Source organism: Streptomyces sp. NPDC031365, from assembly GCF_055569765.1.
Map to the genome: position 1 here is coordinate 32,249 of NZ_JBVIIM010000024.1, position 57,671 is coordinate 89,919.

The 57,671-nt window shown below is 71.0% G+C and carries 43 protein-coding genes and 2 pseudogenes (1 of these 45 cut by a window edge); 32 read left to right on the plus strand and 13 right to left on the minus strand.

Going from position 1 to position 57,671, the window contains the following annotated elements:
• Window positions 1-147: 147 nt before the first annotated feature.
• Window positions 148-1,605 carry an N-acetylglucosamine/diacetylchitobiose ABC transporter substrate-binding protein gene (gene ngcE, locus ACZ5C2_RS28740; protein WP_468797595.1) on the minus strand — a complete coding sequence of 486 codons (1,458 nt, stop codon included), beginning with the start codon at window positions 1,603-1,605 and terminating at the stop codon, window positions 148-150.
• Window positions 1,606-1,980: 375 nt separating this feature from the next.
• On the opposite strand from ngcE, the gene ACZ5C2_RS28745 reads away from it, so the two are divergent.
• Window positions 1,981-5,793: a GH92 family glycosyl hydrolase gene (locus ACZ5C2_RS28745; RefSeq protein ID WP_468797598.1), complete on the plus strand. Its 3,813-nt coding sequence runs from the start codon at window positions 1,981-1,983 to the stop codon at window positions 5,791-5,793.
• A 160-nt stretch (window positions 5,794-5,953) separates the two neighbouring features.
• A complete protein-coding gene (locus ACZ5C2_RS28750) occupies window positions 5,954-7,915 on the plus strand; it encodes an alpha-glucuronidase (protein ID WP_468797601.1) in 1,962 nt (653 codons plus the stop codon).
• Between the two features lie 126 nt (window positions 7,916-8,041).
• Here the strand turns inward: ACZ5C2_RS28750 and ACZ5C2_RS28755 are convergent, their stop codons facing one another.
• Complete coding sequence (locus tag ACZ5C2_RS28755; RefSeq protein ID WP_468797786.1) at window positions 8,042-8,689, minus strand: hypothetical protein; 648 nt, start codon at window positions 8,687-8,689, stop codon at window positions 8,042-8,044.
• Between the two features lie 146 nt (window positions 8,690-8,835).
• Between ACZ5C2_RS28755 and ACZ5C2_RS28760 the strand changes: the two are divergent.
• Window positions 8,836-9,448, plus strand: a pseudogene (locus ACZ5C2_RS28760) (acetylxylan esterase); the annotation flags it as partial.
• A gap of 85 nt (window positions 9,449-9,533) precedes the next feature.
• Here ACZ5C2_RS28760 and ACZ5C2_RS28765 read toward each other — a convergent pair.
• From ACZ5C2_RS28765 to acnA, 4 genes are all read right to left on the minus strand, one after another.
• On the minus strand, window positions 9,534-9,947 hold the full coding sequence (locus ACZ5C2_RS28765; RefSeq protein WP_468797604.1) for a hypothetical protein: 414 nt from the start codon (window positions 9,945-9,947) through the stop codon (window positions 9,534-9,536).
• A 191-nt stretch (window positions 9,948-10,138) separates the two neighbouring features.
• Entirely contained in the window at window positions 10,139-11,794 is a 1,656-nt protein-coding gene (locus ACZ5C2_RS28770) for a caspase, EACC1-associated type (protein WP_468797607.1), read from the minus strand.
• 13 nt (window positions 11,795-11,807) lie between these two features.
• The gene (locus ACZ5C2_RS28775) at window positions 11,808-12,227 is read right to left on the minus strand and encodes a hypothetical protein (protein ID WP_468797610.1); all 420 of its coding nucleotides are present in this window, start codon (window positions 12,225-12,227) and stop codon (window positions 11,808-11,810) included.
• Between the two features lie 90 nt (window positions 12,228-12,317).
• Window positions 12,318-15,041, minus strand: coding sequence for an aconitate hydratase AcnA (gene acnA / locus ACZ5C2_RS28780; RefSeq protein WP_468797613.1), 2,724 nt, complete (start codon window positions 15,039-15,041; stop codon window positions 12,318-12,320).
• Between the two features lie 625 nt (window positions 15,042-15,666).
• Here acnA and ACZ5C2_RS28785 point away from each other — a divergent pair.
• The 11 genes from ACZ5C2_RS28785 (at window position 15,667) to ACZ5C2_RS28835 (ending at window position 30,536) form a co-directional block, all read left to right on the plus strand.
• Window positions 15,667-15,873: a DUF4236 domain-containing protein gene (locus tag ACZ5C2_RS28785; protein WP_468797616.1), complete on the plus strand. Its 207-nt coding sequence runs from the start codon at window positions 15,667-15,669 to the stop codon at window positions 15,871-15,873.
• Between the two features lie 64 nt (window positions 15,874-15,937).
• A complete protein-coding gene (locus ACZ5C2_RS28790; RefSeq protein ID WP_468797619.1) occupies window positions 15,938-17,467 on the plus strand; it encodes a helix-turn-helix domain-containing protein in 1,530 nt (509 codons plus the stop codon).
• Between the two features lie 804 nt (window positions 17,468-18,271).
• Window positions 18,272-18,406 carry a hypothetical protein gene (locus tag ACZ5C2_RS28795; protein WP_468797622.1) on the plus strand — a complete coding sequence of 45 codons (135 nt, stop codon included), beginning with the start codon at window positions 18,272-18,274 and terminating at the stop codon, window positions 18,404-18,406.
• A 256-nt stretch (window positions 18,407-18,662) separates the two neighbouring features.
• The gene (locus ACZ5C2_RS28800; RefSeq protein ID WP_468797625.1) at window positions 18,663-19,814 is read left to right on the plus strand and encodes a hypothetical protein; all 1,152 of its coding nucleotides are present in this window, start codon (window positions 18,663-18,665) and stop codon (window positions 19,812-19,814) included.
• A complete protein-coding gene (locus ACZ5C2_RS28805) occupies window positions 19,757-22,378 on the plus strand; it encodes a lantibiotic dehydratase (protein WP_468797628.1) in 2,622 nt (873 codons plus the stop codon). Before ACZ5C2_RS28800 ends, ACZ5C2_RS28805 begins: the two co-directional genes overlap by 58 nt.
• On the plus strand, window positions 22,375-24,168 hold the full coding sequence (locus ACZ5C2_RS28810) for a hypothetical protein (RefSeq protein WP_468797631.1): 1,794 nt from the start codon (window positions 22,375-22,377) through the stop codon (window positions 24,166-24,168). The genes ACZ5C2_RS28805 and ACZ5C2_RS28810 overlap by 4 nt, the downstream gene beginning before the upstream one ends.
• On the plus strand, window positions 24,158-26,110 hold the full coding sequence (locus ACZ5C2_RS28815) for a TOMM precursor leader peptide-binding protein (protein WP_468797634.1): 1,953 nt from the start codon (window positions 24,158-24,160) through the stop codon (window positions 26,108-26,110). The genes ACZ5C2_RS28810 and ACZ5C2_RS28815 overlap by 11 nt, the downstream gene beginning before the upstream one ends.
• Before the next feature lie 14 nt (window positions 26,111-26,124).
• A complete protein-coding gene (locus tag ACZ5C2_RS28820; protein ID WP_468797637.1) occupies window positions 26,125-27,642 on the plus strand; it encodes a hypothetical protein in 1,518 nt (505 codons plus the stop codon).
• Between the two features lie 28 nt (window positions 27,643-27,670).
• Window positions 27,671-28,705, plus strand: coding sequence for a thiopeptide-type bacteriocin biosynthesis protein (locus tag ACZ5C2_RS28825; RefSeq protein WP_468797640.1), 1,035 nt, complete (start codon window positions 27,671-27,673; stop codon window positions 28,703-28,705).
• Window positions 28,705-29,697 carry an ABC transporter ATP-binding protein gene (locus ACZ5C2_RS28830; RefSeq protein ID WP_468797643.1) on the plus strand — a complete coding sequence of 331 codons (993 nt, stop codon included), beginning with the start codon at window positions 28,705-28,707 and terminating at the stop codon, window positions 29,695-29,697. The genes ACZ5C2_RS28825 and ACZ5C2_RS28830 overlap by 1 nt, the downstream gene beginning before the upstream one ends.
• Entirely contained in the window at window positions 29,688-30,536 is an 849-nt protein-coding gene (locus ACZ5C2_RS28835; protein WP_468797646.1) for an ABC transporter permease, read from the plus strand. Before ACZ5C2_RS28830 ends, ACZ5C2_RS28835 begins: the two co-directional genes overlap by 10 nt.
• A gap of 70 nt (window positions 30,537-30,606) precedes the next feature.
• On the opposite strand, the gene mhpA is transcribed toward ACZ5C2_RS28835, so the two are convergent.
• Window positions 30,607-32,172: a bifunctional 3-(3-hydroxy-phenyl)propionate/3-hydroxycinnamic acid hydroxylase MhpA gene (mhpA, locus tag ACZ5C2_RS28840; protein ID WP_468797649.1), complete on the minus strand. Its 1,566-nt coding sequence runs from the start codon at window positions 32,170-32,172 to the stop codon at window positions 30,607-30,609.
• Window positions 32,173-32,374: 202 nt separating this feature from the next.
• Between mhpA and ACZ5C2_RS28845 the strand changes: the two genes are divergently transcribed.
• From ACZ5C2_RS28845 to ACZ5C2_RS28865, 5 genes are all read left to right on the plus strand, one after another.
• A complete protein-coding gene (locus ACZ5C2_RS28845) occupies window positions 32,375-32,578 on the plus strand; it encodes a thiazolylpeptide-type bacteriocin (RefSeq protein WP_468797652.1) in 204 nt (67 codons plus the stop codon).
• A gap of 79 nt (window positions 32,579-32,657) precedes the next feature.
• Window positions 32,658-34,304, plus strand: coding sequence for a class I adenylate-forming enzyme family protein (locus tag ACZ5C2_RS28850; protein ID WP_468797655.1), 1,647 nt, complete (start codon window positions 32,658-32,660; stop codon window positions 34,302-34,304).
• Window positions 34,301-35,143 (plus strand): 2-amino-3,7-dideoxy-D-threo-hept-6-ulosonate synthase, encoded by an 843-nt coding sequence (locus tag ACZ5C2_RS28855; RefSeq protein WP_468797658.1) that lies wholly within the window; start codon window positions 34,301-34,303, stop codon window positions 35,141-35,143. Before ACZ5C2_RS28850 ends, ACZ5C2_RS28855 begins: the two co-directional genes overlap by 4 nt.
• Window positions 35,115-36,233 (plus strand): 3-dehydroquinate synthase II family protein, encoded by a 1,119-nt coding sequence (locus ACZ5C2_RS28860; protein WP_468797661.1) that lies wholly within the window; start codon window positions 35,115-35,117, stop codon window positions 36,231-36,233. Before ACZ5C2_RS28855 ends, ACZ5C2_RS28860 begins: the two co-directional genes overlap by 29 nt.
• Entirely contained in the window at window positions 36,230-37,525 is a 1,296-nt protein-coding gene (locus ACZ5C2_RS28865) for an FAD-dependent oxidoreductase (RefSeq protein WP_468797664.1), read from the plus strand. The genes ACZ5C2_RS28860 and ACZ5C2_RS28865 overlap by 4 nt, the downstream gene beginning before the upstream one ends.
• On the opposite strand, the gene ACZ5C2_RS28870 is transcribed toward ACZ5C2_RS28865, so the two are convergent.
• Entirely contained in the window at window positions 37,520-38,128 is a 609-nt protein-coding gene (locus tag ACZ5C2_RS28870; protein ID WP_468797667.1) for a helix-turn-helix transcriptional regulator, read from the minus strand. The two genes, ACZ5C2_RS28865 and ACZ5C2_RS28870, sit on opposite strands and share 6 nt — an antisense overlap.
• A gap of 1,525 nt (window positions 38,129-39,653) precedes the next feature.
• Here ACZ5C2_RS28870 and ACZ5C2_RS28875 point away from each other — a divergent pair.
• The 6 genes and pseudogenes from ACZ5C2_RS28875 (at window position 39,654) to ACZ5C2_RS28900 (ending at window position 47,018) form a co-directional block, all read left to right on the plus strand.
• Window positions 39,654-41,867, plus strand: coding sequence for a hypothetical protein (locus ACZ5C2_RS28875; protein ID WP_468797669.1), 2,214 nt, complete (start codon window positions 39,654-39,656; stop codon window positions 41,865-41,867).
• Between the two features lie 295 nt (window positions 41,868-42,162).
• Window positions 42,163-42,504: pseudogene (locus ACZ5C2_RS28880) on the plus strand (IS481 family transposase); the annotation flags it as partial.
• A 548-nt stretch (window positions 42,505-43,052) separates the two neighbouring features.
• On the plus strand, window positions 43,053-44,294 hold the full coding sequence (locus ACZ5C2_RS28885; protein ID WP_468797672.1) for a PP2C family protein-serine/threonine phosphatase: 1,242 nt from the start codon (window positions 43,053-43,055) through the stop codon (window positions 44,292-44,294).
• A gap of 487 nt (window positions 44,295-44,781) precedes the next feature.
• Window positions 44,782-45,207 carry an STAS domain-containing protein gene (locus tag ACZ5C2_RS28890; protein ID WP_468797674.1) on the plus strand — a complete coding sequence of 142 codons (426 nt, stop codon included), beginning with the start codon at window positions 44,782-44,784 and terminating at the stop codon, window positions 45,205-45,207.
• A gap of 306 nt (window positions 45,208-45,513) precedes the next feature.
• On the plus strand, window positions 45,514-46,188 hold the full coding sequence (locus tag ACZ5C2_RS28895) for a GAF and ANTAR domain-containing protein (RefSeq protein ID WP_468797677.1): 675 nt from the start codon (window positions 45,514-45,516) through the stop codon (window positions 46,186-46,188).
• A gap of 80 nt (window positions 46,189-46,268) precedes the next feature.
• Window positions 46,269-47,018 (plus strand): ANTAR domain-containing protein, encoded by a 750-nt coding sequence (locus ACZ5C2_RS28900; protein WP_468797681.1) that lies wholly within the window; start codon window positions 46,269-46,271, stop codon window positions 47,016-47,018.
• A 272-nt stretch (window positions 47,019-47,290) separates the two neighbouring features.
• Here ACZ5C2_RS28900 and ACZ5C2_RS28905 read toward each other — a convergent pair whose 3' ends face one another.
• The 3 genes from ACZ5C2_RS28905 to ACZ5C2_RS28915 form a co-directional block, all read right to left on the minus strand.
• Window positions 47,291-47,623, minus strand: coding sequence for a hypothetical protein (locus ACZ5C2_RS28905; RefSeq protein WP_468797684.1), 333 nt, complete (start codon window positions 47,621-47,623; stop codon window positions 47,291-47,293).
• A 223-nt stretch (window positions 47,624-47,846) separates the two neighbouring features.
• The gene (locus ACZ5C2_RS28910; RefSeq protein WP_468797687.1) at window positions 47,847-48,023 is read right to left on the minus strand and encodes a hypothetical protein; all 177 of its coding nucleotides are present in this window, start codon (window positions 48,021-48,023) and stop codon (window positions 47,847-47,849) included.
• A gap of 5 nt (window positions 48,024-48,028) precedes the next feature.
• Entirely contained in the window at window positions 48,029-48,619 is a 591-nt protein-coding gene (locus ACZ5C2_RS28915) for a DUF5994 family protein (protein ID WP_468797691.1), read from the minus strand.
• Window positions 48,620-49,057: 438 nt separating this feature from the next.
• Between ACZ5C2_RS28915 and ACZ5C2_RS28920 the strand changes: the two genes are divergently transcribed.
• The 7 genes from ACZ5C2_RS28920 to ACZ5C2_RS28950 all read left to right on the plus strand — a co-directional run bounded on the left by ACZ5C2_RS28920 (window position 49,058) and on the right by ACZ5C2_RS28950 (window position 55,024).
• Window positions 49,058-49,396 (plus strand): DUF485 domain-containing protein, encoded by a 339-nt coding sequence (locus ACZ5C2_RS28920; RefSeq protein WP_468797694.1) that lies wholly within the window; start codon window positions 49,058-49,060, stop codon window positions 49,394-49,396.
• Entirely contained in the window at window positions 49,393-50,976 is a 1,584-nt protein-coding gene (locus ACZ5C2_RS28925; protein ID WP_468797697.1) for a sodium:solute symporter family transporter, read from the plus strand. The genes ACZ5C2_RS28920 and ACZ5C2_RS28925 overlap by 4 nt, the downstream gene beginning before the upstream one ends.
• Window positions 50,977-51,057: 81 nt before the next feature.
• A complete protein-coding gene (locus ACZ5C2_RS28930) occupies window positions 51,058-51,666 on the plus strand; it encodes a dihydrofolate reductase family protein (protein WP_468797700.1) in 609 nt (202 codons plus the stop codon).
• A 123-nt stretch (window positions 51,667-51,789) separates the two neighbouring features.
• The gene (locus ACZ5C2_RS28935) at window positions 51,790-52,518 is read left to right on the plus strand and encodes a TetR-like C-terminal domain-containing protein (RefSeq protein ID WP_468797703.1); all 729 of its coding nucleotides are present in this window, start codon (window positions 51,790-51,792) and stop codon (window positions 52,516-52,518) included.
• Between the two features lie 58 nt (window positions 52,519-52,576).
• Window positions 52,577-53,731 (plus strand): MAB_1171c family putative transporter, encoded by a 1,155-nt coding sequence (locus ACZ5C2_RS28940; RefSeq protein WP_468797707.1) that lies wholly within the window; start codon window positions 52,577-52,579, stop codon window positions 53,729-53,731.
• A 260-nt stretch (window positions 53,732-53,991) separates the two neighbouring features.
• A complete protein-coding gene (locus ACZ5C2_RS28945; protein ID WP_468797710.1) occupies window positions 53,992-54,432 on the plus strand; it encodes a helix-turn-helix domain-containing protein in 441 nt (146 codons plus the stop codon).
• 13 nt (window positions 54,433-54,445) lie between these two features.
• Window positions 54,446-55,024 (plus strand): toxin, encoded by a 579-nt coding sequence (locus tag ACZ5C2_RS28950; protein WP_468797713.1) that lies wholly within the window; start codon window positions 54,446-54,448, stop codon window positions 55,022-55,024.
• Between the two features lie 188 nt (window positions 55,025-55,212).
• Here the strand turns inward: ACZ5C2_RS28950 and ACZ5C2_RS28955 are convergent, their stop codons facing one another.
• Together ACZ5C2_RS28955 and ACZ5C2_RS28960 are read right to left on the minus strand one after the other, a co-directional pair.
• Entirely contained in the window at window positions 55,213-56,364 is a 1,152-nt protein-coding gene (locus ACZ5C2_RS28955) for a 3-deoxy-7-phosphoheptulonate synthase (RefSeq protein WP_468797716.1), read from the minus strand.
• Between the two features lie 309 nt (window positions 56,365-56,673).
• Window positions 56,674-57,671, minus strand: the 3' portion of a protein-coding gene (locus tag ACZ5C2_RS28960) for a sensor histidine kinase (RefSeq protein WP_468797719.1). The gene runs 202 nt beyond the window's last position; the window shows 998 of its 1,200 coding nt (coding positions 203-1,200); its start codon lies beyond the right edge, outside the window; it ends in the stop codon at window positions 56,674-56,676.

A 57,671-nucleotide genomic window follows, 5' to 3' on the forward strand; every position in this document is an offset into this window, starting at 1 on the left:
AAAAAAAATAACATAAAACCCAAGGAGAAAGAGGAGAACCCCCAAGACGACCTGGTCCCCCCCTGTGCCCCTGCTTCCCCTCCCCCGGGGTGCACCCCCCCCGCCCCCCCCCCCCCCCCCCCCCCCAGTGCGGTCGGTCGAGCGGTATCAGTCGCGGCGGTTCTTCTTCGAGGCCGGGTCCTTGGCCTGCTTGTCGACCGCTGCCTGGGCCCGCTTGAGCCACTCCTTGGGCTGAATGCGCTTGGCCATCAATTCGTTGGAGGCGTTCTCGATGGCGGTGCCCATCTCGCTGTACCACTCGGTGTACAGGAAGCGGAAGGTGTTGTCGCCGGCCGCCTTGGATGCCTCGACGGTGGACTGGGTGCCCGGCCGCAGCTGCACGCCCGGGTCCACACCGTCCTTGAGGATGGTCAGCGAGTTCGCCTCCTTGGCGAACAGCGTCGACCATTCCTTGGAGAGCATCATCCGCATGAACTCCTTGGCCGCGGGCAGGTTCTTGGCCTTGGACGGGATGATGAAGGGCTCACCGGAGCCCGCCCGGATCGCCTCGAAGGGCAGCGCGCTGTCCGCCAGCAGCGGCATCGGCAGGAACTTCATGTCGAAGTCGGCCGGTGTCGTCTTGAGCTGCTCGTTCTCGATCCAGGAGCCACTGGTGATGAACGCGGCCTTGTACTGGTTCCAGCGGGTCTGCGACTCGGTGTGGGTCAGGCCGTTCGTACCGGGCATCAGATAGCCCTTCTCGACGACCTCGTAGACGGCCTCGACGGCCTCGGTGGCGGCGTCGGAGCCGACGAACGCCTTGGGGTCGAGGTTGTCGATCGCCTTCATGGCGTCCAGGCCGCCCTTCTTGGCGATCAGGTCCATGATGGCGACGTTGATGTAGTACGGGTACTTGCCCTGGTGCGCGAGGCCGCCGATGCCCTCCGCCTTGGCGTCCTTGCAGATGGCGAGGAAGTCGTCCCAGGTCTTGGGCGCCTCCCAGCCCTTCTCCTGGAAGAGCTTGCCGGAGTACCACAGCCCCCACACCGTGTAGATGTAGTTGAGGGCGACGAGCTTGCCCTCCTGCATGCCGGCGTCGAGCGTGCCGGGAATGAGGGTGTCGCGGACCTTCGTGTCCGGGTCGTCGACCGAAGGGGCGTCCAGCACTTCGGCGAGGTCGAGGAGCTGGCCGTTCTTGTGCAGGACGTCGATCGGGATCTGCTGGGCGCCGGAGTCGTCGACGATGTCCGGCGGATTGCCGGCGTTGAACCGCGGCTGGAGTTTGCCCGTGATCTCCTGGGTGCCGGTGTGGACGGAGGTGACACCCCGCTTCTTCTTGAAGTCGGCTTCCCACGCCTTGGCGTAGGCGTCGCCGTAGCCGCCCTTGAAGATGACGACGTCGAGCTTGCTGCCTTCCTTGACGCCGAAGGGGTTGGACTCGGACGTCTTTCCCTCGTTCTGGCCGGAGTCGCCGTCCCCGCCCCCGCTGGCACACGCGGACAGGAAGCTCATCGCCGGTACCGAAACCAGACCGAGCGCGGCGGACCGCTTGATCAGTGCGCGGCGTCCCACGCCGGTCGTGCTGTTGTCACCGGTGCCGTTGTTCTCGGCGGAAGTGGATCCCATGCTCAAGTCCTCGCCTTCTCCAGGACTCAGGCGGTGAACCGGATCCTTCCCGGCACCGCGTTCGGGTCAAGCTGGGTCGTGCAGGAAGTGCGGCCGTACATGATCGGGTGCCGTGAAGATGCCCCGGAGTGCCGACAGGTATAGTCCACTTCACGCCGACGGAGCAAGATCAAATGCAAGGTTCCCCTCTGGTCTTTTCCGAGTTGAGACCTCACGGACATATGAGCCCCCCGGTGCGCTCCGCAGCGGAAAAGTCCCTGCCGCGAGAGCCGGATGCCGCATTCAACCCCTTGACACCATGGGCCACTTGACCCACTACTGGTCCTTGCGCACTGCGGTTGACAACGTTGTCCAGCGCCGGGAGGGTGCTCGCGCATGGAACAGAGGGTTCGGCACAGATGGAGCACGGCGGTCGTCGCGACGACCGCCTTCGCTTTGGCCGCTGGCTCACAGGGCATCGCTGTGGCGCTGCCCCAGGCACCGCCGAAAGCGGACCGTGATTTCGCGTCGTCGTTCGAGTCCGGGGACCCCGCCCCGGACTGGCAGAACACCGTCGAGACCACGCCGGGCGGCGAGAAGCGTGCCTCGGGTGTGGACGGTGGGTTCACGTCCGGCATCCCGGGCAATGTCACCGAGCACGTCACGGGGGTGCGCGCCAGCGGGGAGAACACGGGCGGCAAGGAGGTGAAGGGGAACCTCTTCGACGGCGAGTCCGCCACCAAGTGGCTGACCTTCGCGCCGACCGGCTGGATCGAGTTCGACCTCAACGAACCGAAGAAGATCGTCAAGTACGCCCTCACCTCGGCCAACGACCACGACGAGCGCGACCCACTGGACTGGACGCTGAAGGGTTCGGCGGACGGCGAGACCTGGCAGACCCTGGACACCCGCTCCGGACAGTCCTTCGAGGAGCGGTTCCAGACCAAGACGTACGAGCTCGCCGAGACGGCCGAGTTCTCGCACTGGCGGCTGGAGTTCACCAAGAACAACGGGGCGAACGACGCCCTCCAGCTCGCCGAGGTCCAGCTGTCCACCGGCGTCGCCGACCCGATACCCAAGGACATGCTCTCCCTCGTCGACGGCGGCCCGGCCGGCTCGCCGACGGCGAAGGCGGACGCCGGCTTCACCGGCAAGCGCGCCCTCAGGTACGCCGGCCGGCACACCACGGACGGCCGGGCGTACTCGTACAACAAGGTCTTCGACGTCGATGTGAAGGTCGAGCGCCGTACGGAGCTGTCGTACAAGATCTTCCCGTCGATGGCGGACCGGGACCTGGACTACGACGCCACCCATGTCTCCGTCGATCTGGCCTTCACGGACGGCACCTATCTGAGCGGCCTGAAGGCGACGGACCAGCACGGCTTCCCGCTGACGCCGCGCGGCCAGGGCGACTCCAAGGTGCTGTACGTCAACCAGTGGAACAGCGTGCGCTCCGCGATCGGCTCGGTGGCCGCCGGCAAGACCGTCGACCGGATCCTGGTGGCGTACGACTCCCCGAAGGGCCCGGCGAAGTTCCGCGGCTGGCTGGACGACGTGGCGCTGAAGCGGGTGCGGCCCGAACGGCCGAAGGCCCATCTGTCCGACTACGCGGTGACGACCCGGGGCACCAACTCCAGCGGCGCCTTCTCGCGCGGCAACACCTTCCCCGCGACGGCCGTACCGCACGGGTTCAACTTCTGGACCCCGGTCACCAACGCCAGATCGACGAGCTGGCTGTACGACTACGCGAGCGGCAACAACGACGACAACCTCCCGACGATCCAGGCGTTCAGCGCGAGCCACGAGCCCAGCCCTTGGATGGGCGACCGGCAGACCTTCCAGGTGATGCCGTCGGTCGCCTCCGGCACCCCGGACCTCGGCCGTGAGGCACGCGAGCTGGCCTTCCGGCATGAGAACGAGACCGCGCGGCCGTACTACTACGGGGTGCGGTTCGAGAACGGCGTGAAGGCCGAGATGACGCCGACGGACCACGCGGCGATGATGCGCTTCACCTTCCCCGGTGACGACGCGAGCGTGCTGTTCGACAACGCCGGCGACGAGAACATCCCCGACCGGGGCGGTCTGACCCTCGACAAGGACAACGGCACCTTCACCGGGTACTCGGACGTCAAGTCCGGCGGGTCCACGGGGGCGACCCGGCTGTTCGTCCACGGCGAGTTCGACAGCTCGGTCACCGGCGGTGACTCCAGCGGCCTCAAGGGCCACCTGCGCTTCGACGCCGGCCGGGACCGTACGGTGACGCTGCGCCTGGCCACCTCGCTGATCAGCGTCGACCAGGCGAAGGACAACCTGCGCCGGGAGCTGCCGGACCGCACCTCCTTCGACACGGTCAAGCGGAACGCCCAGCGCCAGTGGGACCGGATCCTCGGCAAGGTCGAGGTCGAGGGCGCCACCGAGGACCAGCTGACCACGCTGTACTCCAGCCTCTACCGGCTGTACCTGTACCCGAACTCGGGCCACGAGAAGGTGGACGGAAAGTACCGGTACGCCTCTCCCTTCTCGAAGGCGGAAGGGCCCGACACCCCGACACACACCGGCGCGAAGATCGTCGACGGCAAGGTGTACGTCAACAACGGTTTCTGGGACACCTACCGGACCACCTGGCCGGCGTACTCCTTCCTGACCCCGTCCAAGGCCGCCGAGCTGGCGGACGGCTTCGTGCAGCACTACAAGGACGGCGGCTGGACCTCCCGCTGGTCCTCCCCCGGCTACGCGGACCTGATGACCGGCACCTCCTCGGACGTCGCGTTCGCGGACGCGTACGTCAAGGGCGTCGACCTCGACGCGGAGGCGGCGTACGACGCGGCGGTGAAGAACGCCACCGTCGTGCCCCCGTCCTCCGGTGTGGGCCGCAAGGGCATGGCCACCTCGCCCTTCCTCGGCTACACGAGCACCGAGACGCACGAGGGCCTGTCGTGGGCGCTGGAGGGCTTCCTCAACGACTACGGCATCGCGAAGATGGGCGAGGCCCTGTACAAGAAGACCGGCGAGAAGCGCTACAAGGAGGAGGCCGCGTACTTCCTCGACCGCGCCCAGGACTACGTCAACCTCTTCGACTCCGAGGCCGGGTTCTTCCAGGGCCGGAACCTCAAGGGCGACTGGCGGGTCGAGTCCTCCGAGTACGACCCGCGCATCTGGGGCTACGACTACACCGAGACCAACGGCTGGGGCTACGCCTTCACCGCCGCGCAGGACAGCCGCGGTCTGGCCAACCTGTACGGCGGGCGCGAGGGCCTCGGCGACAAGCTCGACGAGTACCTGTCCACACCCGAGACGGCCGCCCCGGAGCTCAAGGGCTCCTACGGCGGGGTCATCCACGAGATGATCGAGGCGCGCGACGTCCGGATGGGCATGTACGGCCACTCCAACCAGGTGGCCCACCACGCGCTGTACATGTACGACGCGGCCGGGCAGCCCTGGAAGACACAGGCGAGCGTGCGCGAGGTGCTGTCCCGCCTCTACACGGGCAGCGAGATCGGCCAGGGCTACCACGGCGACGAGGACAACGGCGAGCAGTCGGCCTGGTACCTGTTCTCCTCGCTCGGCTTCTACCCGCTGGTCATGGGCAGCGGCGAGTACGCCATCGGCTCCCCGCTGTTCACGAAGACGACCGTGCACCTGGAGAACGGTCGCGAGCTGGTCGTCAAGGCGCCGAAGAACAGCGCGAAGAACGTGTACGTGCAGGGCCTGAAGGTCAACGGCAAGCGCTGGAACTCCACTTCGCTGCCACACTCGGTGATCGCCAGGGGCGGTGTCCTGGAGTTCGACATGGGCCCGCGTCCGTCGTCGTGGGGCACGGGCAAGAACGCGGCGCCCGTGTCGATCACCCAGGACGACGAGATTCCCACGCCCCGCGAGGACGTGCTGAAGGGCGAGGGCGAACTGTTCGACAACACGTCGGCGACCGGCTCCACGGTGTCCACCGTGGAGCTCCCCGTCACCGGGGACACCAAGGCGGTGCAGTACACGCTGACCTCCTCGGACCACACCAAGGCGCCCACGGGCTGGGTGCTCCAGGGTTCGGCCGACGGGGAGACGTGGACGGACCTGGACCGGCGGACGGACGAGTCCTTCCGCTGGGACCGGCAGACCCGCGCCTTCTCGGTGGACCGTCCGAAGACCTACGGCCACTACCGGCTGGTGCTGACCGGTGAGGCGACACTGACGGAGGTGGAACTGCTGAGCTGACCACTGCTCACATGGCGGGTCCGGGCACCGTCCGGGCCCGCCTTCTCCATGGCTTTCCCCAGGCCGACAGGTACCTCTCCCGTCCCCGGTGCATCAGAATGGGAGGCCGGCTCCCGGTGCTCTCCGGGCGGCTTCCTCCGACCGCGAGGGGCGAGCGGGGATGACGGACTCCGGGGACTTCGACGCGGCCTGGCTGCCGACGGCCGCGTTCCGGGCGGTCGGCAGCCGTCGCTCGCTGACACGCGGTGGGGCGGCACCGCTGGTGGAGACGGTGCGCGGTGAACTGGCGGACGCCTGCGAGAGGTTCGGGGGGCAGGTCGTACGGGACGGCGAGGACGCGGAGCTGGTTCTTGAACTGGCCGACGACAAACGGCTCGGCGACGAGGGGTTCGCGATCAAACGCCGGGCCGGCACCACGACCGTGTCCGCGTCCGGCGGACGCGGACTGCTGTACGGCCTGTTCCACGTCGTACGACTCGGGGAGGAGGCCTTCACCGGGGAGCGCGACCGGGAGGTCCACCGTCCGGCGCTCGCGACGCGCATGCTGGACCACTGGGACAACGTGGCCGTGCACCCGGTCATGGGCCAGGTCGAGCGCGGCTACGCGGGCGGATCACTGTTCTGGGCGGACGGACGGGCACGCGGCGACCTGCGCCGGGTGCGGGCGTACGGCAGGCTGCTCGCCGCGTGCGGGATCAACGCCGTCGCCGTCAACAACGTCAATGTGCACGAGACCGAGGCACACCTGCTCACCGACCGGATCGGCGAAGTGGCCGCGATCGCGGACGTGTTGCGCCCGTACGGCATCCGGACACATCTGTCGGTGACCTTCGCCGCGCCGACGGTGCTCGGCGGCCTGCCCACGAGCGACCCGCTGGACGAGGCGGTGCGCGGATGGTGGGCGGAGGCGACCCGCGGGGTGTACGACGAGATCGGTGACTTCGGCGGGTACGTGGTCAAGGCCGACTCGGAGGGCCGGCCCGGCCCGTTCGCGTACGGCCGTTCGCACGCCGACGGTGCGAACATGCTGGCCGCCGCGCTGGAGCCGTACGGCGGCACGGTGCACTGGCGGGCCTTCGTCTACGACCACCGCCAGGACTGGCGGGATCGCAGCACCGACCGGGCGCGGGCCGCGTACGACCACTTCACGCCGCTGGACGGCGAGTTCGCGCCCAACGCGGTGCTCCAGGTCAAGCACGGGCCGATGGACTTCCAGGTGCGTGAGCCCCTCTCCCCGCTGATCGGCGCGATGCCGGACACCCGGCTCGCGGTGGAACTGCAGGTCACGCAGGAGTACACCGGGCAGCAGCAGCACGCGTGCTGGCTGGGTCCGATGTGGAGGGAGGCACTGCGGTTCCGTCCGGACGGCGAGGTGAGCGCCGGGCGGCTGGCGGACGGGCTCGTGGCCGTGTCGAACGCCGGTGACGACCCGTTCTGGACCGGTCATCCCCTCGCCCAGGCCAACCTCTACACCTTCGGGCGGCTGGCCTGGGACCCGGTGGCGGACCCTGGGACCATCCTCGACGAGTGGATCGCGCTGACCCATCCGGGAGCGGAGGAACGGCTGGCCGACGGTCTGCGCGCGGTACTCGCCGGCTCCTGGTCGACGTACGAGAAGTACACCGCCCCGCTCGGGGTGGGTTTCATGGTGCAGCCGGGGCACCACTACGGGCCGAGTGTCGACGGCTACGAGTACAGCCCGTGGGGCACCTATCACTTCGCCGACCGGGACGGCGTCGGCGTGGACCGCAGCACGGCGACCGGCACCGGGTACGCCGGTCAGTACGCGGGGCCGTGGGCCGAGGTGTACGGGTCGCCGGACACCTGCCCGGACGAACTGCTGCTCTTCTTCCACCATGTGCCCTACGGCCATGTGCTGCACAGCGGCAAGACCGTGATCCAGCACATCTACGACACCCATTTCGAGGGCGTCGAGGAGGCCGAGGAGGCGCGCCGGGTGTGGGCGGGCCTCGCGGACCTGATGGACCCGGCGCGTCATGCGCGGGTGGCGGAGCGGTTCGAGGAGCAGCTGCGCAGTGCCCGCGAGTGGCGCGACCAGGTCAACAGCTACTTCCTGCGCAAGTCGGGGGTCCCGGACGATCGGGGACGCACCATTCACTGAGGCCGCGGGACTGCCATGCCGAGCGGGTCGGGGGTCAACAGGCGGTGGTCCTCCTCCCCCGCGTCCTCGGGCCGTTGCTCCGGGTCGTGGTCACCGTCGTGGGGATCCACGGGGTGCGGGGCGCCGTCACGCCGTGAAGTGCTCCTCGGTGTCGGCGATCACCGATCGGCTGCTGTGCAGCAGGGAGAGCAGCAGCGGGGCGGCGAGCAGGGCGGGCAGGGCCTCGGTGAGCAGGGCGGTGCCGGCGGCCGTCAGGATCAGCAGTGAGAGGGCGCCGAGGGTGGCTCGGGGGTGCCGGAACAGGAAGTACCCGGCGAGGCGGGCGATGTCGCGGGCGCGGAAGGTGAACAGGGCGGTGAGCACCAGGGCGTGCGCCCCCCACAGGAGGGAGCCGGTGCCGATCAGCGCGAGCAGGGCCGCCCACCAGCCGGGCAGTCCGGTGGCGGAGAAGTGGGTGAGGGTGAAGGCGATCACCGTGAGCCAGGTGAGCAGCGGCGCCCACAGTCGCAGTACGGGGCGGGCGTTGCTCCGCAAGCCGCGCCGGAAGGCGCGGGCGGGGTGGAGGTCGGTGAGGTCGGTGCTGCGGTGGTGCAGGGCGTAGAGGGCGGCGGAGACGGCCGGGCCCAGGGGCAGCAGGCAGACGGCGGCGAGGGGGAGGTTGGCGGGGTCGGGTGCGAGGAGGACGAGACCGGCGAGGCCCGGAGCAGCGGTGAGCAGCAGCAGGGCCTCGACGGTGACCAGGGTGTGGATCAGGGCGGCGGCGCGGGACAGCAGTTCTTCAGGCCGAGGCTGGTGGAGATCGTCTTCTCCGACTCGATGTTCTGGCGCAACTACGGCAACACCGTCCTGTACACGGTGGTCTCCACCGCCGTCGCCATGGTGCTCATGCCCCCGGATGAACTGGCACACCACCGCCCGGACATCGACGAGCCCCCGGACTTCGACGCTCCCGCGGTCCGCGGTCTGCTCGACCCGCGGGACTACCACTACCGCCGGCTGATCACCGACGCGGTCCGCGCGGTGGCGGCCGTACGGACACTGCCGGGGGTGGACGCCTCCCGGGTCGCGGCGGCGGGCAACAGCCAGGGCGGCGGGCTCGCACTGGCGGTGGCCGGCCTGGTACCGGATCTGGCGGCCGTCCTGGCCACCGCACCACTGCTGTGCGGCATCCGCCGCGCCCTCGACCTCACCGACCTGTCCCCGTACGGCGAGATCACCGCCTATCTCTCGGTGCACCGCGGCGCCGAGGAGGCCGCCCACCGCACCCTCTCCTACGTCGAGGGCGTCTCCTTCGCCCGCCGCGCGCACGCTCCGGCCCACTTCGGGGTCGGTCTGCGGGACACGGTCTGCCCGCCGAGCGGGGCGTACGCGGCCTTCAACCGCTACGCGGAGCGGGCGGACGCGACCCCGGAGAAGGTGCTCCATGCCTATCCGTTCAACGGACACGAGGGGGGCGACGCGGTGCACGTGCGGCGCCAACTGGACTGGCTTGAGGGCGTGTTGGGCGACAGACGGGGTGGGCGGCACCGATGACCGCCGAGCACGCCGTCGGGGCCGCCCGTGGAGGTCCCGCCGTCGGTCCCGCGCGGACGGGAGTCCGACGACAGAAGCCGGCGGTTCAGCCGGTCCGGCAGGGCAGGAACGTGGTACGGACCCCGCCGGAGCCGGAGGACACGTAGCCGAAGGCCGCGCCCTCCCCCGGAGCCGGGGAGCCGTCGTGACCCACGGTGTGAACCATCACGTCCAGGCCGCCGTAGCCGGCGTCGCCGCTCCACAGGCTGTCGGCCGTCCGGCCGTCCGGTGACATCCCGTCGGCCGTCCACCCCGCCAACGCGTCCGGCCGGCACAGGAAGGCACGGCTGCCGGGCGTCAGAAGGGTGCCGTGGGCGCCCGCCGCCCCGCCCGCGGTGATCACCAGGCCGATGGCCGGGAGGGCGGCGAGCAGGGAGACCAGGACGAGGAACAGGACTCTGGTGCGAGTGGGGAGCGCCGGCCGGGGAGCCGCGCCGCGCCCGGATCTTGTCGCGATCAAGACATACCTGCCCGTGACTGTGGGGGTGCCGGACCGTGCAGGGGTGCGGAGGGCGGGCGAGGTGGCAGTGCGCCGACGGCGGGTTCCGGTCCGCCGACGTATGGGAGCGCTCCCACCTCGTCCGTGCTGGGACGGTAGCGCCGGGCGGCGCGGTTGTAAACGGGTGCCACCGTGGAGAGTTGGCCCGCCGGTCAGTCAGGGGTGTCGAGCAGCCACTCGATGTCGTCGCCCGCCGGCCCTCCTTCGAGGATGCGGACGACCTCCGCCAGCACCCGGTCCCCGCCCGGAACGTTCAGCGCCGCCCGCACGATGCTCACCGCGTCCTCCCGCAAACGGGTGCCTCGCAGATCGACCGGGCGTCCCAGCTGCTCCGCCAGCACCGCCGCGAACTGCGCCCTGCCCTGCGGCGTCTCCATGCAGGACAGCTCGCACAGCCCATCGGTGAGCAGCGACAGCCGCAGCAGGCCCTGTGGCCGGCGGTCGCCCGGCGGGGGTCCGCCGGAACCCGCGCGGGGACCGTCCGCCCGGGAGCCGGGGACGAGCCGGCGCGGTGCGCGGGGCGTCAGGCGGCCCTCCGGCCGGGCTCCCGGGACCGGCCGCGCCGCGGGGCGGTCGTACGGCGTGAGCCTGCGGCGTACCTCGGCGGCGGCCGAGTGCCCCTCGAAGACCTCGATCACCGACAGCAGCGCGCTCGTCCCGTCTTCCTGGTTCAGCGCGGTCCGTACGATCGCGACCACGTCCTCCCGTTGCCGGGCGCCCCGCAGATCGACCCGCCGGGCGAGCACGTCACCCAGTACCGCCGCGAACTGCGTCCGGCTTCCCGCGTCCTCCATGCACGACAGTCCGGTCAGCGCCTCGGTGAGCGCCAGCAGCGGTGCCCACGGTTCCAGCGGCCGCTCGGGTACCGGGCGTTCGGCAGGCGACGGGACGAGGGCGGGGGCGGGGGGCGACGGGGCGTTGGGGGAACCGGAGGACGACGGGAGGGAGGCGGAACCGGAGAGTGACGGGGCCGGTGCCGGGCCGGAGGGCGACGGGGCGGGCGCGGGGCCGGAGGGCGACGGGGCGGGCGCGGGGCCTGCCTCCTGCACCCGGCCGTGCGGCAGGGCGGGCAGGACCGACCGGGCCACCACGACCCGGTGCTCCACCTCGGCCCACATCTGCGGGCGCTGCCTGGCACCGGAGTCCCGCAGTTCCTCGTACACGTAGTCGTAGAGCTCGTGCACGTCGATCACGCCGTTCCGGTCGCGGTCCGCCGCGCCGCTGCGCAGGCCCTTGACGAGGGCTCCGGTAAACCGGGAGGGCTCGGGGTCCAGTTCGGTGACCCGCTCGCCCTCCCACGCGTACTCGGTGCGGTTGGTCGCGGTGAGCACCACGCGCCCGTGCCCGGCCAGTTCGTCCTTGACGTGGACCGTGGTGTCACCCTTGCTGCCGGCCAGGAAGGCACCGCTGTAACAGCAGTCCAGGAGCAGGACGATCGACCGCGCCCGGCACAGGTGCATCTGCCGTCGCACGAACTGGGCGGGGACCGAGGTGGAGGCCGGCAGCCGCTGGTCGGTGTCGGCGGCCGCGAAGTGCAGTTCACCGTTGTCGTTCTTGAGACCGTGGCAGGAGATGTGCAGCAGGAGCAGGTCGTCCCGGCGGCGGTCGAGGAAGAACCGCTCGATGGCCTGGGCCACCTCGTGATGGGCACGGTCGACGACCATGCCGACCTCGAAGTCACCGATCCGCGGGTCCTCGAGCACCTCCGCCAGTGCCCGGGCGTCCCTGGCGGGCGAACGCAGTTGCCCCAGGGCGTGGCTGTCGTAGGTGCCCGTCGCGACGAGCAGGGCGTGGCGGCCTTCGGGCATGGTCGTACGTCCGTCAGTCGCCCTGGCCGTCGGCCGGTTCCGGCTCATGACCGTGCGCGGCCAGGAAGGCGTCGATGAGCCGTTTCTGGTCGGCGGAGGAGACGGCCTCCAGGTCCAGGCTGTCCTCGCCCAGGGTGATGCTGACCGTGCGCACCGGACGGGTCTCGATCCACGTCCGCACCAGGTCGAGCACCGACCGCAGCAGGAAGGGTGCCGCGGTCACGGCGAGCGCGCCGACCGCGATCGCGTCCACGGGCTTCGCCCCGTCGGGGACGCTCCCGGAGCGGTTCAGTTCGACACCGTCGACGTCCAGTTCGAGCAGCCGCTCACGCAACTGGAGCGTCAGCGCGTCGAGTTCTTCCTGGTCACTGTCCCGACTGCCCGCCAGGACAAGATGCAAGCGCTCCGTGCCGCCCACCGCCACCCCCGTCATCCGGTGAGGCTTCAGCGTACAACGGGGACGACGACGGGGGCCGCATCCCCGGCGCGGGAATGCGGCCCCTCGACTGCCCTGCCCTGCCGCCTACTTGCGGATCAGGCTGCGCAGCACGTACTGCAGGATGCCGCCGTTGCGGTAGTAGTCCGCCTCACCGGGGGTGTCGATGCGGACGACCGCGTCGAACTCGACACCCGTGTCGGTGGTGACCTTCACCGTGCGCGGGGTGGTGCCCTCGTTGAGCTCGGTGACGCCGGAGACGGAGAAGGACTCCTCGCCGGTCAGGCCGAGGGACTCGGCGGTGTGGCCCTCCGGGAACTGCAGCGGCAGGACGCCCATGCCGATGAGGTTCGAGCGGTGGATGCGCTCGTACGACTCGGCGATGACGGCCTTGACGCCGAGCAGCGCGGTGCCCTTGGCGGCCCAGTCGCGGGACGAGCCGGAGCCGTACTCCTTGCCGGCCAGGACGACCAGCGGGATGCCCTGCTCGATGTAGTTGCGGGAGGCGTCGTAGATGAACGACACCGGGCCGTCCGCCTGCGTGAAGTCGCGGGTGTAGCCACCCTCGGTGCCCGGCGCGATCTGGTTGCGCAGGCGGATGTTGGCGAACGTACCGCGGATCATGACCTCGTGGTTGCCGCGGCGCGAGCCGTAGCTGTTGAAGTCGCGGCGCTCGATGCCGTGCTCCGTGAGGTACTTGCCGGCCGGGGTGTCGGCCTTGATCGCACCGGCCGGGGAGATGTGGTCGGTGGTGACCGAGTCGCCGAGCTTGGCGAGGACGCGGGCGCCGGAGATGTCCTCGACCGGGGCCGGCTCCATGCCCATGCCCTCGAAGTACGGGGGCTTGCGCACGTAGGTGGACTCGGCGTCCCACTCGAAGGTGTCGCCGGTCGGGATGGACAGCGCCTGCCACTGGGCGTCACCGGCGAAGACGTCGGCGTAGGACTTGGAGAACATGTCCTCGCCGATGGCGTTCGCCACGACGTCGTTGACCTCGGCCTCGGAGGGCCAGATGTCCTTCAGGAAAACCGGGTTGTTGTCCTGGTCGTATCCGAGGGCCTCGCGGGTGATGTCCACCTTCATGGAACCGGCGAGGGCGTAGGCGACGACCAGCGGCGGGGACGCCAGGTAGTTCATCTTGACGTCGGGGTTGATCCGGCCCTCGAAGTTACGGTTGCCGGACAGCACCGAAGTGACCGCGAGGTCGTGCTCGTTGACGGCCTGGGAGACCTCCTCCGGCAGCGGGCCGGAGTTGCCGATGCAGGTGGTGCAGCCGTAACCGACCAGGTTGAAGCCGACCTTGTCGAGGTACGGGGTCAGGCCCGCCTTCTCGAAGTAGTCGGTGACGACCTTGGAGCCCGGGGCGAGGGTGGTCTTGACCCACGGCTTGCGGGTCAGGCCCTTCTCCACCGCCTTCTTGGCCACCAGCGCGGCGGCGACCATGACATACGGGTTGGAGGTGTTGGTGCAGGAGGTGATGGCCGCGACCGTCACCGCGCCGTGGTCGAGCGTGTAGGTCGTGCCGTCGGCGGCGGTGACCTCGACCGGGTGGGAGGGGGCACCGTTGGAGATCGCCGGGGAGTCCGAGGCCGGGAAGGACTCCTTGCTGGCCTCGTCGACGTCGCCGCCGTCCTTGACGTAGTTGCGTACGTCCTGGCTGAACTGGGCCTTGGCGTCGGCGAGGACGATACGGTCCTGCGGGCGCTTCGGGCCGGCGATCGACGGGACGACCGTGGACAGGTCCAGCTCGAGCTTCTCGGAGAAGTCCGGCTCGGCCTTCGGGTCCAGCCAGAGGCCCTGCTCCTTGGCGTACGCCTCGACGAGCGCGACCTGCTGCTGCGAACGGCCGGTCAGCCGCATGTAGTTCAGCGTCTCGTCGTCGATCGGGAAGATCGCGGCGGTGGAGCCGAACTCCGGCGACATGTTGCCGATGGTGGCGCGGTTGGCGAGGCTCGTGGCGGAGACGCCCTCGCCGTAGAACTCGACGAACTTGCCGACGACGCCGTGCTTGCGCAGCATCTCGGTGATGGTGAGCACGAGGTCGGTGGCGGTGGTGCCCGGCTTGAGCTCACCGGTGAGCTTGAAGCCGACGACGCGCGGGATCAGCATGGAGACCGGCTGGCCGAGCATGGCGGCCTCGGCCTCGATGCCGCCGACTCCCCAGCCGAGGACGCCGAGGCCGTTGACCATGGTGGTGTGCGAGTCGGTGCCGACCAGGGTGTCGGGGTAGGCCTTGCCGTCACGGGTCATGACGACGCGGGCCAGGTGCTCGATGTTCACCTGGTGGACGATGCCGGTGCCGGGCGGGACGACCTTGAACTCGTCGAACGCGGTCTGGCCCCAGCGCAGGAACTGGTAGCGCTCCTTGTTGCGGCCGTACTCCAGGTCGACGTTCTGCTTGAAGGCGTCGTTGGTGCCGAACTTGTCGGCGATGACGGAGTGGTCGATGACCAGCTCGGCGGGCGCCAGCGGGTTGATCTTCGCCGCGTCACCGCCGAGCTCCTTGACGGCCTCACGCATCGTGGCGAGGTCGACGACACAGGGCACGCCGGTGAAGTCCTGCATGATCACGCGCGCGGGCGTGAACTGGATCTCCTGCGACGGCTGCGCCTGCGAGTCCCAGCCGCCCAGGGCACGGATGTGGTCGGCGGTGATGTTGGCGCCGTCCTCGGTGCGGAGCAGGTTCTCCAGCAGCACCTTCAGGCTGTAGGGAAGGCGCGCGGAGCCCTCGACCTTGTCCAGCCGGAAGATCTCGTACGACTCGTCGCCCACCTGCAGCGTGCTGCGGGCGTCGAAGCTGTTCGCCGACACGACAGTCTCCTTCATTGATGTGCGCGTACGTACCACCGCATCCTGCCGCCACGCCGCCCTGGCCAATCCGCTAAGGTAAGGCTTACTTAGGTGACCCTCACCAGGGTGGCGGCTGCGGTGCGCCTCGGCAGATATCTCGATGTCGAGATAACTCTAGTACACGCGGACGGAATGGTCATGCCCGGGCCCGGTTGACCCCGCCCGTCAAGGCGCCGACCGATAAGAACCAGGTCGCTCGGACCGCTGCCGCCAGTCAACCCGCTCGCGAGCGTGATCGCACCGGGGTGCGGCCACCCGCCCCACGCACGGTTCGGCCGTCGGTGGAGACGGTTGGCCTTCCCGGGTACCCGGACAGCGCGCGGACATGGTCGACCGGCACGCCCTTCACGCCGGCGGAATCCGGCTCGCCGCCGGACCTCCGGTCCGCCGGAAGCCCGGCCGCTCGCCCCGCTGCACGCGCTCGGCAGGGTCGCGGCGGACTGGGACGTGACCGTGGCCGCCAGGGCGCCCTGCAGGGGGGACCGTGAGCGATGCCGGACTCCGGCGGCGACTTGCCATCAGCACGCCCGAACGGGGTAACCGTGTGAGACGAAGTCAGTTCCGGACGCAAGAACAGGAGACAGGAATGCCGCTCACGTTTCGCAAGAGTTTCCGGATCCTTCCGGGAGTGCGGCTGAACATCAACAAGCGGTCGTGGTCCATCACCACCGGCGGCAGGAACGGACCCCGTCACACCCGAAGCAGTACGGGACGTCGTACGACATCAATGGATTTGCCCGGACCTTTCGGATGGCGACGGACCAGCGGGACCCGGCGGACCAGGGGACACTGACATCACATCACCCGAATGAACCCCCCAAGAGGTGCCATCTCATATCTGAGATAGCCTCAACCTCATGGCAGACGACTACCTCGTACGCATCGGCAAGCTCATCCGCGACGCCCGACAGCACCGCGGCTGGACGCAGACGCAACTCGCCGAGGCGCTCGGTACCAGCCAGAGCGCCGTCAACCGCATCGAACGCGGCAACCAGAACATCAGCCTTGAGATGATCGCCCGTATCGGCGAGGCGCTGGACAGCGAGATCGTCTCCCTGGGCTACGCCGGCCCGATGCATCTGCGCGTGGTGGGCGGCCGGCACCTCTCCGGCTCCATCGACGTCAAGACGAGCAAGAACGCGTGCGTGGCACTGCTGTGCGCCTCACTGCTCAACAGCGGGCGCACGGTGCTGCGCCGCGTCGCCCGTATCGAGGAGGTCTACCGCCTGCTGGAGGTGCTGAACTCCATCGGTGTGCGCACCCGCTGGATCAACGAAGGTGTCGACCTGGAGATCGTGCCGCCGGCCGAGCTGGACCTCGCGGCCATCGACGCGGACGCCGCCCGCCGCACCCGCTCCATCATCATGTTCCTCGGCCCCCTGCTGCACCGTGCGGACCGCTTCATGCTGCCGTACGCCGGCGGCTGCGACCTCGGGACGCGCACCGTCGAGCCGCACATGATCGCGCTGCGCCGGTTCGGCCTGGACATCGCCGCCACCGAGGGCCAGTACCACGCGGTGGTCGACCGCTCCGTCGCCCCCGACCGCCCGATCGTGCTGACCGAGCGCGGGGACACCGTCACCGAGAACGCGCTGCTCGCCGCCGCCCGCCACGAAGGCACCACCGTCATCCGCAACGCCTCCTCCAACTACATGGTCCAGGACCTGTGCTTCTTCCTGGAGGCCCTGGGCGTCAAGGTCGACGGCATCGGCACCACCACGCTCACCGTGCACGGCATGCCCACCATCGACGTCGACGTCGACTACTCCCCCTCCGAGGACCCGGTCGAGGCGATGAGCCTGGTGGCCGCGGCGGTGGTGACGGAGTCCGAGCTGACGGTCCGCCGGGTCCCCATCGAGTTTCTGGAGATCGAGCTGGCGGTCCTGGAGGAGATGGGCCTCGACCACGACCGCACTCCGGAGTACTTCGCGGACAACGGCCGTACGCGCCTGGTGGACCTCACTGTCCGCCCCTCCAAACTGGAGGCGCCGATCGACAAGATCCACCCGATGCCGTTCCCGGGCCTGAACATCGACAACGTCCCGTTCTTCGCGGCGATCGCGGCGGTGGCCCAGGGCAAGACCCTCATCCACGACTGGGTCTATGACAACCGGGCGATCTACCTGACCGACCTCAACCGCCTCGGCGGCCGCCTTCAACTCCTGGACCCCCACCGCGTCCTGGTCGAGGGCCCGACCCGCTGGCGCGCCGCGGAGATGATGTGCCCGCCGGCCCTGCGCCCGGCCGTCGTCGTCCTGCTGGGGATGATGGCCGCGGAGGGCACGTCCGTCCTGCGCAACGTGTACGTCATCAACCGCGGTTACGAGGACCTGGCGGAGCGGCTGAACTCGATCGGGGCTCAGATCGAGATCTTCCGGGACATCTGAAGGATCGTCGGATAATGACTGACGAAACCTCTCTGACCTGCACCAATGCCCACCATCAGGAAGTGTGAGTGGACGTGTGCAGGTCAACACCGAGCAATATGAAGGGAGTTCGTTTCTCACGGCCGGACGACAGGACGTCCACGGCCGACACGCCGACTTCGGGAACCGCTGCCGTGACACGCCTCTGTTGAGTCAGACCGTGGCCGGACACCAGGCCGGCGGCACACCCCGAGCGGGCCAGCCCCGAGGGGCGGCAGGAACCTCACGAGCCATCCAACCCAGCGTCCTAATGGAACGCCACGAGCGGCCAACCCGACCGCCTCCGCTACGGCCCATACAAGTCGGAACCTCAGTGCTCCACCAGGAGACGCCGGCCGACTCTGCGCCACGCCCTGCCGGACGACTCCCATCCGACCACCGCCGGCAGCCGCGAGCACCGGGCGGGACGTGGGCATGAGCGGCTTGACGTGCGCGTGGCCAAGGCGTGGATCACCGTCACCCTCGCCGACGGCACCCGGCGCGCCGAGTTGTGGCGACTGCCGGCCGACGGGTGCTGCGCTCGCCAGCGTCCCCCGCCTCGAACAGGAGACCTTCGCGCTGTTGACGGCCCGCCAAGCGCTGGTCCCGGCGGCCGGTGACGGCACGATCGCCAGTGAGGGCGTGTTCGCGGCACCGTGTGGGCTTCGCCGTCCTGTTCCAAACCGCCGCCGCCCGGGGCATCACCGCCGCCGCCCCCGTGTCACTGCTCGGGACGACCGGGCGCGCCGTGCCGGACAACCTCCCGCCCGAGCGCCCCGTTGACGTGTGAAGGCCCGTTCCCGCAAGTCAGCGAGCAAGTACGGCTTCAGGCGAGGTGACCATCCGCGCACCGTCCAGGCATACGCACTGGACACTCGGGTGATCGAGAACGGACACCTCGACGACAGCGCCAACAGCTAAGCGCAACGGTGTTGCACGCAGCTGGACGCCATCCGTGACTCGTGCACGGTCCGCGTGCCGTCGTCGGCGCATTCGGCCGACTCTATGCGGGCCGGTCGCGCGGCCGTCAATACCTCGTCCACTGTCAGTGATCAGTGTCATCAAACGTATGACGCATGTCAGCCGGGCTCTCCCTGCCATTGTCCGCTCCCCGGGCGGCGACGCAGGATCGGCGGCGGCTCGCCCCGACCGCCCCGAACACGGCAGGTGACACAGTTTGAACCTGGATTCCGACCCCATCGCAGTGCCGGCCCCTGCCCCAGGCAGCACCACCGGAGTCCGGCTCTACACCCGGGGGGGCATCGATCCCCAGTGGCTGGCCGGCGCCGTCCTCCCGGCCGTCCGGGTACTCGACGAGGAACTGAACGCGCCGGTGCTGTACTTGCGGCGGGGGTGGCTGCACGGACCGCATGTGGACCTGGTGGCCCGGCCGGCCGGAGGTGAAAGGGGAGCGGTGCTGCCCTGGGACGACCTCGCGGCGAAGCTGGACGCGGGGCCGCTGGCGCCGGAGAAGCAGCAGAGCGAGGAGGAGTACCTCGCCCGCGCCCGGGAGTTCGGCAGGCTGGAGCGGGTCGAGCCACCCTATCTGCCGATGCACCCGCACGGCCGGCTCGAATGGCTGGACGCCACGCGGACCGCCACCTGGCCGGAGCCGCTCAACGCCCTGTGTGACCTGGCGCTGACCCGGATCAACCGGCCGTTGACGGCGGTGGTCGCGGAGGCCGCCACGGGGGCGGGCACGCTGCCCACCCGGGTGGCCGAGGCGATGGTCGCGCTGGCGGCGGCCCACCACTCCGGCATCCCGTTCGGGGTGTTCTCGCTGCGCAGTCACGCCGAGGCGTTCCTCTCCTGGGCGGCGCCCCGCAAGGATGTACGGCCGGCCTTCGCGCGCCGTCTCGCGGGCGACGCACCGCTGCTGCGGGCCCTGGTACAGCAGACGCTGGAGGACACCTGCAGCCCTTCGGCGGCCCGCTGGCGCCAGGCGTTCCAGTACTGCATGGGGGTCTTCGACTCGGCCGTCGCGCAGGAGGTGCTGACCCTGCGGACGCTGGAGGAGCGGCAGGGCGGCTTCGACGAGCGCACGATGGGACCGCCCGGCCAGGAAGACGTCAGCGGTCGGCGGGGCAGCGACTTCCACACGACCGTGAACGCCTCCGGGGCCCTGGCCGGCACCACCGACTGGTTCGCCTCGTACCGGCTGTTGATCAACCTGTTCTACCAGCAGCTCCTGCTGCTCGACGTGGCTCCGCTGCACCGCTACTACCTGTGTTACGCCATCGCGGAGACCGTGGACGAGGTGCTGGGGGAATCATGGAGCGACCGCCTGTCCCGGGCGGCGGCCGGCTGGCCCGCCGGGACCGCCGCGTGAGGCCCCGGTGTACGGGCGAGGACGCCCCCGCCGGTGAGCCGCTGTGGATGCTGCGCATCAACCCGCTGCCCCGGATGCGGCTGGCGGACTCCGTACTGGCCGCACTGCTGGACGAGCTGTGCGGCGCCGAGAACGAGGTCGAGGCCGCCGCGGAGGTCTGCTCCGCGGAGCTGCACCAACTCATCGGCGCGACCTCCGACCCCGGCGAGCGCGGCCCTCTGATCAGGCTGCGCCGGGACATCCACAACGACCGCGTGCCGCGCACCGAGGACGATCCGGTGCCCGCGTTGACGCGCTGGCGGGCCGCCCGCGACGCGCGGGACAACCTGCGGGAAGCGCTGGACCGGGAGTACCCGCAGGCCGTGGACCGGGAACGGAAGCGGCTGGCCGGACTCCTCGCCGATGACGACCTGAGGCGTTCGCTCGCCCTGGTCGCCCCGGAGGTGGCCGCCGGCGCCGACCGCTACCGGGCCGCCCTGGAGGGCGGCGGGAAGCTGTCCGCCCGGCTGCGGAAGTCCGAACGCGGCCTGGTCCAGTACGTCACCCGCGCCATGGTCCGTACCAGTCCGCTCTCCCGGTTCACCGCGGTGGGACTGGCCCTTCCCGACCCGCAGGGCGTCGCGCTCGGTGACGTGACGCCCGTCGGCGCGGTCCCGGTCGTCGGACTCGACCGGATCATGCTGCACTACGTTCTCGGCGGGCTCCGGTTCGAGGCGGCCCCGGACCGGCCGCTGGGCCCCGAGGACTGGGTGCAGCTGCCGCCGACCTCGGAGTTCGGGGCGGGGCGCGAGAAGCTGATGTTCCTCCAGCCCGCCGGGGGGGTCATTCGCCGGCTCTCCGTCCCGGTGGCGGGACCGGTGCGTCCGCTGGTCGACGCCGTCGCCCTGGGCGCCAGGCAGGTGTCCGCCGTCGTGGCGGAGGTGGCCGGGGAGCTGCGCTGCCCGGCCGAGGACGCGCTGACCGCCATACGCGGTGCCGTCCGCGCGGGCATCCTCTGCCTCAGCGACGGCCCGGAGGACGGCGCACTGCCCTTCCGCACGATGCTCGACCGCCCCGGCTGGCCCAGCACCCCGCTGCTGGCGGAGGTGGACCGACTGCTCCCCGAGGTCGGCGCGGCCCCGGCCGAGCGGCGGGGCGCCGTACTCACCCGGCTGCGCGGCACGCTCGCCGACCTCAGCCACCGCGCCGCCCGGCCCGCGCAGGTACTGGTCGAGGAGGACTACGTACTGCCGTCCCTGACGGTGGACACCGCCCCTTGGGGCGCCGCCCTGGACGACATGGCGGCGGTCGTGGAACTCCTCTCCGTCTTCGACCGGCTGCACGACATCCGCGCCGTGCTCTCCGCGATCTTCGTGGAGTGGTACGGGGCGGGAGCCGAGGTGCCGCTCGTCGAGCACGCCGAACGGATCGCCGCCGAGGTGTACCGGCGGGGCGGTTCGCTGGACGGCGACATCCCGCAGGACGGCGGCCCGGCCGACGGCTCCCTCGGCCGGCTGCACCAGCTACGGCTGGATGTCCTGGCCCGGATGCGGGAGCTCCTCACCGCCGCCGGGCCCGATGCCCGGGAGGTGGTGCTGTCCGCGCGGGAGGCCCGCGGTCTGGTCGCCGGACTACCCGACCGCTTCCGGCGGGACCCGCTGGCGTACGGGGTCCTCGTACAGCCCTGGCGGGACCGGCTCGTCTTCAACGACGCCTACGCCGGGCACGGCATGCTCTACGGCCGGTTCCTCGGCGCCGACCGAGAGCTGGGCGGCCGGGCCCTGCCGTATCTGGCGGACCGGCTGCGGCGGCAGTACGGGGCGGACGGCCGGCGGGTCGCCGAAGACCGCGGGCTGCACCGGCTGAACGTCAACGCGCACGCCCAAGTCCTGCCGGACGGCATCGACGCCGACGGCTGGTCCTCCCTGCGCCTCGCCCACGACCCGGCCACCGACGCGCTGTGCGTCCGCGACGCGGAGGGCCGCGATCTGCGGGTGCTGACCCTGGGCAGCGGGCACCCCGAATTCCTGCCCGTCCCGGTGCGCATCGCGGCCTGGCTGGTCAGCGGCGGGCGGCTGATGGAGGACTTCGTCGGCGACTGGCAGGCGTCGGCGGGCGGTCCGGGCACCACCACCCGGGCCTGCCCCCGGGTCCTGGTGGGGCGCGCGGTGCTGGCCCGGCGGCGCTGGTACGGCGGGGCCGAACTCGCCGAGGCCGTCGCCGCCGACCGGGAGGAGACCGACCGGCTCCGGGCGCTCGCCCGCTGGCGCACCCGGCACGGGGTACCCGCCGAAGTGGTCCTCAAGACACCGCTGGAGGCCACCTACGGAACCGAGGCGCTCCAGGCTGCCGCCGCGCTCGGTTTTGGCGCCGAGGAGCACCGCAAACGGCAGAAACCCCAGTACACCGATCTGGAGAGCGCCGTGAGCGTACGTGTGCTGCCCCGGCTCATGGACCGGCGGAGCCCCGGCTATCTCGAAGAGGCCCTGCCCGCCGTGGCGGATTCCCGGCACGCGGCGGAATGGGTGGTCGAGATCGCCCGGACCGCCGGCGCCCCCTTCACCTACGGAGGAAAGACCGCATGACGATGAGGTCACGGCCGTATCTGCACTACGCACCGGTCCCGGGAGGCCTCTATTTCAGCGGGCCGCACACCCAGTTCGTCATCCTGGGGCCCAAGGTGCTGCTCACGGTGGCGGACGTCTGCGTCCCTCTGCTGGAGACGGGCACCACGGAGGACGAGATGGTGACGGCCCTCGGCTCGGAGCGGGCCCGCCCCGCCGTGCGGAGGCTCACCGACGAACTGCGCGCCCGCGACCTGCTGCTGGACCCCGGACGGTTCAGCGCCGCCGCACCGGTTGTGGAGACCCGGGAGCGCTTCGGCGAAGCGCTCACCCATCTGGAGGCGTTCAGCGACGACCCGTACGCCGCGTTCGCCGCGTTGCGCGCCGCCCGGGTGCTGCTGTACGGCCCTTGCGCGGCCGTGCTGCCCGCGGCGCGCGGGCTGGCGAGGGCGGGCGTGGGGCGGCTGGTGCTCGCCCCCACCGATCCGCAGGACGCGGTGGCCACCGCCCGGCGGCTGGGCGCCACGCTGCTCACGGACGGATTGGACGGCCCGGACATCGTGAACGGCGTGGACGCGGTGATCTGGAGCGCCGAGGGCGCCGGTGTCACCGAGGCCGCCGCCCGGCTCCTCGGGTTCCCCGCCGGCGTACCGTTGGTGCCCGTACGGCTCGGCTCCACCGCACTGGTCGGCCCGGTGGTGACCGGCGGGTCCGGCGTGGACACCGCCGACGCGCTGGCGGCCCGTGCCGAGGACTGGGCCACGGCCCAGGAGACCGGGCCCGCGCCCCGGCCCGGCGCCGACGCGCTGGCGGGAGCCCTGGCCGGACAGCTGGTGTTCGAGGTACTGGCCGGTGTCGGTGCCCCGGGCCGTGCGCACGTCGTGCACGGAGAAGATCTGTCCGCGGACGTGCTGCGTACGGCGGGCGACGACGCGCCGGAGCCCGCCCCGGCTCCGGTGAAGACCGGGAACGCCGTGACGGTGGACCCGGCGCTGCGGGGTGTCGTCGCCCCGCTGTCCGAGCCCTGGACCGGGCTGCTGGAGCTGACCGAGGGCGGCGACCTGCCGCAGCTCCCGCTGGCCCTGCGCGAGGCGAGGCTGCCCGGCCGCACGGGGGCCAAAGTCATCGGCTGGGCCGGGGACCAGCAGGGCGCCACCGTCGCGGTCGCCCTCGACGCGCTGCGCCGACTGGCCGGACCGGACGGCGCATCGGCGGTGGGTGCCGCGGGGACCACCGAGGAGCTGTGGCTGCTGGACGGCGCCCTCCGGCTGCTGACGGGGCACGCCGTACCGAGCGGACGGCCGGTCCCCGAGCGCCTGCTGCCCGGTAGCCGGGTGGTGCGTCGCGCCCTGGCCGAGGAGCACGGCCTCCCGGTGGCGGTGCGGCTGCTGGAAGTACCCGGGGTCGGCTGGGCGCTGGCCCGAGCGGTGCACGCCGAGACCGGGGAGCCGTGCGGGCACGGATGGGGGCCGACCGCGGAGGAGGCCGTGCACGGTTGCCTCGGTACGGTGCTGGCCCGCCGCGTCGCGGACCGGATGCGGCCCGGCGCCGGCGTCGCGGACGTGCACACCGGGGCCCTGCGCACGGCGGGGACGGAGGCGCTGGCGCGGCTGCGCGCGGAGATCGCCGCCTGCGCCGGGGCAGGCGTCCTTCCCGGGGAGCCGACGGGGACGTCGCTCCGTTCCGACCCGGTGCTCGGCACCCTGCCGGTCTTCTTCGGCCCGGTCTCGCTGGACCCCGCCCCGGGCCCCGTCCATCTGCCGTCCCCCGAAGCCCCGGCGCACGCCGAGGAGACCGTACATGCCTGGTGAGACCACGACAGCGCCCGCCCCGCCGTCCCGCGGCCCGGACGCGGAGGTGCTGACCGGTCCCGACCTCGCCGGGCCCGCCGCTGGAGAGTGGGCGGAAGCGCTGCGCCCGCTGGCCGCCGTCCTGCCCGGCACGCTCTCCCTCAACCGCGGCTGGAACGCGGACTGGGAGCAGGCTCGGGTGGACGCCGCGTCCGCCGCCGACCGGGCGCACCTGTCGGTCCGGCTGTTCGGCGGCGAGGTGCTGATCGGTCCCTACTGGGTCCCCGGCGCGGAAGGCGGCTGCGCGGGCTGCGCGGAGCTGCGCTCCCGGGTGGTCGCCGACCATCCTCTGGCGGCCGACCCCCTGCGGCCGGTCTCCCGCCCCGCGATGCGTCGTCCGTTCCTCCTGGAAATGCTGGCCCCCGCCCTCCGGAACCTGGACGAACGACCGCTGGAGGCCGGTGAGTTGTACGCGCTCGGCGGGCCTTCCTCGCGCCGCCATCTGGTACGGCGCAGCGCCCGCTGCCGGGTCTGTGCAGCCGACCCGGACGGGCTCGTCCCGGCCCCGCCCGCCCCGCTGCCACCGCGCCGGGTGCCCGCCGACCCGAACGGGCCGACGCGTGGCGCGGACGGGGCCCGGTTGCTCGGGCCCGGCCGGCTCCGGGCACGGACGGTGGACCCCCGGTTCGGGCCGGTCGACCGGGTCGTGCGGGAGGCGATGCCCCCGTACGCCATGAGCTTGGCCTCGCTGCCGGACTCCCTGGCCATGGGCTTCGCCCGCGCGGGAACCTTCGCCGACGCGGAGCCGGTCGCCATCCTGGAGGCGTACGAGCGGCTGGGCGGCTTCCCCCACGAGGCGGCCGTCATCGGTCCGGTCAGCCACCGCGAGGTCGCCGACCGGGCGGTGGACCCCGGCACCCTCGGCCAGTACACCGAGGAGCAACTGGCGCACCCCGCCAGCCGGGTCACGCCGTACACCCCGGACACCCCGATGGACTGGGTGTGGGCCCGGGACCTGCACGGCGGGCCGTCGCTGCTGGTCCCGGCGGAGATCGGCTTCTACCAGTACGACCACAGGTTCCGGCGGGCGTACGACACGGTGCGGCGCAGCGACCCGCGCGAGCGGACCTTCCACTTCCACGACTCCTCCAGCGGCTGCGCCCTGGGCTCGACGCCGGAGGAGGCGGTGCTGCACTCGCTGTTCGAACTGGCGGAGCGGGACGCCTTCCTCAACGCCTGGCACCGGGCGGCCCCACTGCCGACGATCACGCTCTCCTCCGTCACCGATCCGGCCTCGCAGCGATTGCTGGACCTGATCGACGCCCGCGGCTTCGACGTCCACCTGCTGGTGGCGACCGACGACATCGACCTCCCGGTCATCTGGTCGCTCGCGGTGAACCGGGAACGGCCTTTCCCCGCCTGTTTCTCCGCCGCCGGCTCCGGCGCCGACCCGGCAGCCGTGGCGCGCACCGCCCTGTGGGAGCTGACGCAGCTGGTCACCGACCCGGTGACCTGGACCCGCGAGGACATCGAGCCGATGTTCGCCGACCCGTGGCTGGTGGACCAGCTGCACGACCACCTGAAGCTGTACTCGCTGCCGGAGGCGCTGCCCCGCGTCACCTCGGTGCTCGGCGGGCCCGCAGTCGCCCTGCGGGACGCGTTTCCGGCCTGGCCACACCGGTTGCGGGACGCGGCGGGCGGCGATGTGCGCCGGGCACTGGACTTCACCGCGGGACTCTTCGCGGACGCCGGCCTCGAACGTGTCCTGATAGTGGACCAGTCCACCGTCGAGCACCGGGACCTGGGGCTCGCGGTGGCCAAGGCGGTCGTGCCCGGCATCACGCCGATGTGCTTCGGCCAGCCCCAGCAGCGGCTGGCCGGTCTCCCCCGGCTGGCGGCCGCACTCGCCGGCACTCCGGCGGAGCACCGCACGGCGCCCTACGACCCCCACCCGTTCCCGTGACCGCGGAGGCAGCTGTGAACGTACCGGAAGCACTCGCACCGCACGAGGCGGGCCCGGTGCCGGAGGACGCGGACACCATGGCCCGCGACCGGATGTGGTACCTGTTCACCGCCGGGGCCGACCGGCCCGCGGTGCCGCCGATGCCCCCGGACGCCGAGCCGCCGCCCGATGTGCCGGTCTCCGAGCTGCCGGTGGCCCCCCGGCTCCCCGGCACCGCCCGGCTCGACAACCTCACCGCGCTGCCCTCGGGAACGGTCGAGCTCCTGGAGGACGCCCCGTTCCCAGCGGGCCGGATCACCGGCGTGCCGGAGGACCGGGCGCTGGCGCACGCGCTGGTCGCGGCGTTCGGGGTGCAGCGGCGCGAGCCGGAGAACCCGTTCAACGACCACCGGGGCTACGCCTCGGTGCGCGCCAAGTTCCCGGTGCAGGTCCTCGTCAACAACCGGGGCAGGCGGCAGGTGTTCGACCCGTACCGGCGGGCGCTGGCCGACTTGTCCGGTGCCTCGTCAGCGCCCTCGACGGCGCGGGAGGTGCTGCTGACCGGGCGTTTCACCCGGCTGCCCGCCACGTACCGCTGGTACCGGGGCTCCCTGGTGCAGCTGGAGCTCGGCATCGCGCTGCGCGCGGTGTGCATCGCCCTCCAACTGCTGGGGATCCCGGCCCGGGTGCGGCTTCCCGGGCCCGGTGCCCGGGAACGGCTGGCGGAGTTCGGCCTGACGCCCAGCTGGGAGTGGACCCTGCCCGTGGTGGTCGAGCTGTCCGGCACCGCCCCGGCCGGTCCGGGCCACAGTCCGGACCCGGCCGAGGCGGTGCCGGACGCGGTGATGGCCGATGTGGTGGAGATGAACCGCGCCCAGCGGTTCCCCGCCGCCCCGGCCCCGGTGGACACCGCCATCCCGCCCGGCACACCGGACACCGGCCTGTCCTGGGCGGAGGTGCTGTGGCGCCGCACCTCGGGCCGGATGCCGCGCGGCTTGTTCGGGAACAACGCCCGGCCGCGCCCCGTACCGGGCGGGGTGCTGGACACCGCGCGCGACTGGCTGCTGACGCCCCCGCCGGGTGCCGGGCTGCGGGCGGCGGCCGGTGCGCTGCGGGTCACCGCCGTCACCCAGTCGGTAACGGGCCACGCCGACGGGGTGTACGAGGTGACCTCGGCGGCGTACACCCCGCGCGCCACCGGCCCCGGCGTGCCGGCCCGGCTGGAGGAGATCTACGGCTACCCGCTGGCGCCGGGCAACGGGTGCGACGTGCGGCACGCGTCGGTGCTGTGGTTCCTGTCGTTCCGGCCGCGGGAACTGGCCGGGGAACTCGGCATCAGCGCCTGGACGGCCGTGCAGTACACCTGCGGCTGGGCCGTGCACGGACTGACCCTGGCAGCCGCGTCGGCGGGCCTCTACGCGCGCCCGGTCCGGGCGTTCCGCGAGGCGCCCACACGCCGCGTCCTCGGACTGCCGACCGACGAGATGGTCGTACTCGCAGTGATCAGCGGGACGTCGCGGTTCAGCGGCCCGCTGCTCGACCTCCGGCAGTGACGAGATATTGGAGACAACGACGGTGCAATTGCAGTCTTCCACCACCGGGAGCGCGGCGTCCCGGACAGCGCACTGGCTGTCCCCCGAGGCGACGGCCTCCCGCGAACCGGGCCCCGCGACCCAGTGGCGTTCCTGGCACCTCCATCTCGGCTCCATGGCGCGGTCCGCGCACGACAGGGTGGTCACCGAGGTGATCGGCCCCGCGGTGGACCTCTTCCCCGACCGCCCCTGGTTCTTCATCCGCTACTGGCAGCACGGGCCGCACCTGCGGCTGCGGCTCGCAGGGCTGACCGCCTCCGAGGCGGCGCGCACCGAACGGCTGCTCCAGGACCGGCTCGGCCGCGCGGCCCGGCTCCGGGAGGGCGAGGAACCCATCGACCGGGACGCGTACCTGAGGCACGCCCGGCAGCTGTCCGTGCTGGAGGAACCGCACCGCGGCGCCCGGCCGGCCGGCCCCCGGGACCCGGGCATGTACCAGGACACCTATGTGCCGGAGGTGGAACGGTACGGCGGCCCCGCCCTGATGCCCGCCACCGAGCGGCTGTTCCAGCTCTCCAGCGAACTGGTACGCGCCTTCCTGCCCCGGCTGCCCGACTCGCGGTCGCGTTCGGCGATGGCGCTGCGGGCGGCCATGTCCGCCGGTACGGCGCTGGGCGGCCCGGCCGACCAGGCCATGTTCTACGCGCGCGGACTGGACGCGCTCCGGCAGATGATGGGGGCCGGGTTCCGGCTCTCCCCCGAGCAGTTGGACCGGCTGTGCGGATCCGGCGCGGGTCCCGGGAGGCGCCCGGCCACCGCACCGCCCGCCGTGGACCCGGCCCAGCACGGCCCGTTCGGGTCCTGGCACACCCTGCTCTGTGACCTGGCCGACCGGGTCCGCACGGAAGGCACCGCCGAACACCCCGGGGAGATCTTCTTCTCCCACGTCCACATGCTGCACAACCGGCTCGGGCTGACCATGGCCGAGGAGCTGCAGACCTACGCCCGGCTGGTCCACCTCTTCCCGTTCGCGGAGCCCGGTACCGCCGACGCCGTTCCGCAGCCGGCACCCAAGGAGCACTGATGGCACGAACCCTGCTCACCGCAGCAGACCCTCCGGCCGCACCGTCCGCCGACGCGCCCCCGGTGGCCGTCCGGACCGTGGGAATGTCCCGGTCCTACGACGACAAGACCGCGCTGCACCCGATCGACCTGGAGATCCGCGCCGGCGAACTGGTCGGCCTGCTGGGGCCCAACGGCGCGGGCAAGTCCACGCTGCTCAGCCTGCTCGTCGGGCTGCGTCGGCCGTCCTCGGGCCACTGCGAGCTGTTCGGCGGCGACCCGCGCAGGCCCGTGCACCGCAGGCTCATCGGGGTGACCCCGCAGGAGACCGGGTTGCCGCCCACGCTCCGGGTCGGTGAGGTGGCCGACTTCGCCGCCGCCCACTACGAGAACCCGGTCCCCCGGGGAGAACTCCTGGACCGCTTCGGTCTGCTGGACAAGGAGCGCCGCCAGACCGGCGGGCTCTCCGGCGGCGAGAAGCGCCGCCTGGCGGTGGCCCTGGCCTTCGTGGGGCGGCCCCGCATGGTGTTCCTCGACGAGCCCACCACCGGCCTCGACGTGGAGACCCGCCGCACCCTGTGGGAGGTGATCCGCGCCTTCCACACCGAGGGTGGCACCGTGCTGCTGACCAGCCACTACCTGGAGGAGATCGAGCACTTGGCCAACCGTGTGGTGGTGCTCACCCGGGGCCGGGTCGCCGCCGACGACACGGTGGACGCGCTGCGCGGGCTGGTGCGCGCCCAGCGGGTCAGCCTACTGGCCGACGAGGTGCCCCCACTGCCCGGCATCCTCACCTCCGAGCGCATCGACGGCCGAGTGCATCTACTGACCCCCGACGCCGACGCGCTGGTGCGCGATCTGATCAACAGTCGGGCGCCGTTCTCCGGGCTGGAAGTCCGCTCGGCGACGCTGGAAGAGGCATTCCTCACCCTCGCGGACGAGGCCGGGGCCGACGACGTCCCGGCCGGCGCGCCCGCAGGGACGACACAGTTGGGAAGTGGCCCGTGGCGATAAGCACGCCGGAGACGGCAAGCAGTTCCGATGAGGCGCCCGCCGGCCTGCTGCCCGGCGCGGCGGAACCGGACCAGGGGGTACGCGCGGCCCTGCGCACCCAGGTCCGGATGGCCCTGATGCACGCGCGCTACCAGCTGCTGCGGACCGTGCGCATCCCGATCGCGCTGGTGGGCACGGCGTTCTTCCCGGGCGCGTCGATGCTGTTCTTCGTCGTCCCGGCCACCGGCGACGACCCCGTGGGTGCCACCTACGCGACGGCGGCGATGGTGGTCTTCGCGACCATGATCAGCAACCTCTTCGGACACGGCATCGGTGTGGCGGAGGAGCGTCAGCACCCGTGGGACCTCTACACCCGCACCCTGCCCAGCGGGCCGGGCCCGAAGTTCGCGGGGCGACTGCTGGCCGGGCTGCTCACGATGGTGCTGTCGATGGTCCCGCTGGTGGTCATCGCCGCCGTGGCGACGGAGGCCACCACCACGCTCCTGGGCTTTCTGACAGGCCTGGTCGTGGTGGTGCTCGTCTCGGTCCCGTTCACCCTGATGGGGTTGACGATCGGCTACCTGCTGCCGATCCGGGCGGCGTTGACGGTCGTTCAACTGACGTTCTTCCCGCTCGCCTTCGCCGGTGGGCTGTTCTCCGGGCCGGGCCGGGCGCCCGGGTTCATCGAGACGATCGCGCCCTTCACCCCGACTCGGGGCGCCGCCGAGCTGATGTGGGCGGCCGTGGGCGACTACGACCTGAACCCGGTCACGGTCGTCTCCTTCGTCGCGTGGACGGCGCTCCTGGCCGTGCTGTCGGTGTACGCGTACCGGCGCGACGAGGGCCAGCGCTTCCACTGACCCGGCCCCGCGGGCCGGCGTCGAGGAGGGGGTGACGGCCCGCTCGGGCCGTCACCCCCTCCTCGAGGTGTTACGCGGTCGGCTCCGGGAGCGGCGCGCAGCGGTCGGCCAGCTCCCGCAGCAGGGCCTCGGTCTGCGCCGGGTTCCGGGCGAGGCCGTAGACCCGGCAGTCCGGGCGGATGACGGCCGCCGTCGCGCCGAGCGACCCCAGCCAGGCCCGCAGCGGCTCGTCGGCGGTGTCCCCAGGCCGCAGCCGGCGCAGCCGCAGCCGCCAGCGCTCCACGCGCGCAAGCAGGCCGGAACCGTGCAGCGCGGCGGGATCGTCAGCCGTGAGCAGCACCAGGTCCGGGCCGAGGTGCCCGGCGGTCCCGAGCACCGACGGCGGCACCGGCAGCCCCGCGCCGGGGCCCGGCATGCCGTCGTCGCCGCGGTGGTACAGGCCCCCTTCCGGGGCGTGGACGCCGGGCTGTGCCGGGCGGGCGACGTCCGCGTCCGGCCGCGCCGCCATCGCGTTGTCGCGGTGTGCCGCGGCGGCCGGATCGGTCAGGCAGATCATCCGGCCGAGCGCCACCGACCGGTCGATGCTGCCCTGGGCGTGCGGGCGGCGCTCGGCCTCGTAACTGTCCAGCAGCTCCGGGCGCGCGGCGCCGGCCAGCACCCGGTCCAGCTTCCACGCCAGGTCGTCGGCGTCGCGTATGCCGGAGCACATGCCCTGTCCGGCGAACGGCGGCATCTGGTGGGCGGCGTCCCCGGCGAGCAGCACCCGCCCGGCCCGCCAGCGGTCCGCGTTACGGGCGGTGAAGGTGTAGACGGCGTGGCGTTCCAGCGTGGCGTTGCCCGGTTCGACACCGAACAGCCCGAGCAGCCGCCAGGCGTTCTCGGCGGTGCCGAACGTGTCGGGGAGCTCGCCCGGCAACCGCATGAACTCCCAGCGGCGGTGCCCCGGCCCGGCCGAGACCGCCACCCGGGGGCGCGCGGGGTCGGCGATCTGCACATTGCACGGCGGGAAGTCGGCCGGGCGGTGCGGTGTCACATCGCAGGCCATCCAGTCCAGCGCGAAGCCCACGTCGCTCAGCTCGGCCCCCACCGCCTCGCGCACCATGCTGTTGGCGCCGTCGCACCCGACGACCCAGCGGGCCCGCAGCACCCGCTCCGGGCCGCCGGCCGCGCGGCGCACCGTGAGGTCCGCACCGGTGTCCCGGGCGGCCAGCCGGACCGCCTCGTGGCCACGCAGCAGCCGCAGGTTCGGGATCCGCGCGGCGCGCCGCTCCAACGCCTCCTCCAGTCCCGGCTGGTACATGGAGGTGGAGGCGGGCCAGCGGTGGGCGGGGTCGTGGCCCAGCCCGATACGAAGCAGAGTGCGGCCCGCGGCGTCGGTGACCACGTAGTCCTGGGAGGGTTCCCCGAACGTGCTCAGGTGGGGGCCCACCCCCGCCGTGTCGAGGATGCGGGCGGCGTCGGCGTCGAAGGCGACGGCGCGGGGCATCGGGTACGGCCGGGGCCATCGTTCGACGACCGTGACCTGCCACCCGCGCTGAGCGAGCAGGATCGACAACACCTGGCCGACCGGGCCGAACCCGACGACGAGCACATCGGCGGGGGCCTCCTGTGAAGCCGGGGGCGGCGCAGCGCTCAACTCTCAACTCCCTTCCGGGGAAAGCCGGAAACGTGGCCACGCTAGTCCTCGTTCCACGCCGCGCAGCCCCGCGGAACCCTCTTCGGGCAAGAACGTGATGAATGTCAGGGCGGCCCGGACAGCCGTTGTCCCGGCCGACAACCGGCTGCCAGCATCAGCGCGTCATCGAAGCGCTCTGCACGAGCATTGGAAGGGATCAATCATGAGCACTCTTGCGAACGAGACCCCGGTCGGCGACCTCTTCGCCTCTTTCGACATCGCTGAGCTGGAGGTGCTGGAGGTCTCCGACAGCGTGGGCCTGCCGGAGATGGGCGCGAGCTCGTCCAGCCTGAGCGTCTCCTCCGAGGCGGCGTCCGACATCAGCCTCTGCTGCTCGTCCTCCTCCTCCACCTGCTGCTGCTGCTGATCTCAGGTGCCCGCGTACCGGCCCGCCTTCCGTGCCGGTGCGCGGGCCCGTTCCCTCGCACGTCCCGGAGAGGAGCCCTGTGAGCGCTGGTCCCCCTGTGCGGATACCCCCGTCCTGGGCGCGGCACGAGCACTACGCCTTCCGTCTGCTGCACGCCTGGACGGAACGTCCGGACGCTCCGGCGGTGTACTGGTCGGGGCAGTGCCTCACCGCGCGGGAGAGCCTGTCGTCCGTCCTCGACACGGCTGCCGCGCTGCGTGACTCCGGTATCGCCCCGGGCGACACGGTCGCCCTCCTCACGGCGGCCAACCACCCCACGGCACTCTTCGCGCGGTACGCCGCGCACCTGCTGGGCGCGGCCGTGGTGTCGGTCCGCGCGGCCAACCCCCGCAGCGACGCCGAGATGCTTCCGTCCGAGGTCCAGGCCGAGGTGCTGCGGGACACCGGCAGTCGTCTCCTGGTCGCCGACGAGACCACGGCCGTACGCGCGGCCACGCTGGTGTCGCCCGCTCTGCGCGGCCTGGTGCTGCCCGCCCCGGGGAGCACCGCCCCCCAGGCGGGCGACGCCCTGGCCGAGGTGCCCGAGGGCGCGGGGTTCGGCCCGGACGGGATGGCGCCCTACGACCCCGAAGCGCGCGCCCGGGTCACTTTCACCAGCGGGACGACCGGGCTGCCCAAGGGCATCCTCCAGAGTTACCGCACCTGGAACGCGACGGTCGGCGTCTACCCAGCTGCTCCCGGCCCCGACGGCCCGGGTCGTATCCTGGCCGTCACCCCGATCAGCCACACCGTGGGCTCCATGGTGGACGCGGTGCTCGCGGCGGGCGGCTGCGCGGTGCTGCACGAGCACTTCGACGCCGACGAGGTGCTGGACGCCTTCGGCCGCCTCGCCGTGACGGACACGTACCTGGCGGTGCCGCACCTCTACCGGCTCACCGAGCGGCTCTCCGTCGGCGGCCGGCCGGACCTGTCCGCGCTGCGCCGGGTGGTGTACAGCGGCACCCCGGCCGCGCCGCACCGGATCGCCGAGGCGCTGCGCTGGTTCGAAGGCCCGCTGTCCCAGCTGTACGGCTCCTCCGAGGCGGGCGGCATCTGCGGCCTGGACCGGCTGGACCACCAGGAACCGGAGCTGCTGGGGTCCGTGGGCCGGCCGTTCCCCTGGGTCGGGATGCGCCTGCGCGACCCGGAGACCGGGAGGGACGTCCCTCGGGGCGCGAGCGGCGAGGTGTGCGTGCGGTCCGCGACGGTCATGGACGGCTACCTGGACCGCGACCCGGCGGAGGGCAGCACCCCGGACGGCTGGCTGCGCACCGGTGACCTCGGCCACCTTGACGTGTACGGCAGGCTCCGGCTGACCGGCCGCCTGGGCCAGGTCGTCAAGAGCGGCGGGCAGAAGGTGCATCCGGTCGCCGTGGAGCGGGTCCTGACGGAGTATCCGGCCGTGCGGCAGGCAGTGGTGTTCGGGGTGCGGGACCACGACCGGGTGGAGCGGGTGCACGCGGCGGTGTCCCTGTACCCGGGGAGCGAGGGCGACGACGCCCGGCTGCGGGCTCATGTCAGGGCGCGGCTGGACTCGGCCCATGTGCCGGTCCACATCAGCCGGTGGAGGGAGCTGCCGCTGAACGACAGCGGCAAGCCCGATGTGCGGTACCTCCGCGGCCTCGCGCAGGCGGAGATCAGCGAAGTCGACGTACGGGAAACCGCCGGGGAGAGGGAAGCAGTATGACGCCATATCTACATTTCGCCCGTGAGATGCGGCTCGGCAGGCTGTTCCGTCACGGGGACGGCCGACTCCTGATCACCCCGCTGGATCACTCCGTCACCGACGGCCCGGTGGTACCTCGCGGCAGCACCATCGACCGCCTCACCGGCCAGCTGGCTGCGGGCGGTGTCGATGCCGTGGTCGTCCACAAGGGCGTGCTGCGGCACATCAGCCCGTCCCGCTTCGCCGGTATGTCGCTCGTCGTGCACCTCAACGCGAGCACTCGGCACGCGCCGGACTCGGAGGCGAAGTACCTGGTGACCGCGGTGGAGGACGCGCTGCGGCTCGGCGCGGACGCGGTGAGCGTCCACATCAACATGGGCTCGGCGGACGAGCGGCAGCAGATCGGGGACCTGGGCCGGGTGGCGGACCTGTGCGACCGCTGGAACCTCCCCCTGCTCGCGATGGTCTACCCGCGCGGCCCCGGTATCAGCAATCCGCAGGCCCCGGAGCTGGTGGTGCACGCGGCGACGCTCGCCGCCGACCTCGGCGCGGATGTGGTCAAGGCCCCGTACGCGGGAAGCGTGGCCGAGATGCGCGACGTGGCCTCCGCCTGCCCGATCCCGCTGCTGTGCGCGGGCGGCCCGCGCTTCGGTTCGGACACCGAAGCGCTGGCGTTCGTCAGGGACGCCCTGCTCGGCGGCGCCGCCGGGGTCGCGATGGGGCGCAACATCTTCCAGGCCGCCGACCCCCGCCGGATGGCCGCCCAGGTCGCCGCCGTCGTGCACGGCGAGCCCCGGCTGCACATGGCCGACGAGACAGAAGGGCAGTGTGATGAACGGACAGAAGCTGTGTTGGCTTGATATCCGTGGCGCCGGTGCCGCCGGACCCGCGATCATCGAGGAGGCCCTGCACCAGCGGACCGACGGCATCGTCGCCGGTGACCTGCAGACCCTGGCCGACCTCCCGCCCACCATCCGCAAGGTGCTGCTGCCCGGCGGCGACGGCTGGTGGTGCGACGAGTGCTTCCCCGGCGCGGCCGACATCGTCATCCTGCCGCCCGGCTTCACCGGCCGCGCCGAGCTGGAACAGGCCCACCCCGAAGTGGAGTTCGGGCGCCTGGTGGAGATTACCGACGCCGCCAGCCTGGAGGAGGCGTGCCACGCGGCACGGACGGAGCGCTGGAGCGTCCTCGACTTCCGCGACCCGACCAAGATCCCGCTGGAGATCGTCATCGCCGCCGCCACCGGCTCCAAGGGCGCGATCGTGACCACCGCCGCCGGCCCCGAGGAGGCGGCGATCACCTTCGGGGTGCTGGAGCTCGGCTCGGACGGCGTGATGATGCCCGGCCGCTCCGTGGGCGACGCCACCGCGCTGATGGAGGCGGCCCGCTCCTCGGCCGGCGAACTGACGCTGACCGAACTGACCGTCACCGCGACGACGCACATCGGCATGGGCGAGCGGGCCTGCGTGGACACCTGCAGCCAGCTCGGCGAGAGCGAGGGGCTGCTGGTCGGCTCCTACTCCAAGGGCATGGTGCTGTGCGTCAGCGAGACCCACCCACTGCCCTACATGCCGACCCGCCCCTTCCGGGTGAACGCCGGCGCCGTCCACTCGTACGTGGTCGCGCCGCACGGTCACACCAACTACCTCAGCGAACTGCACGCGGGCGCCCCGGCACTGGCCGTGGACGCCAGCGGACGAACCCGCGTGGTGCCGGTGGGCCGGATCAAGGTCGAGACCAGACCGCTGATCTCGGTCGACGCGGTGTCACCGGAAGGGGTACGGGTCAACCTCATCCTCCAGGACGACTGGCACGTACGGGTGCTGGGCCCGGGCGGCGTGGTGCTGAACTGCACCGAACTCGCACCGGGCGACACGCTGCTGGGGTACGTCCCCACAGCCGACCGGCACGTCGGCTACCCCATCGACGAGTTCTGCCGCGAACAGTGACCGGCGACCACGGCACCCCGCGACCTCCCACCGCCGCCCCGGACCACTCGTCCGCCGTGGCGGTGATCGGCGGCGGTATCGCGGGGCTGACCCTGGCCCTCGCCCTCCGGCGCGAAGGGGTGGACTGCACCGTCTTCGAGCGGAGCCCGCAACCGGCCGAAGTCGGAGCCGGACTCCAGCTCGCACCCAACGCCACCCGGCTGCTGCACCGCCTCGGCGTCGCCGAGGCGCTCCGCGCCATCGCGGTCCTCCCCCGTGCGCTGCGGATACACGGCTGGGAGGACGACCGCCCGCTCGCCACCACCGCACTCGGCGCCGCCTGCCTTCGCGGTTACAGCGCCCCCTACTACACGGTTCACCGGGCCCAACTGCACCGCGTACTGCGGGAAGCGGTCGGTGCGGGACCGCTTCGTACCGGGCACCGGCTGACCGCCCTGACGGAGGACCCCGACGGAGTGTGCCTCGCCTTCGCCTCCGGCGCCCGGCACCGGGCCGACGTGGTGATCGGCGCGGACGGGGTCCACTCCGTGGTCCGGGCCTGGCTGGCCGGTGACGCGCCGGTGTTCTCCGGCAGCAGCGTCTACCGCGGCCTGGTCCCGGCCGACCGGCTGCCCTGGGAGGCCGGCGACCCGGAGGTACGCGTCTGGCCCGGCCCCGGGCGCCACCTGGTCTGCTATCCGGTCTCCGCAGGACGCGAAGTCAGCTTCACCGCCACCGTCCCCACGGACGCGGCGGGCGAGGAGTCCTGGACGGTCGAGGGCGACCCGGCCGAACTGGCCGCCGCCTACCGGGGCTGGAACCCGACGGTCACCCGGCTCATCGCCGCCGCCGACACGGTACGCCGCTGGCCCCTGCACGACCGCGAGAGCCTGCCCGGCTGGGTGACCCCCCGGGTGGCCCTCTTGGGCGACGCCGCCCACCCCATGCTGCCCTTCCTGGCCCAGGGCGCGAACCAGGCGATCGAGGACGCGGTCACCCTGGCCGTATGCCTGGGCCGGGCCGCCGAGGCCGACGCGCCGTCAGCGCTGCGCCGCTACCAGGAACTCCGCCTGCCCCGCGCCGCGTTGGTCCAGCGCGGCGCACGCGAGGCCACCCGTTTCCTGCATCACCGGGATGCCCCGGGCCCGGGCCGCCCCCACCCGACCGGCGCCGCCGCGGATCCGCACGGCCTGGCGGGGCTGCGGGCCATGGGATGGCTCTATGGACACGACGCGGAGGCGGTAGCGGCGGGAGCGGCAGGGGGCCGTCCACTGGGCGGGCGACGTCATAGCCCGGCCCCGCCCGCCTCATAACCAGCTCTGTTCCATGGCGATGCGGGCAGCATCGAAGCGGTTGCGGGCCTGGAGTTTACGGATGGCGGCCGACGCGAGGTTCCGCACCGTGCCGACCGCCAGATAGAGGTCCCGGGCGATCTCCTTGAGTGAGGCACCCGAGGCGGTCAGCCGGAGCACATCGGTCTCCCGGGCGCTCAGCGGACAGTGCAGCGACACCGGCTGGGCGACCAGGAGACCGGGGTCCATGGTCAGACAGCCCACTGCGGCCCCGCGTATCGCCCCTATCAGATAAGGCAGCTCGACCTGCCGGGACACCACGCTCAGCACCCCGGCGCGGATCGCCTGATCGGTGAAGTCCGGCGAGGACCGATTCGATACCAGGGTCACCCCGCACTGCGGCTGCGTCGTACGCAACTGCTCCAGGACGGCCAGCACCTCCTCGTCCACGGTGCCCGTCTCGACCACCACGACGGTCGGCTCCAGCCGCGCCACCGTCGGCAGCAGCTCGTCGCGCTGCTTCGCAGCCCCGACCACCGAGAAGTCGACCACAGTGTCCAGGTATTTCGCCATCACCTCAACGGACAGTGCGTACTCTCCGGCCACGACGATGCGGATGCTCATGCTTGTCCTCCCCCCATGCCCCCGAAAGCAAGACCTTGAGAGGGTCACGCACGCCACCCGGGATGGCTCGTAGTGCCCCCTCAAAGGTCTCATGAAGATAATATGTAAACCTGTGAAGTGTTCATGCAAGGATGGGAAATCCAGGGGGCTGCCCGAAATAATCGCACACGGAAGGGCCGGGGCGTAACGCAGTGAACTCACCCGCTGACACAACGTGTCGAACTTCCTGAACGCACACGTCGTCACTCCGCGCAACGCGACTCACCGTTGCACTCATGAGCGCCTGCACCGATGTCCGAAACCGACTCCCAGCGAAGTCCCGACATCCTGGCCGCCGGCCTCCGCAACAGCAGGAGCGACCTCCGGCGCAATGCCGAGGACATCACCAGCCGACTCTCGTCGTCTTCGAGCGCGGTCACCACCGGACGCAGGTTCCCCGGTCGTGGGGGACGGAACCCCGAGCCCCGCCCCCCTTCGGCCGCCGACTCCGCGCGTGGGGACGCGGCCCCTCCACGAGGAACAGTTCCGGCCCCGGCCCGCCGTGCGGGACCTTCTCAATGCGTCCGCCGGCCGGTTCCAAGCCGTGCCGCTTCGCACAGTTGACGACGCGTCGCCACTCCGCGGTCTCGTCGTCATCGGGATCAGCGATCCGGACGCGGCCCTCGGTGACGAGCCGCTCGATCAGCCCCCGTGCCGTCGCCCGCCGGGCTCACGCGACGGGCCGCTCGCCATGGGGGGTGCCAGGGTTGACCGGCACCGCCGGCTCACTGCCGTGCGGAACCGAAGGACGCCCGGCGGCAAGGGGGTCCCCCTGGGATTTTCCTGGGACTTCCGGCCGCATCAGCCGGCACGAGCGCGGAAGAACCGAACGGTCATTCGCGCGGGTCAGCGGCCATCACGCGCCCATCACGGCAGGTCACGGCGCCCGCTGGTCTCTTCCGGGACATTTGACCGGCAGGGTGGCGTGCCCCCTTGGAGGCAAGGGGACACGCCACCTCAATGCGCCCACTGCCCTGCGGATACCTACCTTCACAGCCCTCCACTGGTCACTGTTGTCTTTCAGCACCTTGTGTCATGCATGTGCAAGATAATTTTGACTAGCTGACGATACGTCAGAGTCAGCAACCTGAGTGCCCGTCAGTCTTTACGGAGGGTTGTCGCCGAAGCGGCCTCGCAACGTCCGATGTCGTGCGTTTCACGTCGGGCCGACGAGTTGAACCGCTACCCGCCTACGGCCGGTGAGCAGGCCGGGCTCGACCTCCGAGCAGCGCCACCAGCGTCTCGCGCTTGTCGGCTTTCGCGCAGGTACGAGGAATGGAAGTCCCCCGCAGGCAGGCCGTGTCAGCCAGTCAAACATCGTGATCAACGGCCACCGCAGGGAGTGCGGCTTGATCGATTTGACTATGCGTCACAGCGCCTGCCAACGTTCTGCATCCCGGAACAACCGGGAACAACTGGGGGGTTGGCAATGGGACGTCATTACACCGCGTCGAAAAGTCGTTCGCAGGGGCGAGACGGATGGTCTGTGATCTTCCGGCACCCGAGTCGACTTGATCCAGCGACCGGTAAACAGGGGCGGCGTGTCCGACGAGGACTGGGAACGAGCGTCGACGAGGAGGCTGACGCCCTCGTCGACCAACTGAATCAGATCCTTCGGGACGAAGGACTGTGGGAGTCGCATGCCCGGTCCAAAGCAATCGCGCTGTACGACCAGCGGATCGTCGATGTCTTCTACGACGGGCTCGAAGCCACCCGCACAGACTTCAGAGGACTGCGCGAAGAATTTCTGCCTCTGCCGACCTTGGCTGATGGATACCCCCATGTCCTCCTGTTGGGTACGACGGGTGCCGGGAAAACCACAGCGGTCCGGCAACTGCTCGGCACAGATCCCGGCACCGAGCGATTCCCGTCCACGTCGACAGCGAAGACCACGGTGGCCGATACCGAGATCATCCCGACGGAGGATGGTCCTTACCAGGCTGCGGTCACCTTCGCCGCTCGCGATGAGGTGATCGATCACCTCACGGACAACGTGTCCTCCGCCGCATTGGCGATCTTCCAGGGGAAGTCGAACAGCGAAGCGCTGAGGCGACTTCTGGATCACGTGAACCAGCGCTTCCGGTTCAGCTACACACTCGGCCGGCCGACGCTGACATCCGATGACGACGACATGCCCGATGACGAGGACGAGACGGACGAGGACGCGACTGCGCTCGAAGCCGACGAACTCGCCGCCATCGACAGTGACGCGACCGCCGCCATGCTCATCACGGCCGTGGCCGAGCTGCGAAGGTTGGTGGCGGAACAGAAGCAGGGTGCCCTTGCGGACCTGCAGCCGCAGGCGGGTGACGACGAGCGCGTCATCGAGGAACTCCTGGAAGAAGTACTCGACTCCTCGCTCCGCCAGCTGGAGGAGTTCCACACCATCGTCGACAACATGCTCCACGAGATCGAACTCCGTTTCGCACTCCTCACGGAGGGCGAGCTCCGGCGCACGCGTCAGGGGTGGCCGCTCACCTGGACACTGTCGACCGAGGATCGTGGTGCGTTCCTCAAGTCGGTCACGTGGCTTTCCAGCAACTACGCTCCGCTCTTCGGCCGGTTGCTCACGCCACTCGTCAACGGTATCCGAGTGGGCGGGCCTTTCACTTCCTCGTGGGCAGATGCGCCCCAACGGATGGTCCTCATCGACCTGGAGGGTCTGGGGCATACGCCGAAGTCGGCGTCCACGCTCTCCACCGATCTGGCCAAGCGGCTCGACGAAGTCGATGCCATCCTCCTGGTGGACAATGCCACCGCTCCCATGCAGGCAGCCCCGGCCGCGGCTTTGAAGTCCATCGCCGTTTCGGGGAACACGAGCAAGCTGAGCTTCCTGTTCACCCATTTCGACCGCATGAGAGCCGACAACCTTCCGAGCTTCGCGGACCGGGAGGAGCATGTTCGCGCCTCGGCGGAGAACATGCTCAGCTCCATCGGGGAGGAGCTGGGTACGACAGCAGAGCGGGGAATCCGACGGCGACTGGAACAGCGCTGCTACTTCGTCGGTGGAATGCACAAGCCGCTACGTCCCGTCAGCAACAGTGCCAGACGCACCATCAGTCAGCTCGAGGCCCTGACACGACAACTCGCCGAGGGTGAGGAATCGGTGCCACTGGGGCCGGCGAAGCCGGTCTTCGACCGGATGGATCTGGCCCTCGCCGTGACTAAAGCGGCGAGCACCTACCGTGCTCGATGGCGTGGGCTTCTCGGTCTCGAGTCGAACTCAAAAGAGCATTGGACGCGGATCAAGGCCCTTTCCAGGCGGCTCGGTGAATGGGGGTGGGACGAGTACGACACACTCAAACCTGTCGCTGAACTCCGCAATGAGCTGCAGGTGCAGATCATGTGGCTGCTTGAGCGTCCCGTACGCTGGGAGGGGGAACCTCCGACCGGTGAGCAGCGGGATGCGATCGTCGAAGAGATCAGCAGCGCCATCACCAGCAAGATCTACGCTCTGACGGAAAAACGCATTAAAACGGACGTTCAGAGTGCCTGGCTGGATGCCTACTGCCAGCAGGGGAAGGGCTCCACCTTCATTCGGGCGGAGATCATCGACTCCGACGTGCTGGAGCGTGGCGCTCCCATCCCCACCGCCACCCCGTCACGCGATGGGAATGACCTGCTGCATGCCATGTCCGCTCTTGTGGACCAGGTGATCGAGGAACAGGACCTGTTCCGCTGGAACGGTCATCGATCCTGAATCCCCTCCTGGCTCCCCGCAGGCCCGTCCCAGTCAGTTCCGGAACGGGCCTGCTTTGCCTTCGCTCGACGGCCGTGCAGCCCTGTGATCTTGCACTGCGTCAGCGACGACCAGGGCGGCCACATCGAGCAGTTCGCTACCAGGCGGAACGCACCACCGGTCGAGCCGGAGCACCGCCAAGCGCCGGGCGAGCCCGGCCGGCGGCAGGAACAGATCGCTGGGCGGGTGCGGTGTTCGGTGACGACCGTGGGTTCGATCGAGCAGGGGCGGTGGTTTCCGTCAGCGTAGTTCGTGGGTCCGGTTCCTGCGCCGGTGGGGCCCGGCCCGCAGCGCGCACCTGCTACGGCTGAACCCCTACACGGTCCACCGTGTGCTGACCCGGTTCGGCATGGCCCGCCTGGCCCACCTCGACCGGGCCACCGGCCGTGTCGTACGCCGCTACGAACGCGACCGGCCCGGCGAACTGGTCCACGTCGACATCAAGAAGCTCGACAACATCCCCGACGGCGGCGGACACAAGTCTTTGGGCCGCCAAGCAGGACGTAAGAACCGTCCGAACGCCGGCTACAGCTACCTGCACATCGCCGTCGACGACCACTCCCGCCTCGCCTACAGCGAGATCCTCGGCGATGAGCGCGACTTGGGCCAGCGGTCGTACGGCATCGTCCGAGGCTGAGCCTGACGTTTGACCTCGCCGGTTCGTTCGGCCCGCTGCTCCCGCGTTCTTCGCGGGACAGCAGGACTGCCGTTCTTCCCGCCCGGCGCTTCGTCATCCTGGGTGCGGGCGCCGGTCTCCGCAGCGTTCGAACCCGCAGTGCAGCACACCGTCCGCCCAGGGGCGCGGCCTGCGCGTCTTCCCCGTCATCTCCCGTCACTCCGTCGAGCCCACGCCCCACTGGTGCACCGCCCGTCTCCGCAGACCGCGAGTCCTGGCGGGATCGGCGCTCCTCCCGTGAGACATGCCGCGTCTGGCGTAATGGGCTGCCCGGAGTGGTCGCCGCGTCATTCTGTGCGGGTCGATCGCGGTCGGTCGGGAGCCCGCGTGCGGCGCATGGGAGCGGGGCGAGCGCGGATGACGTGATCGCAGGACCTTCCGAGCGTGTCGGCGCGGGCGGTGGATGCGCGGTCAGGTGAACAGGGAGACGGTGGCCGGAGCTTTGACAACGCCGTTGCAGAGGTGCGGATATGGCGGAAGGTGAGCGGCGGCCCGACAAGGGCAAGCCGGACCGGTCGGAAGGGTTCGGTGAGCGGCTGCTTGGCGTGCTGCTGGACCGGGCACACGAGATGCCGCCGCAACTGATCGCCCCGCTGATCGCGGAAGAAGTGGCCAGAGTCGGTGGCCGCGACGTTTCCATCCTGCTGCAGGACTACGGTCAGCTGGTACTGGTGCCGCTGCCGGGTCGGCGGCTGAACGTCGGCGAGCCCGAACCGATCGAGGACTCTCCAGCAGGCGCTGCTTTTCTGTACGGCACCACTGCCGAGGTGCCGACGTCCGACGGCATCCGGATGTACCTGCCGTTGCTGGACGGCAGCGACCAGGTGGGCGTCATGGCCCTGACGCTGGACCTTGTCGACGACGACGACCGACGGCTGCTGCGCAGGCTCGCCGGCCTGGTGGCCGACATGCTCGTCACCAAGCACTCCTACACCGATCAGTTCTTCCAGGCCCGGCGCCGCGAACCGATGAGTGTGGCCGCGGAAATCCAGTGGAGCCTGCTGCCGCCGCTGGCGATGTCCGTCCCACAGGTCGAGGTGGCCGGGATTCTGGAGCCCGCCTACGACGTCGCAGGCGACAGCTTCGACTACGCCCTCAACGACGACATCCTGCACGTGGCCATGGTCGATGCGATGGGCCACGGCCTGGACGCCGCGACGATGGCGACCGTCGCCGTCGGGGCCTACCGGCACGCCAGACGCGCCGACATCGGCCTGTCCGAGGTCTACGCGTTCATGGACCGGGCCATCGCCGGACAGTTCGGGCCCGACCACTTCGTCACCGCTCAGATGATGCGTCTGAACATCACGACGGGTCACCTGCAGTGGGTCAACGCGGGGCACCCCGCGCCGTTGCTGATCCGCGACCACCGGGTCGTCGGGCGGCTGGGCGGCCCGACCACCTTGCCGGTCGGCTTCGGCGGTGAGAAGCCCGAGATCAGCCATCAGACGCTCCAACGGGGCGACCGGGTGCTGTGCTTCACCGACGGCCTGATCGAGGAGCACGAGACCGGCGAGGAACAATTCGGCGAAGAGCAACTCATCCACTGGGTCAACCGCATCGAACCCACGACGAAGGGGGTACGAGCGCTGGTGCGCTCGCTCTCCCACTCCCTGAAGCAGCAACGGGGCGGTCGCACCAGCGACGACGCGACCCTCTTCCTGATCGAATGGCGCGGGGGCGGCGCCGATCACCTCGCGATCCTGGACTGAACCGACAGGGGCCCCATCGTGGACCGTTTCCGAGGCCACCGGGGTGCACGGCCTGGTCGGTGTGGATGCGAACGCGCCGGGCCCCGGGCCGGGACCGGCTGTCCGGGCGTCCTGGGTGCTCCGCGTCCGAGTGCCGTGCAGTGCCCGGGAGACGCGCCGCCCACCGTGACCCGCACCGTCCGTGGCGTGGGATCGGGCGGCTTCGGACTGTCCGTCAGGTGACGCGGGGACTATGCTGCTGTGGAGACGTCCCAGACCCCGGCGGCATGCTGTTGCTCAACACGGATGGCTGCGGGAGCGGACCCTTCGTCCACCACCCGATGCATCCCTGGAGGGAACCGGACGGACCTGTGCCCTGCCGTGCAGGCGTCGGACCGGCCGCTGTTCCACCTCCGCCGAACGCACCTCCTGCCGACAGCGCGCCCGGGGAACAGGGAATCCGACACCATCGCGCACGCTGCCGGACAGTCTTCCGAACCGAGGCGTCATGCCCCTTCCGCAGCTCGCCGTCCACCACCGTGACCGAGGGAACCGGGCACTGATCACCCTGGCCGGTGAGATCGATCTCGAATCCGTGCCGTTGGTACGCGCGGCCCTCGACCGGTGCTTGCGGGACGGCATCCGCAGCATCGACGTCGACCTCACCGCCGTCACCTTCTGCGAATGCAGCGGCCTCAACGCCTTCCTACGCGCATCGCAGCAGGCCACCTTGGCCGAGAGGACCCTGCGGCTGCACCATCCTCCGGCAATGCTGGCCAGGGTGCTCGACCTGACCGGCTGCGGCTTCCTCCTCCTCGGCCTCCCGTTCGGCCAGTTGTCACCGCCTCTCGGCGACACCCCTGCCGTAACCCCCTCGGGCCCGCCACGCGCGTCCGTCCCGCCGGTGCCCGCCCTCGCGAGCGACACGGGGTGACGGCCGACAGCGCCTCCGGATTCCCGGTACGCGGCGACGGCTCCTGGTGTCTCGGCCGCGACGGGGCGCCGGCACACAGCACCAGGTACCTCACGGTTTCCCGCGGCGCCTTCGCGTTCGTCGGCATCCCAGTCCGGCATCACCCGCGGGACCTCGACCCGACCGACACCGCCGAGAGGCCGGAGTGCCTCGTCAGGATGTCCGCAGGGGGTGGTCCAGGTCGAGCCTGACAACCGATCGGCACGTATTCAGGTACTGGTGGCCAGGGAGGCGGCCCGACGTGGTTCCCCGGTCGGTGTGTTGGACGTGTGCACCGCGGCCGTGGCCGCGCTCCCGGTCGGCGGGGCCGGCCTGTCGGCGATGTCCCGGACCGCGGCAAGCCACCCGCTGTGCAGCACCGACGAGATCAGCGGGCGACTGGAAGAGCTCCAGCTCACCCTCGGTGAAGGGCCTTGTGTGGACGCCTTCGCCCGCGGCTCGGCCGTCCTGACACCCGATCTGCTCAATGCCGGACTGCAGGCCCACTGGGCCGTGTTCGCCGATGCTGCCCTGGAAGCCGGAGCCCGAGCCGTCTTCTCGATCCCCCTGCAGATGGGGGCCATCAGCCCGGGGGTTCTGGACCTGTACGCTCGCATTCCGACCGTACTCGACGCGGAGGAGCTGGCCGACGCGATGGCGTTCGCCGACCTCGCCACCTTCCTCCTGCTCGATACGAGAATCGGAGAGACCGGTGCACCGGCCGACGGGCCGGTACCGGTCCGCAGCTCCGAGGACCTGGGCGCGTACCGAGCGGAGATCGACCAGGCCAGTGGGATGCTCACGATCCAGCTCGGAGTCGGCATCGAAGAGGCTTTCGCCCGGCTCCGTGCCCACGCCTACGCGCAGGGACGCCAACTCGCCGACGTGGCCGCGGACGTGGTGACCCGTAGGCTTCGTTTCTCACCCGACACGGAGGAGGACCGGACCGAGGAGGAGACCTGACGCAGGTGACGCCGGCCGAGGAACGAGCCGCCCGTCCCCGCCCTCGGGGCAGGGACCAGTCTCAACCAAGGGTGCCCACGATGGATCAACGACTTCTGGCCCAGACCTTCGTCGAGCTGGCCGACAACCTGGTCGCCGACTTCGACGTCATCGACTTCCTGCGCCTGCTGACCGACCGCTGCGTCAGCATGCTCGACGCCGGCGCCGCCGGGGTGCTGCTCGCCGACCGGGACGGAAAGCTCCGCGTCATGGCCGCCTCCGACGAACAGGTTCGTCTGTTGGAACTCTTCCAGCTCCAGAACGACGAAGGTCCCTGCCTCGAGTGCTTCCGCACCGGCGCACCGGTGATCATCCACGACCTGACCCGGGAGGTCGATCGCTGGCCGCGCTTCGTCGCTGTGGCCCACCGCAGTGGGTTCGGGGCCGTCCAGGCCCTGCCGATGCGTCTGAGGGACGAGACCGTGGGCGCCCTGAACCTCTTCCGCGCCGCGCCCGGCCCCTTCGATCCAGCCGCCACACTGGTTGCCCAGGCACTGGCCGACGTCGCCACCATCAGCTTGCTGCAACAACGCACCGCCCATCGCAGCACGATACTCAACGAGCAGTTGCAGACGGCGCTGAACAGCCGGGTGCTGATCGAACAGGCCAAGGGGAAGCTCGCCGAGCGCCAGGGCATGGACATGGAACAGGCATTCAGCTCCCTGCGCGGCTACGCCCGCGCCCACAACCGGCGCCTGGCCGATGTGGCCCGCGCCTTCATCGACGACTCCGAGTCCCTCGCCGGTCTGGGGTCCTGGCCCGCGCCCTGGGCGGGGGCGCCCGAGAGCTGAGGGCACGGCTCCGGACGTTGCCCGCCTGGGCACTCGCGCCCCGTCTCCGGCCCACCGGGATGGAGGGGCGCCAGTGCTCGGCGCAGCCTCGCTGCACCGGTTCGGGGAGCGTGCGGTCCTTCGTCGTGGCGACCACACCCGGTCCGTTGACCGCCTCCAGGACATCCGATGTCGTGTGAGTCGGTGTCGATGACATCGCACCCCCGAGAGCCGGCCCCCACCGCCGGCTGATCGTTCGCCTGGCCGGGTCCCGCGGCGGCTGCCGGGAGGCCTTACAGAGGCCGCCCGTAGTGGTCGTGGTCCCGGCGGTCCCCGCTCCGCCGGCGCACCCGGATCCGTCGGCCGTCGCGGCGGTCCTCGTTCCGCCAGCGTGCCCGGTTCTGTCGGCTGTAGCGGCGGTCCCAGCGCTCCTGGCGCATCCGGCGCTCCTGGTAGGCCCGGTAGTCCCCAGGATCGGAACCGCCGCCGGGACTCCGCCCGCCGCCGCGATCGGGACGGCGGCGGATGACGCCGTAGGCCAGGACCGCCGCCAGCACCCACCAGAGGGGATCGAGGAAGCCGAGGCCGAACAGAACCACCAGGAAAATGAGAAGCAGGGCGAACACGACTCGGGCCTCCCCGGGGACGGAATGACGACGACGGAACGACGACGTCGATACCGGGGGCTGGGGTCTCACTCCACAGCCTACTCCCGCCCAGGGGCTGCGGACAGCGTGCGACGCCGGACCGCTGTGGTCGTCGCCACGGAGCTCAGTCGCCGTCAGTCACGGCGACGCTCCCCTGCTGACCGGTCGCACGCGGAGCGGGCCGCCACGGGACTCCCCCGCGTCATCGGCCGTCCGCCTCCCGGGGAACGGACGGTACCGGTCCCGGGGCGTCCGAGCGCTTGCGGCCGTACGGGAAGGCGGCGATGCGTTCGTCGCGCTGCGAGTTGAGCAGGTGGATGAGCAGCACGCCCAGAGCGATCACCGCAAGGACCATGACCACGGTCACGAAGATCTCCACGTTCCTCACACCACCTTCGTCGGGTCCGGTTCCGCGGCTGTGACCGCGGGGATCCGTGGACGCGGGGCCGGATCGCCGGCCTGATGCCCGCCTTCGGAGATCCAGACCGCTTCCACGGCCCGGTCCGTCTCCGCCACAGTCCGCAGGCGTGCCGCCTCTTCCATCAACCGGCTCGCGGTCGACATGCCCAGCGGGTCGCTCGCGGCGGTCATCAGCCACGCGGCCGAGACGGGGGGTGTCCGCGGCGGGACCACCAGCAGGTTCCAGCGGCCCACGCGGTACGAGAGCAGCAGCAGCTCGTGCGGGTCCTGCTCGGCCAGGAACCAGCCGACCTTCACCACATGCCCGGCGACGGGCACCTTGCGTGGAACGACGGGCCAGTGGACGGGATTCACCGTGACCCGGGTGATCCGTCCCCACAGCGGATCGAGCAGGGCCAGCAGTGAGGGGAGTTCCGCCTCGAGGTCACGGGAGTGGGGCCACCAGGCGCCGTCCAGCAGAGCGGGTGCGGACCCGGCGGGAGCCAGCGACAGACGCGGAGAGGGGGAGGAAGACCGGCCTTCGGGCTTCGACGGGAGGGAGATGGTCGCCGTCATGACGCGAACCCTGCCTCGGGCCGGTCGTGACCGGCCCGGTGTCATCAAACGCCGAAAACGACACAAGCGTGGAAGCCGGTGTGCGAAATATCCTCGGTCCTTTCAGCGTACTCCTCGGACCCTCCGGAGGGACCGAGGAGCCGCCAGGGAACCCCTCCCCGGTGTCCGGAGGTTGGTCTCCCGGGTGCGGGCGCCGCCGTGCCTGCCGGTGGCCGCCACGCGCTCCGACCGGACGCTCCCGGCGAGGTCCGCGACCGGCCGGCCCCCCGTCACGCAGTGCCCGTTCACTGTCCGTACGACTCCGGATTGGGCGGAGGAACAGACCTGCGCCCAGCGCGTGCGGGTTCGCGCCTGCGTCTGATTGACTCCGCGCCCACCCCCACACCCGTAGGCGCACCCCTTCCGGGGTGCCGGATCGACGTGAGCGGAGCCGCCCACATGTCCTTCGGACCGCAGCCCTGGCACGGGCCGCCGCACCATGACGAGCGCGCAGCCGGCGCGCGCCCTCCCGCCGAGCACGAGCGACACGACGGCGAGGAGGCGGCCCGGCTGGCCATCGGGCTGCGGCTCGGCGTGCGGATCGCCGTGGTATGGCTGCTCTATGTGGTGCCCGCCGCCCTCCTGCCCGCCGTGTACGGCACACGGATCGCCGGACAGGTGAGCCTCGGCGTGCTCCTGGCCGTGGTGCCCTTCGCCGTCGGTGTGCACGCACTGGTGGTGTACGGGCGACGGGTCGACCGGCTCGAGCGGCACCCCGGCGCCCGGAGGTGGTCGTGAGCACGCTGCTCGATCCCTCGTCCCGGTCCCTCGTCTTCGCCGTGTTCTCGGTGTTCGTCGTGATCTGCCTGATGCTGTGCGTCGTCACCGGCGCCGACGAGGACGACCGGGCTCTCGCACGGTCCGACAGCCGCCGCCGGCTGCGCTCCTGGCAGCAGGGCATCGCGATGGGCGGCGACACCACCACGGTCGCGACGGTCACCGTGCTGGTGGGCATGGTCGCCACGTTCGGCTTCGACGGCCTCGGCGTCATGCTGGGCAGCCTGATCGGGGTCATCCTGCTCCTCGTGCTGATCATCGAACCGTTGCGCAGGCACGCCTCGCTGACGGCCGCGGACCTGCTGGACGCGCGAGGCAGCGGCGGGCCCGCCGTACGCGTCTCGTGGGGCGTGGTGACCCTCTTCGTCTGTTTCCCGCTGCTGGTCGTGCAGCTGGTGGTGGTCGGCAACGTCGCCGCGGCGCTGCTCGGTCAGCCCGGTATGCGCACCGGCTGCATCGTGGTGATCGGCTGTGTGATGACGGCGCTGGCCGTCAGCGGCGGAATCCGGGGCACAGGCGTGGTGATGCTCGCGAAGTCGGCGATCGCCCTGCCCGTTCTGCTGGTCGCCGCCGTGCTCGTACTCCACCGCTTCGGCGGGGACCCGGGGCGGCTGCTCGACGCGGCCGCGCTCGGCTCGGGGACGGGCGAGGCGTATCTGCGTCCGGGCGGCTACACCGGTGAGGGCTGGGTGGGGGCCGTGAACCGGATCGGGCAGACCTTCGGCATGTCGATGGCCACCCTGGCGATGCCCGCCGTGCTGATGCGTGCCATCTCGACGAAGAGCCCGCGCGGCGCGCGGTCCGGCGGCCGCTGGATGCTCGGCGAACTCACCCTGCTGTACGGAGCGCTCGCCGTCGTCGGCGTCGGCGCGGCGGCCCTCGTCGGCGGTGCACTGCGCGAGGCCGGCCCGGCGGCGCAGGTGTTCACGCCGCTGATGCTCGGGCGTGCCCTGGACAGCGGCGGCTTCCTGGTCGCCGCCCTGGCCTGCGTCCTCTTCCTCACCGCGCTCGCGGCCGTGGTGGATGTGACCCTCGCCGCCGGCATCGCCCTGGGACGGGACGTGCTGGGCGCTTACGGCAAGCACGCCGGCTCGCGCCCGGCGGGCAGGACGGACACTGCGGTGTCGCGGTGGTCGGCGGCACTGACGGGGGCGGTTGCCGCGGTCGTGGCGGTCGTCGCGGCCGACTGGAACCTGGTGGTCGTCTCGACGCTCTGGCTCGCCGTCTGCGGTGCCGCCCTCGCGCCCGTCCTGCTGTACGCCCTGTACTGGCCCGGGTTCACCGCCCGCGGTGCGCTGTGGTGCCTGTGGGGGGCCACGGTGCTGAGCATCTCGGCGCTCGTATGGTCGCCGTACGTGTCCGGCGCACCGGGGTCGATCTTCCCGGAGCATGACTTCAAGGTCTGGGACGTGACGATCCCGGGCCTGGTGACGGTGCCGGCCGGGTTCCTGCTGGGCTGGCTGGGCAGCGTCACGGATCGGCGCCGGGCGGCGGGCGGCGCACCGGGGCCGGAGTACCGCAGGGAGCTGGACAGCGTCTGACGATCCGCGTGCCGCCCACCGATGAGTTCCGGTGGGTGGCACGGTCATATCCGGTCCACGCGCCAGTAACCGGAGGTCACCATGCCGCGGAAGATCACCGCCAGCCTGTTCATCTCGCTCGACGGCGTCGTCGAGGCGCCCGACCAGTGGCACTTCCCGTACTTCGACGACGCGATGGGCGCCGCCGTCGGCGCGGGCCTGGACTCCACGGAGGTTCTCCTCCTCGGCCGCAGGACGTACGACAGCTTCGCCGGCGCCTGGCCCGCGCGGGAGGCGGCGGGCGGCGAGGACGCCGGCTTCGCCAAGCAGCTCGGCGACATGCGGAAGATCGTGTTCTCACGCAGCCGGCTCGACCTGCGGTGGCGGAACTCCGAGCAGGCGGAGGGGGACGTCGCGGAGGTCGCCGCCTCGCTGAAGAGCGAGCCGGGCGGTGACATCTCGCTGAGCGGCTCGGTCTCCGTCGTCCGGCAGCTGCTGGCCGCGGGCCTCCTCGACGAACTGCGCCTCCTCGTCCACCCCATCGCCGTACGCAGGGGCATGCGCCTGTTCGACGAGGGCGAGCCATCGATCCCGCTGAAGCTGCTGAAGTCGCAGACGTTCACGACGGGCGTGCTGAACCTCGTCTACGGACCCGACACCGCGCCGCCGACGGGCGGTTACGAGAAGGCCGTCGCCACGCTCGGAGAATGAGGGGCCGGAGAGGGAGCTGTCCCGGGGCAGGACGCCGAACTCTCAAGCCCGTACCGATCAGGTGCCGTACGTCGCGAGGGACGGGACTCATGGCCCCTTGCCCACGGCGGGTACGGTACCGCCATGACTGGATCCGGAAGGAACACCACCAAGGGGAACGGGCCGTCGGCCGCGGCCATTTGCGCCACCGCGCGCCAACTGCTGGTGAAGCGGGGGGCCGGCGGCATGTCCCTGGACGCCGTTGCCCACGAGGGCGGGCTGACCACCGCCGAAGTGGAAGCCGTGTTCCCCCATCGGGACACTCTGCTGACCTCTTTGGTCATCGACGCCTACAACGCGTCCGGCGCCGCGATGGAGCACGCGGACCAGGCCGCCCGGGACGCCGGAGCGTCCGCAGGCGCGCGGCTCCTCGCCGTGATGCGCGCACTGCGCACCTGGTCCTTCGACCACCCCGCCGACTTCGCGCTGATCTACGGCTCGCCCGTACCGGACTACCACGCTCCCCAGGACACCGTCCCGCCCGCCTCGCGCACACCCGCGGTGCTGGCGGGCATCGTGCGTTCGGCCCTGGAGGCCGGTGAACTCACGCCACCCCGGCGGGCGGTGCCCGGGCCGCCCCTGCTCCTGCCGGAGGCCGTGAGGCTCTTCGGTGGCGTCCCCGGAGCTCCCTTCTCGGATGTCGTCGAGCGCGGCATCGTGCTCTGGAGCAGTCTGATCGGGCTGCTGGTCTTCCAGGTGTTCAGCCGCACCCACGACAGCGTCCGGGACGAGAGCGCGTTCTTCGACTTCGCCGTCGCCGTGGCCGCCGAAGGCATCGGTCTCGACGTCCCGCTCGACCGGGCCGCCGACTAGCCGAACCACGGGCCGAACCGCTCACCGCACGCGCAGTACCAACGTGGGGAACCAGGCTGTGAACACCATCAGAACTCTCTGCTTCGTCATCGCGGCGCTCGCGTCGTACGCCGCCCTCGCTTACCGGCTGTGCCAGGTGAGACGCAGCTGGCGAGAGAGCGCGTACCGCGCGCTGGTGATCACGCTGCTGCTGCAGTGCACGACGTTCACCATGGGTGCCATCGCCATGGTGAGCGACCGTCTTCTGGGCGTCGGCAACCTCGCCATCCTGGTCATGCACCTCTCGGCGGTCGCCCTCTGCGTCAGCGCGCAGATCATCCTGCTGTACTGGGCGGCCGCCGGAGAGGATGCGGCACGCAGGGCACGGCACTGGCTGGTCATCGGCATCGCCGTCACCGGGTTGCTGGTCGCGCTCTTCTTCCTCGCCGGAGGTCCCGGCAGGCCGGCCACGGACTTCAACACCGGCAGCGGCCGGCCGCTGATCCTGACGTACCTCCTGGTCTTCATCACTTCTCAGGCGGTTCCGTGCGTCACGATCTTCCGCCAGTGCGGCCTGTATGCCCGGATGACCGACAAGGCCTCGCTGCGGCAGGCCCTTCGGCTGCTCTCCGTCGCCGCGGTGGTTCTCTTCCTCTACTGCCTCGCCAGGACGGTCAACATCCTCACTGCCGCGAACGGGATGGACATCGGTGCCTGGACGCTGGCCGCCTCCGTCTTCAGCGCCGCCGGCATCGTCGTGCTCTCCCTCAGCCTGACGATCCCCTCCTGGGACACTTCGGCCGCCAAACTGGTGGGCTGGCTGCGCAGTTACCGGTCGTACCGGGCGCTCTACCCGCTCTGGCGGGATCTGTACGAGTCCTACCCGGACATCGCTCTGGAGCCGCCGGGGAGTTCGGTCTCCGACCTCGACTACCGGCTCCACCGGAGGGTCGTCGAGATACGGGACGGATGGCGGGATCTGCGCCCGTACATCGACCGCGCCTCCCAGGGAGCCAACGGATCGGGACCCGGTCACGGCGAGGAGTCCCGGCAGGCGTTCACCGAGGCGGCGCAGATCAGACAGGCCCTGCTCGCCAAGCGCACCGGCCGCCTCCCGGACGCCAGCAAGGACGACGGCGACTTCGACGACCGAGACTCGGACAACTTCGGTGCGGAAGTCGCTTGGCTCACCCAGGTCGCAGCCGCCTACCGTAGACTCGGTGGCGCCGGCTGAGAGCCCGGCCTGTTCCCGTCGGCCCAGGCGGATTTCTCCCTTTTCCCGTGGTACTTCCGCTTCCCGGCCCGACCGGGCCGGGAAAGGGAAGCGGAAGCCCTCGACTCACTTGGTCACCCCCGTGGACCAAGTGAGCTGCCAATTATCGGCCAGCTTAACGTTGACTCAGGCGCGGCCGATTGTCAACTGACCGCTAGTCTGTAAACATTGCAGTTAGCTACAGGCAAGGTTGCCTAGGGGGTGACGGGAGGGAGAACGCAATGTCCGAGACCGACGACCGGCCCGTGCTGGCCGTGCGGCTGGACGACCTTTTCAGGACGGTGCGCCCCAAGGGCAAGCACTGGACCAACGCCGACGTGGCCGAGGAGCTGAAGAGGGTCGACCCCGACCTCAGGGTCGGAGGTGTGTATCTGTCGCAGTTGCGGACGGGTAAGCGCTCCAATCCCTCACCGGACCTGCTCGCTGCTCTGGCACGCTTCTTCGGCGTGTCGGTCGCCTACTTCTTCGACGACGAGGTGGCCGAGTCGGTGCTCAGCGAGGTCGCGGCCATCGAGGCGCTGCGCCAGGCGGGCGTCCGTGCCGTGGCGATGCGGGCGGCCGGGATGAAGAAGGAGAACCTCCAGGCCATCACGGTCATCATGGACCAGTACCGGCAGTTGCAGGGCCTTCCGCCCGTCACCGATCCCTCGGAGCCGGAGTGAAGGGCAGCGGCGAGTGAGGGCCACCTGGAAGGGCCGGTCCGCCGATCACGAGCGGCGCAGCCAGCTCAAGAAACTCCGCAAGGCCGGCGCGCGCCGGATCGCCGAACTGAACCTGCCGGACGTGGCGGACGTGGCGGAACTCTGCCGCTACCTCGGCGAGGTCCGCAACCGCCCCATCACGCTGGTCCCGACGCACATGCCCGCCTCGCACCCGTGTGGTATCTGGGTGGCCGCCCGCGACGAGGATCTCGTCTTCTACGACGCCAACACGACCAGCGCGCATCAGGAGCACATCATCTTGCATGAGCTGGGCCACATCATCTGCTGCCATCGCGGGGCGGGTTGGCTGGACGAGGCGAGCGCCCGCCTCCTCTTCCCCAACCTCGATCCCGACATCGTGCGCGACATGCTCCTGCGCGCCAATTACGACGACGTCCAGGAACAGGAGGCGGAGGTCATCGCCTATCTGCTCGCCCAGCGCATGGGTGACGCCGAGGAAGGGCGGGCGGTCTCCCCGGCCGAGGAGGCCGGGGAGGACCCTGAACGCGGGAAGAACGCCGTGCTCGACCGGATAGAACGCACCCTGATCTGACGGAGGTCGCTCGTCCTCCGGCGGCCGCCGCCTCCTCCGCCAGGGCCGCCGCGGTCCGGCGGATGTCGGACGGCCACGGCGGCGGGGCCCGGACCTGCGACGACACGAAGACTCACGATGCGCACGCCAGCGCCAGTGGGGGGGAACCCCTGTGTCACCAGTGATGTCGGAGTGGTGAGCCCTTGCGATCAGGCCGGCTTCGGCAGGGATGTCCCGGCCGGGTTGTCGGTGGTGCCGCACCGGCCTCTCGGACCGGCCGACCGCCACAGCTCCGCGACGAGGAAAGCCAGATCAAGCGGTGCGGAGCGGGCTTCATCCAGATCGGTGGCGAGGCCGGCGGGGCGGATGCCGAGGGAACGGTGGACGTCGAAGAAGGCGGTGACCTCATCGAGGAGATCGTCGAGGTGGCGGGGGCGGTGGGCCGCCCCGCGTCCCGGTCCGGACCCGTCACGAGTGGTGAGTTCACAGATCCAGGCCACCTTGTGCTCCTCGGCCATGACCTTCTCGATGAGCGCGGGCAGCCTCTCGTACAGGTCGTCGGCACCCATGCGCACCAGGAGTGTCAGCCTGCCGGGCTCCCTGGCCGGATTCAGCCGGTCGAGGAGAGCCAGCGCGCCGTCGGGAGCTGTCCCGGGGCCCACTTCCACGCCGAGGGGATTGCGGATCGCCGCGCAGTACTCCTCGTGATCCCCGTGTCTCCCGGCGTGGGCCGGGGTCCGGTCGCCGGTCCGCACGAAATGGCCCGAGGTGTTGTACAGGTGCCCGGTCCGTGAGTCGACGCGGGTGAGCGCGGACTCGTAGGCCTGCGGCAGCCCTTCCTGGGCGGCGAAGAACTCGACCGTGGACAGGTGCGCGGGGTCCGGTCCACAGGCCGCCCGCATGAACGCGAGGGCCTTGCCGATCTCGGCGACGAGCGCCGCGTGCCGTTCACGCGCGGGCGAGCGGGCAACGAACTCCCGGTTCCACTCGTGCACCTGACGAAGGTCGCCCTCGCCACCGGCGGCGAGGGCGCGCATCAGGTTCAGGGCAGCGGCGGAGCGCTCGTATCCACCGACCACACCGGAGGGATGCGGGGCCCGGAGGTCGAAGCAGCCGATCTTGACCACGGGCACGGCGGTGGCGTACGTGAGGACGGCGGCCATCTGGAGGAGTGTCCGGAACCGGGCCCGTATCGCGTCGGCCGTCATGAGGGCGGCGGTCCGCGTACGGTCCCCGACGTGCAGCACGAAGGCCTCGCCGCGGGCGGCGCGCGCCATCCGGTTCATGAGCAGGTCGCACTCCCCCGCGAACACCAGGGGCGGGTATGCGCGGAACCGTGTGAGGGCCTCGAAGTCGGTCATGTCCACCATCCGGCGTCACGGGACCTGTCGGAGGTCTCGCCCTGTCGGCTTCCGTTCCACTTCCTTGATTTCCGACGGTAATTCAGCGGCTCCATGACGGAAAGAAGCAGGAACGCCTCCTATGTTTTTCCCCAGAATTTCCCGCCGCTCGACGCGGAAATAGGCGGGCGACGGGTAGGCGCATGGAGGACAGCGTACCGACGCGGCGCACAGGGCAATTCCCTACTTGTCCGCCGGACCGCGGGATGGCTAGGCTCGTGGCTGCGCCATCGGCCGAGGACATGAACTCCGGGCGCACGGCCGGTAATGTCAGTCGAGTGCCCGGGAGACACAATGAGAACGCACAGGGGCGGCGGGTATGTGCAGTGCCACGCACAGTCCGTGCGGTGCGACGGCGGTGATCGTCACCCGGCCTCCGATGGCCGTCGCCAACTCGCGGGCGATGCTCAGGCCCAGTCCCGTACCGGGGGCTTCCCGGGTGGTGGAGCCGCGCCAGAACCGGTCGCCGGCACACTTCAGGTCGGCGGCGGTGAGTCCGGGACCCTCATCGCTGATCTCGATGCTCGTCATGTCTCCTCGGTCTCCGAGGCGTACCGTGATCCGCCCGCCGAACGGGCTGTACTTGATGGCGTTGTCCAGCAAGGTGTCCAGGATGGAGCCGGCCAGCGCCGCGTCCGTCACGACGGGGGACGGTGGCTTCGCCGCCAGTTCCAGGAGCACGGAGCGGTGTTCGGCCTGCGGCCGCCATGCCTCGATCCGGCCCGCCACGAGGTCCACGGCGTCGAGGGGCTCCCACCGCACCCCTGGCGCGCCGGGGGCGGAGGCGAGCTCGAGCAACTGGCCGAGCATGACGTCCAGCCTGTTCATCTCCTCGCGGATCAGCTCCACCTGCTCCCGGCCCTCGCCCTCCAGGACCAGGGAGAGCACCTCCATGCGCAGGCTCAGCACGGCCAGCGGGGTGCGCAGTTGGTGCGCCGCGTCGACGGCGAACGACGTCTGCTTCTCCATGACGGCGCCGAGGGCATCGGCCATGTCGTTGAACGCGCCTGCCAGCCGGCGCACCGAGACCGGTCCGCCGTCGGGGGCGGGCACCCTGATGCTCAGGTTTCCCTCACCGAGTTGCCGGGCCGCCCGCTCCACCTCGCAGAGCCGGCGCCTGGACCGACTGACCCAGGCCGCTCCCAGGACGGCTGCGATCAGGACGAACACGTCGACGGCGCCGACCGGCCCCAGCTCGCGGCCGATTCCACCGAGCCTCGGCCCGACGTACGAGACGGCGCTCGCCGCCGCGAACACGGCAAGGCGGT

Excerpts from the sequence above, each read along its gene's own strand:
- ngcE (WP_468797595.1), bottom strand. The coding sequence starts at position 1,605 with ATGGGATCCACTTCCGCCGAGAACAACGGCACCGGTGACAACAGCACG.
- ACZ5C2_RS28745 (WP_468797598.1), top strand. The coding sequence starts at position 1,981 with ATGGAACAGAGGGTTCGGCACAGATGGAGCACGGCGGTCGTCGCGACG.
- ACZ5C2_RS28750 (WP_468797601.1), top strand. The coding sequence starts at position 5,954 with ATGACGGACTCCGGGGACTTCGACGCGGCCTGGCTGCCGACGGCCGCG.
- ACZ5C2_RS28770 (WP_468797607.1), bottom strand. The coding sequence starts at position 11,794 with ATGCCCGAAGGCCGCCACGCCCTGCTCGTCGCGACGGGCACCTACGAC.
- ACZ5C2_RS28775 (WP_468797610.1), bottom strand. The coding sequence starts at position 12,227 with ATGACGGGGGTGGCGGTGGGCGGCACGGAGCGCTTGCATCTTGTCCTG.
- ACZ5C2_RS28785 (WP_468797616.1), top strand. The coding sequence starts at position 15,667 with ATGCCGCTCACGTTTCGCAAGAGTTTCCGGATCCTTCCGGGAGTGCGG.
- ACZ5C2_RS28790 (WP_468797619.1), top strand. The coding sequence starts at position 15,938 with ATGGCAGACGACTACCTCGTACGCATCGGCAAGCTCATCCGCGACGCC.
- ACZ5C2_RS28805 (WP_468797628.1), top strand. The coding sequence starts at position 19,757 with ATGGAGCGACCGCCTGTCCCGGGCGGCGGCCGGCTGGCCCGCCGGGAC.
- ACZ5C2_RS28810 (WP_468797631.1), top strand. The coding sequence starts at position 22,375 with ATGACGATGAGGTCACGGCCGTATCTGCACTACGCACCGGTCCCGGGA.
- ACZ5C2_RS28815 (WP_468797634.1), top strand. The coding sequence starts at position 24,158 with ATGCCTGGTGAGACCACGACAGCGCCCGCCCCGCCGTCCCGCGGCCCG.
- ACZ5C2_RS28830 (WP_468797643.1), top strand. The coding sequence starts at position 28,705 with ATGGCACGAACCCTGCTCACCGCAGCAGACCCTCCGGCCGCACCGTCC.
- ACZ5C2_RS28845 (WP_468797652.1), top strand. The coding sequence starts at position 32,375 with ATGAGCACTCTTGCGAACGAGACCCCGGTCGGCGACCTCTTCGCCTCT.
- ACZ5C2_RS28855 (WP_468797658.1), top strand. The coding sequence starts at position 34,301 with ATGACGCCATATCTACATTTCGCCCGTGAGATGCGGCTCGGCAGGCTG.
- ACZ5C2_RS28860 (WP_468797661.1), top strand. The coding sequence starts at position 35,115 with ATGAACGGACAGAAGCTGTGTTGGCTTGATATCCGTGGCGCCGGTGCC.
- ACZ5C2_RS28870 (WP_468797667.1), bottom strand. The coding sequence starts at position 38,128 with ATGAGCATCCGCATCGTCGTGGCCGGAGAGTACGCACTGTCCGTTGAG.
- ACZ5C2_RS28885 (WP_468797672.1), top strand. The coding sequence starts at position 43,053 with ATGGCGGAAGGTGAGCGGCGGCCCGACAAGGGCAAGCCGGACCGGTCG.
- ACZ5C2_RS28890 (WP_468797674.1), top strand. The coding sequence starts at position 44,782 with ATGCCCCTTCCGCAGCTCGCCGTCCACCACCGTGACCGAGGGAACCGG.
- ACZ5C2_RS28900 (WP_468797681.1), top strand. The coding sequence starts at position 46,269 with ATGGATCAACGACTTCTGGCCCAGACCTTCGTCGAGCTGGCCGACAAC.
- ACZ5C2_RS28915 (WP_468797691.1), bottom strand. The coding sequence starts at position 48,619 with ATGACGGCGACCATCTCCCTCCCGTCGAAGCCCGAAGGCCGGTCTTCC.
- ACZ5C2_RS28920 (WP_468797694.1), top strand. The coding sequence starts at position 49,058 with ATGTCCTTCGGACCGCAGCCCTGGCACGGGCCGCCGCACCATGACGAG.
- ACZ5C2_RS28930 (WP_468797700.1), top strand. The coding sequence starts at position 51,058 with ATGCCGCGGAAGATCACCGCCAGCCTGTTCATCTCGCTCGACGGCGTC.
- ACZ5C2_RS28935 (WP_468797703.1), top strand. The coding sequence starts at position 51,790 with ATGACTGGATCCGGAAGGAACACCACCAAGGGGAACGGGCCGTCGGCC.
- ACZ5C2_RS28945 (WP_468797710.1), top strand. The coding sequence starts at position 53,992 with ATGTCCGAGACCGACGACCGGCCCGTGCTGGCCGTGCGGCTGGACGAC.
- ACZ5C2_RS28955 (WP_468797716.1), bottom strand. The coding sequence starts at position 56,364 with ATGACCGACTTCGAGGCCCTCACACGGTTCCGCGCATACCCGCCCCTG.